A 57,000-nucleotide genomic window follows, 5' to 3' on the forward strand; every position below is an offset into this window, starting at 1 on the left:
GTCCCGCGCGACGATGTTCCGCTTCAGCTTCAGCGACGGGGTCAGATGCCCCGACTCCTCCGTGAACTGCCCCGGCAGCACCCGGAACCTGCGCACGGACTCCGCCTTGGACACCGCCGCGTTCCCGTCGTCCACCGCCGACTGGATCGCCGCCAGCAGATCCGGGTCCTCGCGGAGCGTCTCCGGGGTCGACCCGGCCGGCTTGCCGTGGTCGGCGCACCAGCGCGCCAGGAACTCCTCGTCCAGGGTCACCAGCGCCCCGACGAACGGCCGCCCGTCGCCGACCACCATGCACTCCGCGACCAGCGCGTGCGCGCGGATGCGGTCCTCGATCACCGCCGGCGCGACGTTCTTGCCGCCCGCCGTCACCAGGATCTCCTTCTTGCGGCCGGTGATCCGCAGATAGCCGTCCTCGTCGAGGGTGCCGATGTCGCCGGTGTGGAACCAGCCGTCGGCCAGCGCCTCGGCGGTCGCCTCCGGGTTGTTCCAGTACTCCTTGAACAGGTGCTCCCCGTGCAGCAGCACCTCCCCGTCGTCCGCGATCCGCACCACCGAGCCCGGCAGCGGCTGCCCGACCGTGCCGATCTTCTGCCGGTCCCAGGGGTTGAAGGCGGTGGCCGCGCAGGACTCGGTGAGGCCGTAGCCCTCCAGCACGGTGAAGCCGATGCCGCGGAAGAAGTGGCCGAGCCGCTCACCCAGCGGGGCGCCGCCCGAGATGGCGTACTCGCCGCGTCCGCCGAGGACCGCGCGGAGCTTGCCGTAGACCAGCTTGTCGAAGACCTTGTGCTTGATCCGCAGGCCCAGGGACGGGCCCGCCGGGGCGTCCAGCGCGCGGCTGTAGGCGATGGCGGTGTCGGCGGCCCGGTCGAAGATCCGGCCCTTGCCGTCGGCCTGCGCCTTGGCCCGCGCCGAGTTGTACACCTTCTCGAAGACGCGCGGCACGCCCAGGATCAGCGTCGGCCGGAACGACGCCAGCTCGTCGGTGAGGTTCTTGATGTCCGGCAGACAGCCCAGCTTGATCGGCGCGAGCATCGGCGCGACCTGCACCAGCCGCCCGAAGACGTGCGCGAGGGGGAGGAAGAGGAGGACGGAGCACTCGCCGGTCCGGAACAGCGGGCGCAGCCGCTCCACCACGTTGCCGCATTCGGCGAAGAAGGAGCGGTGGGTCAGGACGCAGCCCTTGGGACGCCCGGTGGTGCCGGAGGTGTAGACGATGGTCGCCGGATCGTCGGCCTTCGCCACCGAGCCGCGCTCCTCGACCGTCTCGTCCGTGACGCCCTGGCCCAGCCGGCCCAGTTCCTCCACGGCCCCCGCGTCGATCTGCCAGACGTGCTTCAGGGCGGGCAGCGCCTCGCGCACCGACTCGACCACGGCGGCGTGCTGGGCGGACTCCACGACACACGCGGTGGCACCGGAGTCGCCGAGTATCCACCGCACCTGCTCCGGCGAACTCGTCTCGTACACCGGCACGGTGACCGCGCCCGCGCTCCAGATCGCGAAGTCGAGCAGCGTCCACTCGTAGCGGGTCCGCGACATCAGCGCGACCCGGTCGCCCGGCTCGACGCCCGCGGCGATCAGGCCCTTGGCTGCGGCGTGCACCTCGGCGAGGAAGTCCCGCGCGCTCACGTCCCGCCAGCCGCCGCCCGTCCGGCGGGAGATGACGGCGACATCGGGATGCTGCGCGGCGTTCCGGCGGACGATGTCGGTCAGATTGCCGTCCGCGGGGACCTCGTACAGAGCGGGAAGGCTGAACTCGCGCAAGACTGCTGCTCCTCATAGGGCGCCGGCGCCACGACGTTGTGTGATGCGACGGTGCGGTCCATGGCTGGGGCGGGTGCCCGGGAGTACCTGAGAGACGGGTACGGGATTCCTGAGCACCGACTGGACTGCCTGGACGTTACCCGCCGGTATGGCGTCTTCGACAGGGGGGCCCGGCGAGATGTTCGCTGCGTCACACAGCTGCTGTTATCTGCGCGCACAGTAGTCGACACGCCGACCGACCAGCCAGTAACCGCAGGTCCGCCCGCCGCCTGTTCACCGGGACCGCGCTGCTCCTACCCTTGATCGCCATGACTTCCACACCCGCCTCGGACACCCCGGCCACCACCACGCGCGTGCACGTGGTCAGCGACGTGCACGGGAACGCCCGGGACCTCGCCCGGGCCGGCGAGGGCGCGGACGCGCTGATCTGCCTCGGGGACCTGATCCTCTTCCTCGACTACGCCGACCACTCGCGCGGCATCTTCCCCGACCTGTTCGGCGAGGAGAACGCCGACCGGATCGTCGAGCTGCGCACCGCCCGCCGGTTCGCCGAGGCCAAGGAGTTCGGGGCCCGGCTGTGGGCCGGCGTCGACGGGGACCGCGCCGCGGTGCTGGAGAAGGCGGTGCGCAAGCAGTACGCCGAACTGTTCGCCGCGTTCCCGGCCCCCACGTACGCCACCTACGGAAATGTCGACATGCCGACACTCTGGCCGGAGTACGCCCGCCCCGGCACGACCGTGCTCGACGGCGAGCGCGTCGAGATCGGCGGCCGGGTCTTCGGCTTCGTCGGCGGCGGCCTGCAGACCCCCATGCGCACCCCCTTCGAGATCAGCGACGAGGAGTACGCCGCGAAGATCGAGGCGCTCGGCGAGGTCGACGTGCTCTGCACCCACATCCCGCCGGAGGTGCCCGAGCTGGTCTACGACACGGTGGCGCGGCGCTTCGAGCGCGGCAGCCGGGCGTTGCTCGACGCCATCCGGCGCACCAGGCCCCGGTACTCCCTCTTCGGCCACGTCCACCAGCCGCTGGTGCCGCGGATGCGGATCGGGGCGACCGAGTGCGTGAACGTGGGGCACTTCGCCTCGACCGGGCGGCCGTGGGTGCTGGAGTGGCGGTCGACGGGCGAGGGGTGACGCCGGAGCGGCCGTCGCGGAGGGAGAGCAGGGGGAGGGCGGGGCGGCGGTCGCGCAGGCAGGGGTGACGGCGGGGCCGGCGCCGCGCGGTAGCCTTCACAGCGCACGCACGCGTGCGCGACGACTGCGACGACTTCCCGGAGCCACCGCGCGTACGTGCCTGCGACGACTTCCAACCGGCCCGCACCTGGAGGAGCCACGGCGATGGCGGAACACACCAGTTCGAGCATCACGATCGAGGCCGCCCCGGCCGACGTCATGGGGGTGATCGCCGACTTCGCCCGCTACCCGGACTGGACCGGTGAGGTGAAGGAGGCGGAGGTGCTCGCCACCGACGCCCAGGGCCGCGCCGAGCAGGTCCGCCTGGTCATGGACGCCGGCGCGATCAAGGACGACCAGACCCTGGCGTACACCTGGGCCGGGGAGAACGAGGTCTCCTGGACGCTGGTGAAGTCCCAGATGCTGCGCTCCCTCGACGGCTCCTACCTGCTCAGGCCGGCCGGGACCGGCACCGAGGTCACCTACCGCCTCACCGTCGACGTCAAGATCCCGATGCTCGGCATGATCAAGCGCAAGGCCGAGAAGGTCATCATCGACCGGGCGCTGGCGGGGCTGAAGAAGCGGGTGGAGACGGGCGCCGCGTAGCCCCGCGGGCGAGCGCCGGGACACCGGCCGGGGCGGAGGTACCGTTCAGCCCTATGCGCACCCTCCTGATCATGGGCGCGGGCGGCAGCGGCCGGACGACCCTCGCCGCCGCCACCGCGCTCACCGCCGCCCGGTCCGGCACCCGCACCCTGCTGCTGGGCGCCGACCCCGAGGACACCCTCGGCGCCGCCCTCGGGGTGGCCACCGGCCCCGCGCCGGCCGCCGTCGAGCCCGGGCTCACCGCCTGGCGGCCCGACGCCGCCCGGGGCTTCCGGGACGGCCTCGCCGCCCTCCAGGACCGCGCCGCCTCCGCCCTCGGCCTGCTCGGCGCCGCCCGCCTCGACCCCGAGGAACTGACCCCGCTGCCCGGCGCCGGGGAACTGGCCCTGCTGCGCGGCCTGCGCGACGCCGCCCTCGCCGAGGAGCACGACCTCCTCGTCGTCGACCTCCCGCCCGCCCCGGCGGCCCTCGCCCTGCTCGCGCTGCCCGCGGAACTCCGCCGCTACCTGCGCCGCCTGCTGCCCCCCGAACGGCAGGCCGCCCGCGCCCTGCGCCCCGTCCTCGGCCGCCTCGCGGGCGTCCCCCTGCCCACCGAGGCGCTCTACGAGCACGCCGCCCGCTGGGACCTGGAACTCGCCGCCGCCGAAGCCGTCCTCACCGACCGGAACACCGTCGTCCGGCTGGTCGCCGAGCCCGGCCCGGCCGGTGCCGACGCCGTCCGCGCCACCGCCCTCGGCCTCGCCCTGCGCGGGCTGCCCGTGGAACGGCTCGCCGCCAACCGCGTACTGCCCGAGGACACCCCCGCCGACGGCTGGCTCGCCGGGCCCGTGGCCCAGCAGCGCAAGACCCTGGAGGAGTGGCAGGGCGTCCACGACGTCCACCCCGTGCCGCACCTCGGCCGGGACCCGCGCGGCACCGACGACCTCGCCGCCCTCGCCCTGCCCGGCGTCCGCCCGGACACCGCCCCCGTGGAGTGGCCCGTGCGCGACCGGCTCGCCGAGGACGGCGTCCTGGTCTGGGAGATCCCGCTGCCCGGCGCCACCCGGGACGGGCTCGACCTGGTCCGGCGCGGCGACGAACTTGCGGTCGCGGCCGGCCCCTTCCGCCGCATCGTCCCGCTGCCGTCCGCGCTGCGCCGCTGCACGGTGGAGGGGGCCGCGCTGCGCGAGGGGCTGCTGAGCGTGCGGTTCGCGCCGGACCCGCGGTTGTGGCCGGGTGAGCGGTGACGGCGGAGACGGGGGAGGCCGCGGCTCCGCGAGCGGGGGCGCCGGCGAGGGGTGACGACGGCGCGGCTGTGGTTCCGTGCGCGCCGGGCGGGGGGTGAGGGCGGTCCCGCGAGCGCCGGCGGGCGACGGCGGTCCCGCGAGCGGTGAACCGGTGACGTCCGTTCGGGTAACGTCGTAGGGACGAACCGTAGTCAGGAGTCCGTCATGAGCGAACAGCTCCCGCCGCCCGACGCAGACGGCGACGCGGCGGCCGAGAAGGAGCGGGCGGCCCGGCAGGAGCGGGTGGCCGACGCCGACGCCTGGGCGACGGCGGCCGCCGAGGACCTGGCCGCCGAGAAGGCCCGCCGCCGCGCCGCCCACGGTCCGCCCCCGGGCTCGGCCGCCGAGGAACTGCGCCGCCTGGTCGACACCGTCGCCGACAAGCTGTCCGGTCTCCCGGCGCCTCTGTTCGGACCGGTCGCCGGGACGGCCGCCCAGCAGGTGGTCAAGCAGGTCGTCCAGCAGGCCAAGGCCGCCGTCGAGCCGGTCATCGAGCGCAACCCCGATGTCTTCGACCACCTCGCGGCGGCCGGTGGCGAACTGCTCGCCGCGTACCGCTCGGCCGTGCAGAACCAGGAGCGGCGCTGGACCACCGGCGCGACCGCCCCCCGCGACGCCGCCGACGCCGCCGGCGACACGGACCCGCCCGGTGACGACGGGGGCGAGGGCACGGGTCCGGGCCAGCGCATCGACCTGGACTGACGGTCCCCGGCGACGGCGCCTCGGGTACGGTTGCCCCTAGCGGGGCTCGACCGAAACTGAGGGATTCATGGGACTCACCATCGGCGTCGACATCGGCGGCACGAAGATCGCGGCCGGCGTGGTCGACGAGGAAGGCAACATCCTCTCGACGTTCAAGGTGCCGACCCCCACCACGCCCGAGGCCATCGTGGACGCCATCGCCTCGGCGGTGGAGGGAGCGCGCGCCGGGCACGAGATCGTCGGCGTGGGCATCGGCGCGGCCGGTTACGTCAACCGGCAGCGCTCCGAGGTCTACTTCGCGCCGAACATCGACTGGCGCAACGAGCCGCTGAAGGAGAAGGTCGAGGCCCGCGTGGGCCTCCCGGTCGTCGTGGAGAACGACGCCAACGCGGCCGCCTGGGGCGAGTACAGGTTCGGGGCCGGCAAGGGCCACCGCAACGTCATCTGCATCACCCTGGGCACCGGCCTCGGCGGCGGCATCATCATCGGCAACAAGCTGCGCCGCGGTCACTTCGGCGTGGCCGCCGAGTTCGGCCACATCCGGATGGTGCCGGACGGCCTGCTGTGCGGCTGCGGCTCGCAGGGCTGCTGGGAGCAGTACGCCTCCGGCCGCGCCCTCGTGCGCTACGCCAAGCAGCGCGCCAACGCCACCCCGGAGCGCGCCGAGGTGCTCCTCGGCCTCGGCGACGGCACCGCCGACGGCATCGAGGGCAAGCACATCTCCATGGCCGCCCGGCAGGGCGACCCGGTCGCCGTCGACTCCTACCGCGAGCTGGCCCGCTGGGCCGGCGCGGGCCTGGCCGACCTGGCCTCGCTCTTCGACCCGTCGGCGTTCATCGTCGGCGGCGGGCTGTCGGACGAGGGCGACCTGGTCCTCGACCCGATCCGCAAGTCGTACAAGCGCTGGCTGGTCGGCGCCCACTGGCGGCCGGTCGCCGACGTGATCGCGGCCCAGCTCGGCAACAAGGCCGGCCTCGTCGGCGCGGCCGACCTGGCCCGGGAGCCCGACCCGATCATGTGATCGAGGCGGGAGTGCGTGCCCTCAGGGGCGCGGGGAGCTGCGCGACAGGCCACGACGAACCCGGCAGTCGCCCACGATCCTCGCGCCCGTGTGCGGGGGGCGGGGGCGTACATTGATCGACATGCCGTCGCTCGACAACCTCCCCGACTCCCGGACGGAACCCGACGGTTCCGCCGTCGTCCGCGTCCTGAGCTACAACATCCGCTCGCTGCGCGACGACACCGACGCCCTCGCCCGCGTCATCACCGCCTGCGCCCCCGACCTGGTCCTGCTCCAGGAGGCTCCCCGCTTCTTCCGCTGGCGCAAGAAGCTGGCCCGCCTCGCGGCCGCCTCCGGCCAGGTGATCCTCTCCGGCGGCGGCACCGCCGCGGGCCCCGCGCTGCTGTGCTCCCTGCGGGCCACCGTGGAGCGCACCGAGGACGTGCTGCTCCCGCTCACCCCCGGCCTGCACCGCCGCGGCCTCGCCACCGCCGTCGTCCGGTTCGGCAAGGCCCGCGTCGGCGTCCTGAGCTGCCACCTGTCGCTCCAGAAGGACGAGCGGTACGAGCAGGGCGGTCTGCTCCTCGACCGCCTCGCCGGCCTCGGTGCCCCGCACGCGATCGCCGGCGGCGACCTCAACGAACGCCCCGACGGCCCCGCCTTCCGGCGGATCGCCAAGGACCTCCAGGACTGCTGGGCCACCGCGCCCTGGGGCGGTGAGCACACCTCGACCCCCGCCGACCCGCACCAGCGCATCGACGCGATCTTCGCGACGCCCGGTGTGGAGGTGCTCGGCTGCGGCGTGCCGCGCGGCCTGCCCGGCGTCACCGAGGGCGACCTGAGGGCGGCCACGGACCACCTCCCGGTCCTGGCCGCCCTCAGGATTCCCGCCGGCGCCTGAGGTCAGACGACCGCGCCCCGGCCGGGGTCGTCGTCCTCCTCGTCGTCCGTCCGCATCCGCGTCACCAGCGTGGCGAAACCGCCCAGGAAACCGCCGATGCACAGGGTCGTCAGCCACCAGGTCATGTCCCAGCCCAGCAGGACGGCGACCAGCAGCAGGAGCGGGCCGCCGAGCACCCCGAGCCAGGCGAACCGGGCGGTGGTGTCGCCCTGCGGCAGCGGCGGCGGCTCGGGCGGCACGAAATGCCCCTCGTCGTCCGCGCCGAGATCGTCCTCCGCGGGCTCGGCCAGGCCGTGGTCGCGCGGGCCGATCCCCGGGGCGAAGGCGACCGAGCTGCCCAGCGGCTTGGCCGGGGCCGGCTCCTCCGGGGGCTTCGCGGCCCCGCCGTCGTCGGTCCCGTTGGTCTCCGGCTCCAGCAGGGCCAGGTCCTCCACGGACTTGAACGGCTTGGCGCCGGGCGGGTCCGGCGGTTCCTCGCCGTACCCGGCGACGATCGCGGCCCACGCGGCGTCCTCGTCGAACGGCACGTGCTGCTCCTGCGGGACACCGCTGCCGGTGCCCTCACGCTCACCGCGCTCACCGCGTTCACCGCGCTCCTCGCGGTCCTCGCGGTCGGAGTCGTGCTCAGCCACCTGCGGCCGTCCCTTCCTTGCCGAGACCGGGCTCCGGCTCCTTGACGAGACCGGGGGCGAGCCGGGCGACGAAGGAGACGCTCTCCGCGCAGATCCGGTCCGCGTCGTGGTCCAACGTCGCCACGTGGTAGCTCTGTTCCAGCAGGATCTCCGTGACGTCCGTGGACGAGACCCGGCTGAGGACGCGGGCCGCGTCGGCGGGCGGCACCACATGGTCGCGCGGGCTGCGCATCAGCAACAACGGCTGGGTGACCTGCGGCAGTTCCCGGTCGACGACCCGGAAGAACCGGCGCAGGGAGTACGCCGCGTGCAGCGGCACCCGGTCGTACCCCAGTTCGGCACTGTTCGGCTTGGCGATGTCGCTGGCGATGCCCTTCGTGGCCCGTACGACATGGCGGACCACCGGCAGCGCGTGCGGCGCCAGGCCGTGCATCCGGTTGGCCGGGTTCACCACCATGACCCCGCTCACCGCGTCCCCGTGCCGGGCGGCCAGCCGCAGCGCCAGCGCGCCGCCCATGGAGAGCCCCGCCACGAAGACCCGGGCGCACCGCTCCCGCAGCGCGCGCAGCTCGCGGTCGACCTCGGCGTACCAGTCGGGCCAGCCGGTGAGCTGCATGTCCTCCCAGCGCGTGCCGTGCCCGGGCAGCAGCGGCAGCGCGACCGTCAGCCCGCGGTCGGCCAGGTGCCGGGCCCAGGGCCGCAGCGACTGCGGAGAACCGGTGAAGCCGTGGCAGAGGAGGACGCCGACGTCCCCGCCCTCGTGGCGGAACGGCTCGGCGCCGGGAAGGACCGGCACGTCTCGGACTCCTGTTCGTTAAGGGGCTGGCGCGGCTGACCCGTCGCGGGCGGCTACTTCACCGTACGCGACCGCACGGACACCGACCAGGGCCGTAGGCCCCTTTGACGGTGCTCCGGGTTATGGTCTGTCCGACACACACAGGAGGCACTCGGTTGTTCTACGGCGCGATGAAGGTCACCGTCGGCGGTTCGCTGAAGCTCGCCTTCCGCCCATGGGTGGAGGGGCTGGAGCACATTCCGGCCACCGGACCCGCCATCCTGGCCAGCAACCACCTGTCCTTCTCCGACTCGTTCTTCCTGCCGGCCGTCCTCGACCGCAAGGTCACCTTCATCGCCAAGGCCGAGTACTTCAACACCCCGGGCGTGAGGGGGCGGCTGACCGCCGCCTTCTTCAAGGGCGTCGGCCAGCTCCCGGTGGACCGCTCCGGGGCGCGCGGCGCCGGTGAGGCCGCGATCAAGAGCGGCATAGAGGTACTGGAGCGCGGCGAGCTGTTCGGCATCTACCCGGAGGGCACCCGCTCGCCCGACGGCCGGCTCTACCGGGGCAAGCCGGGCGGCCTGGCCCGCGTGGCCCTCGCCACCGGTGCGCCCGTCATCCCCGTCGCCATGATCGACACTGAGAAGATCCAGCCGCCGGGCAAGGTGGTGCCCAAGCTGATGCGGCCCGGCATCCGCATCGGCAAGCCGCTGGACTTCGCCCGCTACCAGGGCATGGAGCACGACCGCTTCGTACTGCGCGCGGTGACCGACGAGGTCATGTACGAGATCATGAAGCTCTCCGGCCAGGAGTACGTCGACATGTACGCGACCGCCATGAAGCGGCAGCTCGCGGAGGCGGCGAAGGCCGAGAAGGAAGCGGAGAAGGAGGCGGCCAGGGCGGAGAAGGAGGCCAGGGCCGCCCTCGCCCGCGCCGAGAGGGAACAGGCCGAGAAGGAGCAGGCCGAGAAGGAGCAGGCCGAGCAGCGGGCCGCCGGGGAGCGGACCGCCGCGGGGCGCGAGGCCGGTGAGCGCGAGACCGGGACGCGCGAGGCCGGTGAGCGCCGGACCGGGGCGCGTGACGGGGACCAGAGCCCCGGGTCCTGACCGGACCCGGACCGGGGGGTGGGGGAGATGACCAGTCGGGAACGGGTCATGCGGATGTCGGTCGAGCAGCCGCTGTGGCGCGCGCTGACCGCGTACCGCGTGCTCGCCGTGGTGTACGCGATCGGCCTCTTCGCCACCGCCTACGGCCACTTCGTCCGCCCCTGGCTCGCCCTCGGCTACTACGCCGTCCTGGTGGCCTGGACCCTCGCCACCCTGCCCCGCGTCGCCAACGCCGCCGCCTGCACCAAGCGGTTCCTCGCCGTCGACCTCGCCGTCGCCCTCACCGGCATCCTGATCACCCCGCTCGCCGACGACCCCGGGCGCATCGCCTCCGGCGGGCCGACCCTGCCGTCGATATGGACCGCCGGCGCCGTCCTCGCCTTCGCCGTCAAGGGCGGCTGGCGCTGGGCCGCCGTCGCCTCCACCCTCGTCGCCGTCGCCAACCTGATCGAGCGCGGCAGCCCCGCCCGCGACACCGTGCACAACGTGGTGCTGGTCTGGGTCGCCTCCATCGCCATCGGCTATGTCGTCGAGGTCGCCCGCGCCTCCGAGCGCACCCTCGCCCGCGCCCTGGAGATCGAGGCGGCGACGCGCGAGCGGGAGCGCCTGGCCCGCGACATCCACGACAGCGTCCTCCAGGTCCTGGCCATGGTGCAGCGGCGCGGCGCCGTCCTCGGCGGTGAGGCGGCCGAGCTGGGCCGGATGGCCGGCGAGCAGGAGATCGCCCTGCGCACCCTCGTCTCCGGGGGCCTGGTCCCCGTCTCCCGCATCTCGGAGGACGCCGCCGAGGGCGCCCTCGTCCGGGCCGTGGACGAACCCGAGGCCGAGGACCCCGGCGTCCCCGCCGACCTGCGCGCCCTGCTCGCGCCCTACGCCGGCGCGCGGGTCAGCCTCGCCGAACCCGGGGCGCCCGTCGAACTGCCCCGGGCGGCGGCCCGCGAGGTCGCGGCGGCCGTCGGCGCCGCCCTGGACAACGTCCGCGCGCACGCCGGTGACCTCGCCCGCGCCTGGCTGCTGATCGAGGACGAGCCCGACGAGGTCGTCGTCACCGTCCGCGACGACGGCCCCGGCATCCCCGAGGGCCGCCTCGCCGAGGCCGAGGGCGAGGGCCGGATGGGCGTGGCCCTGTCGATCCGGGGCCGGCTGCGCGACCTCGGCGGCTCGGCCGACCTGATCTCGGTGCCCGGCCAGGGCACCGAGGTCGAACTGAAAGTACCGAAGAACGCGCGCGTCACGGACGTGACGCGGCCACGGGGGAAGGCGGCAGGACATGGCTGAGCGGCACGAGCCGGCCGGGGAGATCAAGGTCATGGTGGTCGACGACCACCCCATGTGGCGCGACGCCGTCGCCCGTGACCTGGCCGAGTCCGGTTTCGCGGTGGTCGCCACCGCGGGCGACGGCGACCAGGCCGTACGCCGGGCCCGGGCCGCCGCGCCCGACGTCCTCGTCCTCGACCTCAACCTGCCCGGCAAACCCGGCGTCCAGGTCTGCAAGGAGGTCGTCGCCGCCGACCCCCGCGTACGCGTCCTGGTGCTCTCCGCGAGCGGTGAGCACGCCGACGTGCTGGAGGCCGTGAAGTCCGGCGCCACCGGCTACCTGCTGAAGTCCGCCTCCACCGGGGAACTGCAGGACGCCGTCCGCCGCACCGCCGACGGCGACCCCGTCTTCACCCCGGGTCTGGCCGGACTCGTCCTCGGCGAGTACCGCCGCCTCGCCTCCGAGCCGGCCCCCGCCCCCGACACCGGCGCACCCGGCGCGCCCCGCCTCACCGACCGGGAGACGGAGGTGCTGCGCCTGGTCGCCAAGGGCCTCAGCTACAAGCAGATCGCCGAGCGCCTCGTCATCTCCCACCGCACCGTCCAGAACCACGTCCAGAACACCCTCGGCAAGCTCCAGCTCCACAACCGCGTCGAACTCGTCCGGTACGCGATCGAGCGGGGCCTGGACGACGCCTGACCCGCCCGCCCCGGCCCGGCGGGGTGCCGTCCGGCCGAGCGGCACCGCCTCGCCGGGCCCCCTATATTCGGGAGCACCAGCCCAGCGAGACGGGAGCGGCCCTCGTGGAGATCCTCGCCTTCGGAGTGCAAGCCGACGAGCAGCCCCTCATCGAGCGGGCCTTCGCGGGCCGCGCCGAGGTCCGCTGCCTGGACGTCTTCCTCAACGAGGACACCGCCCCCATCGCCGCCGGGCACGAGATCGTCTCCTCCTCCGTCAACGCCGACCTCGGCGCCTCCGTCCTGGAGATCCTCAGCGCCGGCGGCACCCGGATGGTCGCCCAGCGCTCCACCGGCTTCAACAACATCGACCTGGAGACCGCCGAGCGCCTCGGCCTCACCGTCGCCCGGGTGTCGTCCTACTCCCCGTACTCGGTCGCCGAGTTCGCCTGGGCGCTCGCCCTGGCCGTCGACCGCCGTGTGGTACGCGCCTCCAACCGCACCCGCGACTTCGACTTCCGCCTCCAGGGCCTGATGGGCCGCGACCTGCACGGCCGCACCGCCGGTGTCCTCGGCACCGGCAGGATCGGCGCCGCCTTCGCCCGCATCGCCCACGGCTTCGGCATGCGCCTGCTCGGCTGGGACGTCACCGAGAACCCCGCCTGCCGGGAGCTGGGCATGACGTACGTCCCCAAGGACGAGCTGCTCGCCGAGTCCGACCTGCTCACCCTGCACGTCCCCCTCATGCCCGGGACCCGGCACCTGATCGACGCCGCCGCGCTGAAGGCGATGCGCGACGACGCGATCCTGGTCAACACCAGCCGCGGCGGCCTCGTCGACACCGCCGCCCTCGTCGGAGAGCTGCGCGCCGGCCGCTTCACGGGCGTCGGCCTGGACGTGTACGAGGCGGAGGCGGGCCTGTTCTTCCTCGACAAGTCGCTCACGGCCGTCGAGGACGACACCTTGGCCCGCCTCGTCACCTTCCCGAACGTCCTGGTCACCTCGCACCAGGCGTACTACACCGAGGACGCCGTCGGGCAGATCGTCGACGCCACGGTGGGCAACGTCCTGGACTACCGGGCCGGCCGCCGCTCCGAGAACGTGCTCGTGCCGCGCAGCTGACCCACCAGCTCCCGCACCACCGCGGCGCCGTTCAGCGACAGCACCGACTCCGGGTGGAACTGCACGGACGCGAAGCCCGGCCCGCGCAGCGCGTGCACCTCCCCGTCCGCCGACCGGCTCACCTCGACGCCGCGCGCCGCCAGCTCCTGGTACGCCGCGCCGTCGCAGCGTGCCACGAAGCTGTTGTAGAAGCCGACGGTCTCCGCCCTCCCGAACAGGTCGATCTCCGTCTGCGCCCCCTGGTACGGCACGGCCTTGCGTACGATGTCCAGCCCCAGCTCCGCCGCGATCAGCTCATGCCCGAGGCAGACCCCGAGCACCCCCTCCCGGCGGTCGCGCAGCACCTCGGCGGTGAGCGAGCGCAGCAGCCGCATCTTGGGATCGCCGAGGTCGGCGGGGTCGCCCGGCCCCGGTCCCAGCACCACCGGCCCGTCGTCGTGCCCGAGCACCGCCGCGCGCAGCCCGGGGTCGTCGTAGCGCCGGACGGTGACGTCCAGCCCGCCCGAGCGCAGCACGTGCGCCAGCATCGCCGTGAAGGTGTCCTCCCCGTCGACGACCAGCGCGTGCCCGGTCAGCTCCCCGGACGGCTCCCGCATCCGCAGCCAGAACGGCGCGAGCGACGCCCGGCGCCCGTCCAGCGCGGCCCGCACCCGGGGATCGTCGGCGAGCTTCGGCCGTACCCCCTCCGCGCGCGGCCGTCCGGGCCGTACGCCGAGGGCGGTGAGCACCCCGGCCGCCTTGGCGTGGGTCTCCGCGACCTCGCCGGCCGGGTCGGACCCCCGGACCAGCGTCGCCCCGACCGGCATCCGCAGCCGCCCGGCCGCGTCGATGTCGGCGGTCCGGATCAGGATCGGCGAGTCGAGGGTCTGCGCCCCGCCCGCGTCCCGTCCGATCAGCGCGAGGGCGCCCGCGTAGTAGCCCCGCCCGCCGTTCTCGTGCCGCTCGATGACCCGGCAGGCGTTCTGCACCGGCGACCCGGTCACCGTCGCCGCGAACATCGTCTCCCGCAGGACCTCCCGCACGTCCAGCGAGGACTTCCCACGCAGCTCGTACTCGGTGTGCGCGAGGTGCGCCATCTCCTTCAGCCGCGGCCCGACGACGACCCCGCCCCGGTCGCCGACGGTGCACATCATCTTCAGCTCCTCGTCGACCACCATCGACAGCTCCTCGATCTCCTTGGCGTCGGCGAGGAAGTCCAGCAGGTGCTCGGGCGTCGGCCCCCCGGCGGGATAGCGGTACGTCCCGCTGATCGGGTTCATCACGACCGTGCCGCCGCTCATCCGCACATGCACCTCGGGGCTCGCCCCGACCAGCGTCCGCTCCCCGGTGTGCACGACGAACGTCCAGTACGCGCCCCGCTCGCCCGCCAGCAGCCGCCGGAACAGGGCCAGCGCGTCGGCCCGCCCGAACCCCGGGACCTCGCCCCGGTAGGTCCGCCGGATCACGAAGTTGGCGCCCTCGCCCCGGCCGATCTCCTCGTCCAGCACCCGCCCGACGATCGCGGCGTACTCCTCGTCCCCGACGTCGAAGCCGCCGCCCTCGACCCGGACGGCGTGCGCGGGGAGCTGTTCCAGGGCGGCGTCGAGCGGGATGCCGTACCGCTCCTCGGGGGTGAGTGCCAGCAGCGGGGTGCCGTCGTCGCGGACGTCGAAGCCGCGCTCCCGGATCTGCCGGAAGGGGATCAGGGCCAGGCAGTCGTCGGGCAGGCCGGCGAGCCGGTCGTACTCCGCCACCGGCCCGAGCAGCAGCTCCACCGTCTCCTGGTCGTGGCCCGGGGTGCGGCGGCGCAGCAGGGCGAACGGGCGGGGGTCGTCGAGCAGGTCGAGCAGGTCCATGGGGCGTCGTGGTCCTTCTGTGAAGGAGAGACGGACCCGGAGCCGGAAAACACCGAAGGCCGCCTCTCGGGCGGCCTTCGCGAAGTCGTGGGTACGCGCAGTCAGCGGGCCGCCGGAGGAGCGGTCCACCACCAGTTCTGGGTCGAGTGCGCGAACATGCGCCGCACCCTACCGCACTCCGCGGAGCGTATCCATCGTCTCAATTTCTGGGCACCGGCCGGAGGCCCCCACCGCACCCCGTAATGTTGAGGCCGTGACCGTGAACGCGAAGACCAGCGCGAGCGCTGGCAACACCTGGCGAGACCTGCCCGCGGCGCAGCAGCCCGAGTACCCGGACACCGAGGCCCTGCGCGCAGTCGTTGCGGAGCTGGAGTCGTATCCGCCGCTCGTCTTCGCGGGCGAGTGCGACCAGCTGCGCGCCCGGATGGCGGCCGTCGCCAAGGGCGAGGCGTTCCTCCTCCAGGGCGGTGACTGCGCCGAGGCGTTCGACGCGGTGTCGGCCGACCACATCCGCAACAAGCTGAAGACGCTCCTCCAGATGGGCGCCGTCCTCACCTACGCCGCCTCCGTGCCGGTCGTGAAGGTCGGCCGGATCGCGGGGCAGTACTCCAAGCCGCGCTCCAAGCCGACCGAGACCCGCGACGGCGTCACGCTGCCGACGTACCGGGGCGACTCGGTCAACGGCTTCGCCTTCACCGAGGCCGACCGCATTCCCGACCCCGAGCGGCTGAAGCGGATGTACCACGCGTCCGCCTCCACGCTGAACCTGGTCCGCGCCTTCACCACCGGCGGTTACGCCGACCTGCGCCAGGTGCACGCCTGGAACCAGGACTTCGTGAAGTCCTCCCCGTCCGGCCAGCGCTACGAGCAGCTCGCCCGGGAGATCGACAACGCGCTGAACTTCATGCGGGCCTGCGGCACCGACCCGGAGGAGTTCAAGACCGTCGAGTTCTACGCCTCCCACGAGGCGCTGCTCCTCGACTACGAGTCGGCCCTCACCCGCGTCGACTCCCGCACCGGCCAGCTCTACGACGTCTCCGGGCACATGGTGTGGATCGGTGAGCGCACCCGGCAGCTGGACCACGCGCACATCGAGTTCGCGTCGAAGATCCGCAACCCGATCGGCATCAAGCTCGGCCCGTCCACCACGGCCGAGGAGGCGCTCCAGTACATCGAGCGCCTCGACCCCGAGCGGGAGCCCGGCCGGCTGACCTTCATCGTCCGGATGGGCGCCGACAAGGTCCGCGACAAGCTGCCCGAGCTGATCGAGAAGGTCACCGCATCCGGCGCCACCGTCGCCTGGGTGACCGACCCGATGCACGGCAACACCTTCGAGGCGGCCTCGGGCCACAAGACCCGCCGCTTCGACGACGTGCTCGACGAGGTCAAGGGCTTCTTCGAGGTCCACAAGGCGCTCGGCACCCACCCGGGCGGCATCCACGTGGAGCTGACCGGCGACGACGTGACCGAGTGCGTCGGCGGCGGCGACGAGATCTTCGTGGACGACCTGCACCAGCGCTACGAGACGGCCTGCGACCCCCGGCTGAACCGCAGCCAGTCGCTGGACCTGGCGTTCCTGGTGGCGGAGATGTACCGGGACCAGTGAGGAGTGCCCGTTCGCGGGCGTGAATGGGGCGCGGGTCACATGCGATCCGCGCCCCTCTCCCTTTTACGTCACCTGCGGGATGGGTAAGGTTAGGTTTGCCTCACCGGCGCAGTCGGTAGGGCATGACCCTGACCCCGCCCGGGAGGTGAACCGCGTGTTCGTCTGCTCTTGCTTCGGTGTGACCGAGGAACAGGTGAGGGCCCACGCGGACGCCGGTGCCTGCACGCCCCGGCAGATCGCCTCCGCCTGCAAGGCCGGCACCGACTGCGGCGGTTGTGTGCGGCGCATCCAGGCCCTGCTCGGCCGGGGTGCCTGCCCCCGCCGGGAGCTGATCGAGACGGGCCGGCCGCCGCTCGCGGCGGAGCTGCCCGAAGCCGCCTAGCCGGTACGGCTCAGTACTTCTTGAAGCCGTCGGTGCCCGGCCCCGACGAGTCCGGCTGGCTCTGCTCGATCACCGTCGACAGGTACAGCGACTCGCCCAGCTTCTCGATCAGTTCGAGCTGGGTGTCGAGGTAGTCGATGTGGTGCTCCTCGTCGGCCAGGATCGCCTCGAAGACGTTCGCGGACGTGATGTCGTTCTTGTTGCGCATCACCTCGATGCCCCGGCGCAGCCGGTCGATGGCCTCGACCTCGATCTCCCGGTCGGCCTGGAACATCTCGGTGACCGTCTGCCCGACCCGGACGTGGAAGAGCCGCTGGTAGTTCGGCAGCCCGTCCAGGAGCAGGATGCGGTCGGTCAGGATCTCCGCGTGCCGCATCTCGTCGAAGGACTCGTGGCGGGTGTACTTGGCGAGCTTGGTCCAGCCCTTGTGGTCCTGCAGCTTCGAGTGCAGGAAGTACTGGTTGATCGCGGTCAGCTCGGCGGTCAGCTGCTCGTTGAGGAATTCGATGACCTCGGGGTCGCCCTGCATCGCAGAGGCTCCTTCCGCACGGGAACTGGCAGGTTGCGCCGCATGATTGCATTGCTTTCGAAGATCGTCCAGTAAGTCTGAGCTTAGTAAGTAAGTCCTGGCTTAGTCCCTTTAGTCGGTTCAGTTGTTTTTCGCCGGTTTCCGGGGAACGGTAAAAGGGCCCGTTCCGGGACATCGGCCTCGGTCTGTCAGGATGGAGGCATGGGTCATCCGGTGGGACACGAGTCGGGAGAGGGCGCTTCACGAGGGGCCGCGCAGCCCGATCTCCCGCCGGGGCAGCGCCTCCAGCGCGGCTGGCCGGTGACGCACTACGGACCGGTGCCGAAGTTCCGGCCCGAGCGCTGGGAGTTCCGGGTCTTCGGGGCCACCGCCGACGGCGCGAAGCACACCTGGAACCACGAGGAGTTCACGGCGCTGCCGTACACCACCGTCGTGGGCGATCTGCACTGCGTGACGAAGTTCAGCATGGTCGGCGCCGAGTGGGGCGGCATTCCGGCCCGCACCCTCCTGGACATCGCCCCGCCCGCCCCGTCCGTCACCCATGTGATGGTGTGGGCGGAGTACGGCTTCAGCTCCAATCTGCGGCTTGCGGACTTCGCCGCCGAGCGCACGCTCTTCGCCACCCACAAGGACGGCGAACTGCTCACCGCCGAGCACGGCTTCCCGCTGCGGCTGGTCGTCCCGCACCTGTACGCGTGGAAAGGGCCCAAATGGGTCCGCGGGGTCGAGTACATGACCGCCGACCGGCGCGGCTTCTGGGAGGAGCGCGGCTACCACAACATCGGCGACCCCTGGCGGGAGCAGCGCTACTCCTACCAGGAGGAACCGGGGGACGGCCCGGTGGCCTGAACCCGCCCGCTCAGCCGTCCCGCAGCCTCTTCAGCCGCGCCACGTCCGCCGCGTGCCCCTCCTTGCCCCCGGGGGTCTCGATGACCAGGGGGACGCCGGCGGTCGCGGGGTGGGTCATCAGCGCCCGGAACGGGTCCTCGCCGATGTGACCGGCGCCGATGTTGGCGTGCCGGTCCTTGTGGGCGCCCACCACGTCCTGGGAGTCGTTGGCGTGGATCAGCCTCAGCCGGCCCTCACCCACCGTGCCGACCAGCAGGTCGAGGGTCTGGTGGGCGCCCGCCGGGCCGGTCAGGTCGTGTCCGGCGGCGAAGATGTGGCAGGTGTCCAGGCAGACGCCCAGCTTCGGATGGGCGTCCAGCGCCTCGAAGTAGGGGCCGAAGTCCCAGGTCCGGGAGCACAGCGAGGCGCCCTGCCCGGCGGTCGACTCCAGCAGCAGCCAGGGATCGTCGTCGTGGGTCAGTTCCTCCAGCAGCGGCAGCAGCCGCTCCCGTACCTGCCTCAGGGCCACCGCCCGGTCCCGGCCGCCGGTCGCGCTGCCGGTGTGCACGACCACGCCGAGCGCGCCGATCTCCCGGCCCCGGCGCAGCGAGTGCCGCAGCGACTCCACCGACCGCTCCACGGTCGCCTCGGTGTGCGAGCCGAAGTTGATCAGGTACGGGGCGTGCACCCACGCGGTGACCGACTCCTCGGCGCAGGCCGAGCGGAACGCCTCGTCCTGCCGGGGGTTCCCGGCCGGGGTGGCCCACCCGCGCGGGTTGGCGACGAAGACCTGCACGGCCTCGGCCTTCAGATCACGGGCGTACGGCAGTCCTACGGAGTGCAGGCCCCCGGCGACGGGGACGTGGGCGCCCACGGGGTTGCGGGGCGCGGCGGGGGAGGGGGAAGGTGCGGTGCTCATCTCCCGACCCAGGATGCCAGGCGGCGGCGCGGCACCCCGGGCCAGGGGCGGGTCAGCGGATGGTGAGGGTGATGGTGGAGCCCTTGGGCGCGGTCTCGCCGCCCTCGACGGACTGGCTCTTGACGGTGTCGCCGAACAGGCCGAGCAGCCCGCGGTCCTCCTCGGTCTCGAAGCCGGCCGCCTCCAGCTCCCGCCGGGCGTCGTCCACGCTCTCCCCGGTGACGTCCGGGACCTCGATCCGCTCCGGCCCCTTGGAGACCGTCAGCGTCACGGTGTCGCCCTCGGCGACCCGCGTGCCGTCACCCGGGGTCTGCCGGGCCACCTGACCCGCGTCGTAGTCGTCGGAGGTCACCCGCCCGGCCGCGACCTTCACCTTCAGGCCGGCCCCGGTCAGTTCCGCCCGCGCGTCGGCCAGGTCGTCCCCGGTGACGTCCGGGACGTCTACCGCGCGGCCCTTGCTGACGGTGAGGGCGACCGCCGATCCGGCGCGCACGGTGGTGCCCGCCTTCGGCTCCGTGGAGACCACGAAGCCCTCGGGGACGTCCTCGCTGAACGCCTCGGTGACCATGCCGGGCTCCAGGCCGTCCGCATCGAGGACCGACCTGGCCCGGTCCAGCCGGTAACCCGACAGGTCGTCCAGCTTCACCGTCGCGGGGCCGTCGGAGAGGGTGAGCGAGACCGCGTCGTGGTTCCTGATCCGGGTGCCGGTGTCCGGGTCGGTGCTGATGACCGCCCCGCGCTCGACGGTGTCGCTGTGGGCGTGCCTGATCTCGCCGACGTCCAGCCCGGCCCGCTCCAGGCGGTCCCTGGCCTGCGCCTCGGTCTTCTCCAGCAGCGGCGGGACCTCGGTGAACTGGCCCGAGTTGATGTACCAGACGCCCGCGCCGACGCCGAGCGCCAGCAGGACGGCGACGACGACCGCCAGCGGGCCGCGCCGCGGTCCGGGACGGCGCCGCGCGGGCGGCGGGGTCTCCAGCCTGCTGGTGCGGTCGTAGCCGTCCCCGGCGGCGGGCTCCTCGTCCCCGTCCACCGGCAGCGGACGGACCAGGGGCAGCGACCGGGGGAGGACGCTCGTCCGGTCCTCCGCGGTGTCGTGCGCCCCGGACAGCGCCTGCGGCGGTACGGCGTCCAGCTGGGCGTCGGTGAGCGCGGCGCGGGCCCGGCGGGTCTCGCCGAGCAGCGCCACGGCGTCGTGCGGGCGGATCCCGGCGTTGCGGGCCGTCGCCGACGCCACCAGGGCGTCCAGCTCGTACGCCAGGTCCGGTACGGCGGCGGAGGGCGGCGGCACGTCCTCGTTGAGGTGCTGGTACAGGACCTGGGCGGGGGAGTCGCCGCGATGGGGCCTGGCGCCGGTCAGCATCTCGAACAGGACCACTCCGCACGCGTAGACGTCGACGCGGGGGTCGGCGGTGCCGTGCTCGATCTGCTCGGGCGCCAGGTAGGAGACGGTGCCGAGGACCGCGCCGGTGGTGCTGGTGACCGTGTTGACCGCCCGGACCAGGCCGAAGTCGGCGACCTTGACCCGGCCGTCGTCGCCGATCAGCACGTTCTCCGGCTTCATGTCGCGGTGGACGAACCCCGCGCGGTGCGCGGCGCCGAGCGCGGCCAGCACCGGCTCCAGGATGTCCAGCGCCGCCCGGGGCTGGAGCGCCCCGCGCTCGCGCAGCACGTCACGCAGGGTGCATCCGGAGACGTACTCCATGGCCAGGTAGACGTAGTCCCCGTCGGTGCCCTGGTCGAAGACCTGGACCACATTGGGGTGGGCGAGCCGGGCGACCGACTTGGCCTCGCGGATGAACCGCTCGACGAAGGTGCCGTCCGCCGCGAGCGTCGGGTGCATCACCTTCAGCGCGAGCACACGGTCCAGGCGGGTGTCCACGGCCCGGTAGACCGTGGCCATCCCGCCGACCGCGATCCGCGCGTCGACGCGGTACCGGCCGTCGAGCCGCTGCCCGACCAGAGGGTCCTGAAGGGTCGTGTCCACGCAGGTGAGTCTACGAGCCGTCGCTGACGGAGGGCTGGGGAAGGCGGGACCCCGCGCGCTACCGCGGCACGGCTGTGACACACTCCACGCGTCGTGGCCCGGGTCAGAACGCCGGCCGCTCCGGGTCCAGGGCGGCCAGGCCGTCCGTCGGGGAGGACGCCTCGGCGAAGTGCCGGCGCGGGATGCGCCCCGCCCGCCGGGCCAGCCGGCCCGCCTCCACCGCGTGCCGCATCGCCTCCGCCATCAGTACCGGCTCCTGCGCCCGGGTCACCGCCGAGGCGAGCATCACGCCCGCGCAGCCCAGCTCCATCGCCAGCGCCGCGTCCGACGCCGTCCCGGCGCCCGCGTCCAGGATCACCGGTACGCGCGCGTGCTCGACGATCAGCTGGAAGTTGTGCGGATTGCGGATGCCGAGTCCGGAGCCGATGGGCGAGCCCAGCGGCATGACCGCCGCGCAGCCGACGTCCTCCAGTTTCCGCGCGAGCACCGGGTCGTCGTTGGTGTACGGCAGCACCGTGAAGCCGTCGTCGACCAGGGTCTCGGCGGCGTCCAGCAGCTCGACCGGGTCGGGCAGCAGGGTGCGCTCGTCGGCGATGACCTCCAGCTTGACCAGGTCGGTGCCGAGGGCCTCGCGGGCCAGGCGGGCGGTCAGGACGGCCTCCCCGGCGGTGAAGCAGCCCGCCGTGTTGGGCAGGACGCGGATGCCGAGCCGCTCCAGCACGGAGAGGACCGAGCCGCGCACGGACGGGTCCACCCGCCGCATGGCGACCGTGGTCAGCTCGGTCCCGGACGCCGCCAGGGAACGTTCCAGCACATCGAGGCTGGGCGCCCCGCCGGTGCCCATGATCAGACGGGACGTGAAGGACGTACCGCCGAGGACGAAGGGGTCGTCGGCCATCGGGTCAGCCTCCTTGGACGGCGGTGAGGACTTCGACGCGGTCGCCGTCGGCCAGTTCCGTGGCCGACCACCGCGCGCGCGGGACGACGGTCTCGTTCAGGGCGGCGGCCACGCCGGACGGCGCCCGGGTGAGGGTGTGGACGAGGGCGTCGAGGGCGGTGCCCGGGGCCACCTCGCGCGGCTCCCCGTTGACCGAGATGCGCAGGCTCATGCGGACTGCTCCATGGGGGCGGGGGCGGGGGTGGGTGCGGGGGCGGCGGCGAACCGCTCCGGGGCGAAGGGGCGGGCCTCCTCCGGCAGCACCCCGGTGGTCAGGACGTGCGCCATGACGTCGCCGGTGACCGGGGTGAGCAGGACGCCGTTGCGGTAGTGGCCGGTGGCCAGCAGCAGGCCGTCCAGGGCGGTCGGGCCGAGCAGCGGCGCGTTGTCCGGGGAGGCGGGGCGCAGGCCGGCGAGCGTCTCCGTGAGGGGCAGCTCGGTGATGCCCGGGACCAGCTCGTGGGCGTCGCGCAGCAGCGCGTAGACGCCGCCGGCGGTGACCGTGGTGTCCCAGCCCAGCTCCTCGCTGGTCGCGCCGACGACGAGTTCGCCGCTCTCGCGCGGGACCAGGTAGAGGGGGTTGCCGCGGACCACCGCGCGGACCGTGCGGGTCAGCAGCGGCGGCCGGCCGGCCGGCATCGTCAGCCGCAGCACCTGGCCCTTCACCGGCCGGACCGGCGGCAGCACGCCCTCCGGGACGCCCGCGAGCCGGCCGCTGAGACTGCCCGCGGCCAGCACCACCCGCCCGGCCGGGAGCGCCATGCCGTCGGCGGTCACCACGCCCGTCGCCCGGTCCCGGTCCACGGTGAGCCGCCCGGCCGCCACCCGGTGGAAGGCCACGCCCGCCCGCTCGCAGGCGGCCAGCAGCGCCGCGGCCAGCCGCCGGGGGTCGATCTGGTGGTCGCCGTCCACCCGCAGCCCCCCGCGCACGCCGGGCGCGAGCATCGGCTCCAGGCGCCGGCACTCACGCCCCGTCAGCCACTCGGACTCCAGCCCCGAGCGGAGCTGGAAGGCGTGCAGTTCGCGCAGGTGGGCGCGGTCGTCGGCGTCGAGCGCGACGGCGAGGGTGCCGCAGCGGCGGTGACCGAGGTCCAGGCCGGTGGCGTCGGACAGCTCGGCGGCGAACTCCGGGTAGCGGCGGGCCGAGGCGAGGTTCAGGGCGAGCAGGGTCCGCTCGCCGTAGTGCAGCTCGGTGACGGCGGCCAGCATCCCGGCCGCCACCCGCGCGGCCCCGCCGCCCGGCGCCGGGTCCACCACCGCCGTGACCAGCCCGCGCTGCGCGGCCCGCCACGCCGTGACCAGGCCGATGACGCCGCCCCCGACGACCAGGACGTCGCACGCGGGGGACGCGTCGGGCGCTTCGGACGTGGATGACATGGGTGTCCAGCCCCTCCCTTCGCCGGCATGACCCGGATCAGGTTCGTACGGTCGGAGGCCGCCAGCCTCCCTCTCAGCCCGGTGCGTCCGGGCTCCCGCGAGTGCCTTACGTTGGCCACCCTAACCGCTCGTCATCCGCCTCTGTAAGGGAGCGTCCGCCCGTGGCACCTTCGCTCGATGGTCTCGTGTTCGCCCCGGTCGCCGACCAGGCGCCCGGCCAGGTGGGCACCCGTACCCGCTTCGCCTACCACGAGCGGGACGGCCGCGTCTGGGCCGAGTACGCCGGCGGGGACGTGGTGCGCGGATACCTGGTGGGGACCCGCGAGGGGGACCGGCTGGACTTCCGGTACGTCCAGCTCAGGACCGACGGCACCACCGCCTCGGGGCACTGCGTCTCCCAGGTCGCCGAGCTGCCGGACGGGCGGCTGCGGCTGGCGGAGAGCTGGGAGTGGGAGTCCCGCCCGGGCAGCGGCACGAGCGTGGTGGAGAGCGTGACGGCGCGGCCGGAGGACTGTGCAGCAGGTCACTGAACGTGCCCCCTGACCAACGGTGCGTCAGGTGTCTAAGGTGATCAGGTGAGTGAGCAGAGGCGGGAGCGAGGCGGCTCCGGACGGCGGGTGGTCGTCGTGGGCGCGGGCATGGCCGGCGTACAGACGGCCGTGGCCCTGCGCGAACAGGGCTTCACCGGCACCGTGACACTGATCGGCGCCGAACCGCACCAGCCGTACGACCGGCCGCCGCTGTCCAAGGCGATCCTGCTGGGCACCGCCGAGGGCTCCGCCTTCGACGTCGACTTCGAGGCGCTCGGCATCGAGGTGCGGCTCGGGCAGGAGGCGCTGGGCGTGCGCCCCGGCGCCCACCTGCTGGACACCTCCGCGGGGCCGGTCCCGTACGACTCCCTGGTCCTCGCCACCGGCGCCGAACCGCTGCGCCTGCCCGGCACCGAGGGCGTCCCCGGCGTCCATCTGCTGCGCACCCTGGACGACGCCGAACGGCTGCGTCCGGTGCTCGCCCGGCAGCACGACGTGGTGGTCGTCGGCGCGGGCTGGATCGGCGCCGAGTTCGCCACCGCCGCGCGGGAGGCGGGCTGCGCGGTGACCGTCGTGGAGGCCGCCGACCGGCCGCTCGCGGGTGCGCTGCCCGCCGCGGTGGCCGCTCCGATGACCGGCTGGTACGCCGACGCGGGCGTCGTCCTGCGCGCCCACACGCGCGTGGCGCGCGTCGAGCCCGGCGCGGTGGTCCTGGACGACGGCACGCGCGTGCCCGCCGGCGCGGTCGTCGTCGGCATCGGCGCCCGGCCCGCCACCGCCTGGCTGGCCGGCTCCGGCATCGCCCTCGGCGCGCACGGCGAGGTCCTCGCCGACGACCGGCTGCGCGCCTCGGTGCCCGACGTCCACGCGGTCGGCGACTGCGCCTCCTTCCCCTCCGCCCGGTACGGGGAGCGGCTGCTCGTGCACCACTGGGACAACGCCCTCCAGGGGCCGCGCACGGTGGCCGCCGACATCATCGGCGCCGCCGGCGGGGAACCGGCGCCGGTGTACGACCCGGTGCCGTACTTCTGGTCCGAGCAGTTCGGCCGGTTCGTCCAGTACGCCGGGCACCACCCGGCCGGCGACACCGTGGTCCGGCGGGGCGACCCCACCGGACCCGCCTGGACCGTGTGCTGGCTGCGCGCGGACCGTCTCGTGGCGCTGCTGGCGGTGGGGCGGCCCCGTGACCTGGCCCAGGGCCGGCGGCTGATCGAGTCCGGCGCGGCCCTGGACCCGGTGCTCCTCGCCGACCCGGCCAGGCCGCTGAAGGCGGCGACGGCGTGACCGGGCGGAACGCGTCGGCGCTGGTCGGAGGGGTCCGGTTTCCGCGTGTCAGTGGCAGATGGCAGGCTTGAGGGGTGACCGAGATTGACGCAAGGATCGATGCTCTCGTCCCCGCCTGGCTCACCCTTCCCGACATCGCCGAGATGTTCGACGTCGAGGTGACCCGGGTGCGGCAGCTGGTCAAGGACGGCCAGCTCATCGCCGTACGCCGCGGTGAGAACCGCGCGCTGCACGTGCCCGCGGCCTTCATCGACGGCGACAAGGTCGTCAAGGGCCTGTCCGGGACCCTGACGCTGCTGCGGGACGACGGCTACACGGACGAGGAGATGCTGGAGTGGCTGTTCACCCCGGACGACAGCCTGCCCGGTACGCCGGCCCAGGCACTCAGCGAGAACCGCGGCACGGAGGTGAAGCGCCGCGCCCAGGCGCTGGCCGTCTGACCGGCCGTCCGGCCCGCGCCTCCGGGACGCCGTGACGGGTCCATGACGCCGGCGGCGGTGTGCCCGGGGACCGGGTACGTCGTCGCCGGGGCGGGCCCGCGGCCGTGGGCTGTCGGCCTGCGGACGTGAGGTCCTGGGCCCGCGGCCACGAGGGGCCCGACCGGGGAGCGTCAGGCGCCGGGCCGGCGGCCCCGTGGCGCCGGGCCGGCAGCCGTTGAGGCGCAGGGCACGCGGCTCTCATCGCCACCCCCGGACGCTGGGCCGCCCCGCAGCCCTGCTCCGCACCACCAGCCGGGCCGGTGACCCACCAGGCCCCGCCACCGTCACCAGCACCAGAACCGGGCCCTGCCCGGCCGCCAGCCCGGACGAGGCCCCGCGCCCCGTCCGCCACCGAACACCGGGGGGACGCCCACATGCCCGACACGGCCACCACGACCGCCGCCGCCACGACCACCGACGGCTCCCCCCGCGACCGCCTCGCCGACGCCCGGCTCTACCTGTGCACGGACGCCCGCAAGCGCCAGGGCGACCTGCCGGAGTTCCTGGACGCGGTGCTGGCCGGCGGGGTCGACATCGTGCAGCTGCGCGACAAGGGCATGGAGGCCGCCGAGGAGCTGGAGCACCTCGCCGTGTTCGCCGACGCCTGCGCCCGCCACGGCAAGCTCCTCGCCGTCAACGACCGCGCCGACGTCGCCCACGCCGCCCGCGCCGACGTCCTCCACCTCGGCCAGGGCGACCTGCCCGTCCCCGCCGCCCGCGCGATCCTCGGCGCCGGCGTCCTCGTCGGCCGCTCCACCCACGCCGAGTCCGAGGCCGCCGCCGCGGCCACGCAGGACGGCGTCGACTACTTCTGCACCGGCCCCTGCTGGCCGACCCCCACCAAGCCCGGCCGGCCCGCCCCCGGCCTCGGTCTCGTCCGGTACGCGGCCGGCCTGCGCACCGACCGCCCCTGGTTCGCCATCGGCGGCATCGACCTGGACAACCTCGACCAGGTCCTCGACGCGGGCGCCCGCCGGGCCGTCGTCGTCCGCGCGCTCACCGAGGCCGACGACCCCGGCGCGGCGGCGGCCGAGTTCGCCCAGCGGCTCAGGAGCGCCCCCGCTGTCCAAGGGATGGACAAGTGAGCGACAATTCGGACAATCATCCGGCTCCGGTTGGGGGACCGCCGCCCCCTGGCTAACCTGCCCGTATGGCCCTCGGAACGGCATCGACCAGGACTGATCACGCGCGCACCGTCCGCGACATGCTCGCGACCGGCGAGACGACGTACTCGTTCGAGTTCTGGGCGCCCAAGACGGAGAAGGGCGAGCGCAACCTGTGGAACGCGCTCCGCAGGGTCGAGGCGGTGGCCCCCAGCTTCGTCTCCGTGACCTACGGAGCCGGCGGCTCCACCCGGGCCGGCACGGTGCGGGCGACCGAGCGGATCGCCTCCGACACCACCCTCACCCCCGTCGCCCACCTCACCGCCGTCAACCACTCCGTGGCGGAACTGCGCAACATCATCGGGCAGTACGCCGACGCCGGCATCCGCAACATCCTCGCCGTGCGCGGCGACCCGCCCGGCGACCCGATGGGCGACTGGGTGCCGCACCCGCAGGGCCTGACCTACGCCGCCGAACTCGTCGAACTCATCAAGGAGTCGGGCGACTTCTGCGTGGGCGTGGCCGCCTTCCCGGAGATGCACCCGCGCTCGGCCGAGTGGGACGAGGACGTCCGGCGCTTCGTCGACAAGTGCCGGGCCGGCGCCGACTACGCCATCACCCAGATGTTCTTCGACCCGGAGGCCTATCTCCGGCTGCGTGACAAGGTCGTCGCGGCGGGCTGCGAGACCCCGGTCATCCCCGAGGTCATGCCGGTGACCAGCGTGAAGATGCTGGAGAGACTGCCGAAGCTCAGCAACGCCGCGTTCCCCGACGACCTGAAAGAACGCATCCTCACGGCAAAGGACGATCCGACCGCTGTACGCTCCATTGGCATCGAGTTCGCCACGGAGTTCTGCGCGCGGCTGCTGGCCGAAGGTGTGCCCGGGCTGCACTTCATCACGCTGAACAACTCCACGGCGACGCTGGAAATCTACGAGAACCTGGGCCCGCACCGCTCACCGCGGGCCTGGACCGGCCGCACGTCCGTACGACACACTGCGTAGCGGCCACTGGGAGAGGGGCGTACATGGGCTGGGCGGTCCTCTACATCGCGTTCGGCGTCGTCGCGCTGTGGCTGCTCGGTGAGGTGCTGCTGCAGTACAAGGCGCGCCTGCGCTGGCGGCTGCTGGCCTTCGCCGGCTTCCTCGGCGTGGTGGCCGGCGTGCTGGTCTCGTCGGTCGTCGTCATCGGGCTCGGCGCGATCGCCTTCGCGGTCGGCCAGACCTACGTCACCCTGTCCTTCCGCCGCGGCTTCGCCTCCGGCTGGGCGGTGCAGGCCCCCGCCGGACTGCCCGGCAGCAAGCGCCGCCGGCCCGAACGGGCCCGCGAGGAACCGACGTCGGAGGTCTCGGACCAGGAGGCGGCCGAGCCCGGCCTCCCCGGCGACCGGACCCCCGCCGACGACCACACCGCCGTCCAGGACACCACCGCGTACGGCTACCGGGGCGACGACCCGGACGACGTGTTCGCCCCCGGGCGCCCCGACGGCACCCCGGCCGAGGGCACCCCCGTCTACCAGCCGCTGCCGATGCCCGACGACACCGGCACCTACGGCACCTACGACTCGGCGGGGTACGGCCAGGACCAGCAGCAGACCCCGGCCGCGCAGCCCGCCGACGCCTCCTACGGCTACGACTACTCCGGCTACGCGCAGCAGGGCTACGGCTACGACGCCACCGGCCAGCAGCAGTACGCCGCCTACTCCGACCCGTACATCGGCACCCACACCTACGGCGGGACCGGGTACGAGACCGGCTACGACGCCTCCGGGCAGCAGCAGGGGTACCCGCAGCAGGGCTACGGCCAGGACGCGTACGGCACCGGCGGCTACGGCGGCGAGACGCCCCCCGGCGGCGTCTGGGTCCCGCAGCAGCGCAGCACCGACGACCCGTACGGCGGCGAACTCCCGCCGGAACAGCCCTACGACGGGCAGCAGCCGCAGGGCGGCCACGGCCAGGGCTACGACGAGCAGCAGTACCGCTACTGACGCCCCCGGAGCCCGTCACGGCGGGCCCGGCACCGCGAGGCCGTCAGGCCGGGCCCGTCACCGGTGCCCGTTCACTGCGAGCCCCTGAACTCCGGTCCCTCCACGATCAGTCCGGCGACCAGCGCGCCCGACATCCCGGCGTGCGGCAGCCCGCCGCCCGGATGCGACCAGCCGCCCACGGTGAACAGGCCCCCGGTGCGCGTGCCGTTCGCCGGACGCAGCAGACGCCCGCCCGCCGCGGCCAACGCCGGGGCCGGCACCGCGCCGCCCGCCGCGCCGGTCACCTCCGCGACGTCCGCCGGGGTGCGGACCTCGTGCCACAGCAGACGGTCACGCAGCCCGGGGACGGCCCGCCCGGCGGCGGCGATCAGCTGATCCGCCCACGCCTCGGAGCCGGAGGTGCCCGCAGGCACGGTCGCCGTGAGGACGGCCGCCTCGTGGTCGGCGTCCGGTATCAGCGCCGGGTCGTCCGGCCGCAGCACCGTCACCGTCGGCCGGACCGCCGCCCCGGTCCCCCCGAACAGGGCGTCCAGCTCGGCCTCCCGGTCCGGCGCGTGCACCACCGTGCGGTGGGCGGCGCCCTCGGGCCGGGCGCCGCGCAGCGCCAGCAGCACCGCCAGCCGGCTCGCCGCGCCGGGACGCGCCGGGACGTCGTCCGCGCCGCGCACCGCCGTGCCCGCGGTCAGCCGGTCCAGCACGCCGGGCGCCACACCGGCGACCACGAACTCCGCCTCGTCCACCGCGCCGTCGGCCAGCTCCACGCCCGCCGCCCGGCCGTCCTTCTCCCGGACCGCCGTCACCTCGGTGTCGAAACGGAACTCCACCCTGCGGGCCAGGCACCGCTCGTACACCGCCCGCGCCAGCTCCCGCAGCCCGCCGCGGACGTACCACGTACCGAAGGCGTGCTCCATGTACGGCAGGACGGCGGCGCTCGCCGGTGCCGTGCGCGGGTCCAGGCCGTGCGCGAGGGCGTGGCTCTCCAGGAGCGCCGCCAGCCGGGCGTCGCGCAGCTCCCAGGCGCCGATCTCCGCGAGCGTCCCGGCCCGGCGGGTGCGCAGCAGCCGCTTGTGCGGGACGGCCGGGTAGGGCTCGCGCTCGGCCAGCACCCGCCAGTCCGGCCACAGCGGCTCCTCCAGCAGCGGCCGGCGGGTCCGGTCCCAGGCCTCGCGGGCCCGCACCAGGAAATCGCCCCAGCGCTGCCCGGCACCCGGGCCGAGCGCCTCGTCCAGGGCACCGACCACGCCCGCGCGGGAGGCGTTGGGCAGTACCGCCTCGGTGCCGTCCGCGAAGAGGTGCCGGGACGACGGATCGACCTGGACCAGCTCCACGCACCGCTCCAGCGGCTCCTTGCCGGTCTTCACGAACAGGTCCCGCCAGACCGCGGGCAGCGGCAGCAGACCGGGGCCGGTGTCGAAGGAGAAACCGTCCCGCTCGAAACGGCGCAGCGCGCCGCCGTACGTCCCGGTGCGCTCGTACACCGTCACCCGGTGGCCCGCGACGGCCAGCCGGGCCGCCGCCGCCAACGCGCCCATCCCGGCGCCGATCACCGCAATCCGTGCCATGCCAGGGACTTTATCCGCCCCCGCTGACAGCCCCGTCCGCAGGGCCGCTGACCTGCGGCGTCACGGTGACGGCGGCGGCCGGGGGAGTACGGCGGCGGGGGCGCCCGGCACCAGGCCCGGCCGGACCGCTCCGAGGGCCGCCGCGCAGGCGTGAGTACGGGTACCTAGGCGGACAGTTGAGTAGCCGCACGGATGGGCGCCGACCTGCGGAAACGAGAGAGTGGGGACCACGGAGAGGGGGCACGGCCCCGGTACCGGCGACACGGGGCGCCGGAACGGAGGCCGGGCCCGCGATCCGCTCCTCCCGCCGGCCGAGGCCGACGGGAGCGAGGCACGGGGGAACCCGGAGGACGGCCGGCGGGGGAACGTACGGCGGTCCGACGGGGGATCGTACGGGGGTACGGGGGAGCAAGAGGGAGCGCCGGTCCGGCGCCGGCCCGCGGGGGACGCGGCCACGGCGGACCGGCGCTCTCCCGTGCGGTGCTCCGCTTCCGGGAACCGGCCCGCTCACCTGCCCGGGAGCAGCCGGGACAGCGCCGCGTGCACCTCGTCGAGGGAACGCCCCGGCTGGAAGGACTGCCAGTCCAGCGCCGCCACCAGCACCATCCCGAACAGCGCGGCGGCCGTCAGTGTCACATCGGTGTCCGCCTCCAGCTCGCCCCGGGCCGCACCCGCCCGCAGCACGTCCTCCACGACCGCGACGGCCTCCTGCCTGACCACCGCCAGCGTGGCCTGCCAGGCCCGGTTGGTACGCCACAGCTCGGCCACGTACAGCTGGGTGAAGGCCGGATAGCGCTCGATGAAGACCAGGCCCGCGCGGACCATCGCGTCCAGCGCGCCCACGGTGCCGCCCCCGTCCCGCGCGGCCCGCCCGGCGGCCTCCCGCAGGGACGCGGTGAGCAGGCCCACGCCGTGCCGCAGCAGTTCCTCGAAGAGATCGGCCTTGCCGGCGAAGTTGTAGTAGACCGTGCCCTTGGCGACCCCGGCCCGCTCGGCGATCTGGTCCACGGTGGTGGCGGAGAAGCCCTGCTCCGCGATGAGGGTGACGGCCGCCTCGTAGAGCCGCTGCCGGGTGACCTCGCGACGGCCGCCGGGCGGGGTGGCGCTGCTGTTCTCCATGGCCCCGATTCTCCCGGCCCGCCCGGCCCCGCCCGCGCCACCCGAACCCCTGATCGAGGCAAAAGTCCAGGTCAGCACGGATTGTCAGTGCCATACCTCACGATGGGTACATACGGCATCCGTGCCGTCACACAGACGACAGGAGGTTCGTCATGGCCAACTCCTCCGCGGCCGCCGCCCGCCGGCGCCGCGCCACCGGCCCTGCCCCCTCACTGACCGGACCGGCGAGCGACGTGCATCCGGTGCTGCGCCGGACCACCGCTCCGCCCGCCGCCCTCGACCTGCTCGCCCAGGCCCACGCCGGGCTGGACGAGGCCACCGTCCTCGAAACGCCCAACGAGCGGTACGCGCAGGCCCACCTCGCCGCCCTGCGCACCGCCGCCGCCGTACTCGCCGCCCGGGGCCGGCCCGAGACCACGCCCCGGGCCCGGGCCCGCATCCGCAGCGCCTGGGAGGTACTGCCCGAGATCGCGCCCGAGCTGGCCGAGTGGAGCGCGCTGTTCGCCTCGGGCGCCCAGCGCCGGGCCCGCGCCGAGGCCGGCATCAAGGGCGCGGCCAGCGGCCGGGACGCCGACGACCTGATACGCGACGTCGCGATGTTCCTGCGCCTGGTGGAGCGGATGCTCGTCCTCCAGCCGGTCCTCCCGCAGCCCCGTCCGGACACCGGCCGCCCGGACGCCGGGTGACCGGGCAGGGCGGAGGAGGCGATGACTAGGCAATAGGGTGGGAGGCGCCTGAAGCCTTCCCCCTTCCGTGCCGGGCGCCGGCCCGGCGGCCCGAGGGGAGGCAGCCCGTTCGCTCCGCCGATGCCAGAGGCGGTGCCGCGCCGAGGAGTCAACTGCCGTGTCGGACCCGTCGCGCCCCCGCGCTTCCCTCCGTACCGCCGTGGTCCAGGAGGTCCTCCGGGACGCCCTCGACCGCCGCGTCAAGGCCACGGGGCGGCCGGCGCTGGACGTCCTCGACACCGGGGGCGGCAGCGGCAACTTCGCCGTGCCGCTGGCCCGCCTCGGCCACCACGTCACCGTCGTCGACCCGAGCCCCAACGCGCTGTTCGCCCTGGAGCGCCGGACCGCCGAGGCGGGCGTCGCCGACCGGGTGCGCGGCGTCCAGGGCGACGCCCACGGCCTCTTCGACGTGATCGAGCGCGGCGGCTACGACGCGGTGCTCTGCCACGGCGTCCTGGAGTACGTCGACGACCCGGCCGAGGGCGTGCGCAACGCGGTGGCCGCCCTGCGCCCCGAGGGCGTCCTCAGCCTGCTCGCCGCCGGCCTGGGCGGCGCGGTGCTCGCCCGCGCCCTCGCCGGGCACTTCACCGAGGCCCGGCATGCCCTCGGCGATCCGGCCGGCCGCTGGGGCAGCGGCGACCCCGTGCCGCGCCGCTTCACCGCCGAGCAGCTCACCGCACTGGTCGAGGGCGCGGGCCTGACGACCGCCGCCGTCCACGGGGTGCGGGTCTTCGCCGACCTCGTCCCCGGCGTCCTGGTGGACACCGAGCCCGGCGCCCTGGACGCGCTGCTGAAGCTGGAGGCCGCGGCGGCCGAACTACCGGCCTTCCACTCCGTGGCCACCCAGCTCCACGTGCTCGGCGAGACGCGGGGCGCCTGACGGGACGGACGGGGTGGGCGGGGTCTGAGCCACCTGGCGGGATATGGCCCTGATCAGCTCGTTGCCCGCACATGGAGTACGCCACAGGCCCCCCGAACGGAGGCCCGGCGCCGTATGATCGAGGGAGACCGTCCGGCATGACGGGTCGGCCGCTGGGGAATGGAAATCTAGCGGGCCGGGTCCTCCATGGCGGGAACCGGTCTGGCCAATTGGCGTAGAGGGGCGGGTTTCACGGGGGCGATTCCCTGCCTATCCTGAAGGGACCCCCCGGGTCGCCCCGGCGACTGCACGATGAGGAGGACGCCGTGCCGCTCTCGGAGCACGAGCAGCGCATGCTCGAGCAGATGGAGCGAGCGCTGTACGCCGAAGATCCCAAGTTCGCGACAGCGCTCGAGGGAAGCGGGCTGCGTACGTACACCCGGCGACGGGTCTACCAGGCGGTCGCTGGCTTCCTCGTCGGTATCGCGCTCCTCATGGCCGGGATGGTCGCCAAGCAGGTCTGGCTCAGCGTGGTGGGCTTCCTCGTCATGCTGGGCTGCGCGGTCCTCGCCGTGACCGGCTGGCGCAAGGCTCCGAAGCCGGGCGAGCAGCCCGTCGCCGGAGCCGCGCCGCAGGGCGGACAGACCCGCCAGAAGCGGTCGATGATGGACCGCATCGAGGAGCGCTGGCAGCGCCGGCGCGACGAGCAGGGCGGTCACTGAGACCCGGCCGGGCGCGACGCCCGGCCGACGCATGACCCCTGACATGAGCGACGTGCACGGGTGAGGGGCGACCACCGGCCGGTGGTCGCCCCTCACCCGTTCGTCCGTTCACCCGTTCGTCCGTATGCTCAGCTCTCCGCCTGGTCGCCCCGCGGCCGGCGCAGCACGGGCCGGACCGACGCGAGCCGGTCCCCGAGCGCGGCCCGGCGGGCGGACGCCGCCCAGATCACCCGGACCGCCGACCGCGGGACGAACCGCGCCCGCAGCCTCGTGCCCCGGCCGGCCGCCGCCCGCAGCCCGGCCGTCACCCGCCGGACGTCCTCCGTCAGACCCGTGACCGGACGTGGCCGGGGAGCGTAGAGGACCTGCTCCACCGCGTCCGCCACCCGGTGCACGGCCGCGGCGGCCACCGGGTCGAGCCGTCCCAGCCGGACCACCCGGGCCGCCGCCCTGCGCGGCGTCTGCGACTCCTCCGGCGCGATCCCGAAGTCCCACGCCGTGTCGGTCAGCTCCCGCCAGGCCGCCAGGGTGCGGGGCGCCGCATCCGCCGCCGAGCGGCCGTGCGCACCCAGCCGGACCGACCGCAGCCGGGCCCGCCACAGCAGCGGGGAGAACGGCAGGACCAGCACCACCAGCCCGGCCAGCGCCCAGGCCAGCGACGCGTACCAGCGCGGGCCGCCGTCGTCCGGGGCGATCGCGGCCTGCGGCGACTCGCTCCCGCAGCCGTCCAGCTTCTTCTCCTGGGCGGTGCAGCTCTCGCTCGCCGACGCCGTGGCCGACGGCTCCTCGGACGCCTCCCGGGACGGGCGCGCGGCATCCGGCAGCGTGGTGCCCGGAGCGTCCGGCACGGTGTACGGGGGAATGGTCCCCCGGTTCGGAGTCGGCTCGAAACGGGTCCAGCCGACGCCCTCGAAGTACAGCTCGGGCCAGGCGTGCGCGTCCCGCAGGCCCACGGCCACCGTGCCGTCCGCCTGCTGGGAACCGGGTGCGAAACCGACCGCGACCCGGGCCGGTATGCCCAGCGAACGGGCCATCGCCGCCATCGCGAACGAGAAGTGCACGCAGAAGCCCTGCTTGTCCTCCAGGAAGCGGGCGATCGCCCGGGAGCCGCTGCCCGCCTGCACCCGGGTGTCGTACTCGAACCCGCCGGTGAGCGCGAAGTAGTCCTGGAGCTTGACGGCCTGGTCGTAGGCGTCGGTCGCGCCCTCGGTGACCTCCCGGGCGGTGCGGGCCACGACCGGGGGCAGCGAGTCGGGCAGCGCGGTGTACTCGCGCTCCATCGCCGCCGAGGGCCGTGGCGCGCCCGCCAGCTGCTCCGCCGTCGGCCGGACCTCCAGACTGCTGACCTCGTACGTCAGACCGCGGGTGTTCTGGCCGTGGTCGCCGACCAGGGTCATGCCGACCGGCTCGTACCGCCAGGACCCGTCGACCCGTACCCCGCTCGGCGGGTACGGCATCGGCAGCCAGTCCTGGGCGTACCACTCCGCCGCCGTGATCCGGCTGCGGACCTCGGCCCGCTCGACGTCGGGGCCGAGACCCGCCGGGGTGGGGAAGGAGCCGTCCGGGACGGTGGTGATCTGGCGTCTGGACGGCTTCCACGTGGTGCCGTCGAAGTCGTCCAGGGAGACGATCCGCAGATACAGGTCCGAGAGGTTCTCGCTCTCGGTGCGGACGGTGAGGACCTGCCGGTCCTCGTCCACGTTGAGACTGTCGCGCAGCGAGACCAGCGGGTTCACCGCGGAGATGGTGCCGCCGCCCCCGCCGCCGGAGCCCATGCCCGCGCCGGTGCCGTCCAGCAGCCCGCCGTCCATCGCCGGCAGGCCCAGCGGCACCACCAGGGCGATGCCCAGCGCGAGCGCGCCGATCCGCCGGCCGGTGCGCACCGGGGCGAGGGCCCGGGTCGGCTCGGCACCCGGGGAGCGCGGGGCGCCGCCGAAGACCCGGCCCCACTGCGCGAGCCGGTCGCGTCCCTCGGCGAGCAGCAGCATCAGATAGCCGGCCGCGGCGAGCAGGAACCACAGCCAGTCGGCACCGCCGTCCGACAGCCCCGCGGCCACCGAGTACAGCGCCAGCAGCGGCAGCCCGGCCGGCGCCGCACCCCGGAACGTCACCGCCAGGGTGTCCACCAGCAGCCCGATCACCAGCACGCCGCCGACCAGCATCAGCCGGATGCCGTCGGACTCCAGCGGCGCCGGGATCGCGTACCGGGCGATGTCGTCGCCGCCCTGCCGCAGCAGCTCGGCGAAGTGCCGGAAGGTGTCCGGGCCGGGGACCAGCCCGGCGAACGACTGCGCACGGGCGAAGGACAGGGTCAGCAGCATCAGGGCGGTCAGTGCCTGCGCGGCGACGGTCAGCGGCCGGGCCAGCGGCACCCGGCGGGCCGCCGCGCCCACCCCCGACTGGATCGCCAGCAGGAACGCCGCCTGGAGGATCCAGACGGCCGGATCGACCAGCGGCAGCAGCGCGCACGCCGCCAGCAGCGTGGCCGCCCAGGCCGCCAGGGTCAGCCGCGCACGGCCGCTCATCGGATGCCCTCCCGCGCGAGGGCCGGCACGGACCGGGGGGCCGGCCGGGTCCGTCCGCTCATCACACGCCCTCCCCGCCGGCCGGTGCCAGACCGGACCGGAGCTGTTCCGCGTGCCGCCAGCGCTCCTCCAGGGCGGCGCCGCGTGCCACGCCGACGGCCGTCCAGCCCGCCTCCCGCAGCAGCCGCAGCCGCTCCTCCGCCGTCTCCGAGGGGCCCGGCGCATCGGTGGGTTCACGCAGCCAGACCCCGCTGTCCAGCACGAAGGCGAGCGCACCGCCGCCGCGCCGGCTCATCTTGGCGGCGATCGCCGCCTGCTCCTCGTCCAGATCACCGAAGAACGCCACCAGAAGCCCCTCGTTGCCGCCGCGCAGCAGGTCGTAGGCGCGGGACAGGCCGGTGCCGTCGGAGTGGTCGATCACCGCGAGGGTGTCCATCAGCAGCCCGGCCGCGTCCGCCGACTCCTGGCTCGCCCCCGCGAAACCGTCGGCGCCCTCGCCCGGCACCGCGCTGCCGGTGTCGGTGAGCAGCCGGACGGAGAAGCCCCGCTCCAGCATGTGCACCAGGACCGACGCCGCGCCGGACACCGCCCACTCGAACGCCGAGTCGGGGCCTGCGCCCGCGTAGGCGGTGCCCCGGGTGTCCAGCAGGACCGTGCAGCGGGCGCGCTGGGGCTGTTCCTCGCGGCGGACCATCAGCTCGCCGTAGCGGGCCGTGGAGCGCCAGTGGACGCGGCGCAGGTCGTCGCCGTAGCGGTAGCCGCGCGGGATCACGTCGTCCTCGCCCGCCAGGGCCAGGGAGCGCTGCCTGCCCTCGCCGTACCCCGTGGCCTCGCCGGCCAGGCGGACCGGGGGGAGCGGCTCGACGCGCGGGATCACCGTGAGGGTGTCCTGCACGGAGAAGGAACGGGTCAGCTCGCACAGGCCGAAGGGGTCGGTCAGGCGGAGCTGGAGCGGGCCCAGGGGATAGCGGCCGCGCAGGTCGGAGCGGACCCGGTAGGAGACCTCCCGGCGGCCGCCCGCCTCCACCCGGTCGAGGACGAAACGGGGGCGCGGGCCGAGCACGTAGGGCACCCGGTCCTGGAGCATCAGGAGGCCGGTCGGGAGCCGCGAGACGTTCTCCACGCACAGGTGGACCCGGGCCTCGCCGGCGGCCGGGACGCGCGCCGGGGTGAGCCGGCGGCTGCCCGCGACCCGGTACCGGGTGCGGTACAGCACGGCCGCGCAGACCAGGGGCAGCACCGCCAGCAGCAGTCCGACCCGGAGCAGATCGCTCTGCCCGAGGACGTAGGCGCAGACCGCGGCGGCCACGCCGGCCGCCAGGAAGGAGCGACCTCGGGTGGTCAGGCCGGCCAGCGCGGTCCACAGGCCGCCCCTGCCGTCCCGCCTGCCCTCCGCCCGGCCCGGCCCCCCGGCGGTCATCACAGCCTCCGCGGCGGCTGCTGGCCGTACGCCGCCCCGTGACCGCCCGGGGCCCGGCCGTCGGAGGGCACCGGGGTGCGCTGGAGTATCTCCTGCACGACCTGCTCGGAGGTGCGGCGGTTGAGCTGGGCCTGGGCGGTGGGCAGCAGCCGGTGCGCCAGGACGGCGACGGCCAGGGCCTGCACGTCGTCCGGCAGCGCGTACTCCCGTCCGGCGAGGGCGGCGGTGGCCTTCGCCGCGCGCAGCAGGTGCAGGGTGGCGCGCGGCGAGGCACCGAGTCTGAGGTCGGGGTGCGTGCGGGTGGCGGCGACCAGGTCCACCGCGTACCGGCGGACCGGCTCGGCGACGTGGACGGCGCGGACCGCCTCGATCAGCTTGAGGATCTCGTGCGCGTGCGCCACCGGCTGGAGGTCGTCCAGCGGGCTCACCCCGCCGTGCACGTCGAGCATCCGCAGCTCCGCCTCGGCGCTCGGGTACCCGATGGAGACGCGGGCCATGAAGCGGTCGCGCTGGGCCTCGGGGAGCGGGTAGGTGCCCTCCATCTCGACCGGGTTCTGCGTGGCCACCACCATGAAGGGGCCGGGCAGTTCATAGGTCTTGCCGTCGATGGTGACCTGGCGTTCCTCCATCGACTCCAGCAGCGCGGACTGGGTCTTGGGCGAGGCGCGGTTGATCTCGTCGCCGATCACGACCTGGGCGAAGATCGCGCCCGGCTTGAACTCGAAGTCCCGGCGCTGCTGGTCCCAGATGGACACCCCGGTGATGTCCGAGGGCAGCAGGTCGGGGGTGAACTGGATGCGCCGCACCGAGCAGTCGATGGACCGGGCCAGCGCCTTGGCCAGCATGGTCTTCCCCACCCCGGGGACGTCCTCGATCAGCAGGTGTCCCTCGGCGAGCAGCACGGTCAGCGAGAGCCGGACGACCTCGGGCTTGCCCTCGATCACGCCCTCCACCGACCCGCGCACCCGCTCCACCACGGCGGTCAGATCAGTGAGGCTCGCTCGATCGTCATAGGTCGTCACCCGGCCCTCCTCGGCCTTTCCCCTGGCCCCCGGTCAGGAGCCCCCGCGCCACGGACGCCACGTGGAAGACGTCCCGCGTGGCACCGCACTCCGCATTCTTGCCGCCGTTACCGATTCGTGTCACTCGCCTGTGGACAACTGCCCGCGATATGTCAGCCCTTGCGGTCTTTCGGGCGTCCTATCGGTTCGCTGTCGCCGGGGCGGGACGGGATCAGGCGGGGTCGATCTCCCGCAGCCGCCCGGTCTTCACGTCGAAGACGAAACCGCGGATGTCGTCGGTGTGCGCCAGGAACGGGGAGGTGCGCACCCGCTGGATCGACTGCCGTACGTCCTGGTCGACGTCCCGGAAGGACTCCACCGCCCAGACGGGACGCTGGCCGACCTCCATCTCCAGCTCGTGCCGGAACTCCTCGGTGAGGGACTCCAGGCCGCAGCCGGTGTGGTGGATGAGGACCACGCTGCGGGTGCCGAGCGCCCGCTGGCTGATGGTGAGGGAACGGATCACGTCGTCGGTGACCACGCCGCCCGCGTTGCGGATGGTGTGGCAGTCACCGAGGTTCAGCCCGAGCGCCGCGTGCAGGTCGAGCCGCGCGTCCATGCAGGCCACGACCGCCACCTTCAGGACCGGACGGGCGTCCATCCCGGGGTCGGTGAACGCCGCCGCGTAGCGGTCGTTCGCCGCCACGAGACGGTCGGTGACGGAGCCGCCCTCCACGGCGGCGCCGGAGCCGGAGGGAACCGATGCAGAAGTCGTCATATCCATGACGTTACTGGTCACGGGCCGACCTGGCCCGCTGTGAAGAGGGACAAAGAAGACCGGGACGCCCGGGTGTGAGCTAACCCACAGGAGTGGTGACAGTGCGTCCGTACGGGTGAAGCTGCGCCGATTCCCGCTTCCCCGGCCCACGGCCCGCGACGCGCAGGCCGGTTGATTGACCGCGAGACAGGGTGGACTAAAGTGACGCGAAGCGGGAGGCGAGGCTCTCCCCGCTGGACTGGAACCCCCGAAAGACCTGGGCGCCGCGGTGCCCGTTCTCCCCACGTGCGCGGCGCGTACGTACGGCTCGGCCTCCTCCCGCTCCCGGCCGGCTGCCGCATCCGGCGCCGGCAGGTCTCCCCTTCCACCGGGGGACGGCGGGGACCCGGCGGTGCGGGCGCCGCGTCGGACCCGAGAGGCCGACCCCCCTTGAGCCAGAGTCGACACGTCCCGGTGATGCTCCAGCGGTGCCTGGATCTGCTGGCACCCGCCCTGGCGGAACCGGGGGCGGTGGTCGTCGACTGCACCCTCGGCCTCGGCGGGCACAGCGAGGCCCTGCTCGAACGTTTTCCCGAGGCCCGGCTCGTCGCCCTCGACCGGGACACCGAGGCCCTGCGCCTCTCCGGCGAGCGGCTCGCCCCCCACGGCGACCGCGCCACCCTGGTGCACGCCGTCTACGACGAGCTGCCCGACGTCCTCGACCGGCTCGGCATCCGGCGCGTCCAGGGCGTGCTGTTCGATCTCGGTGTCTCCTCCATGCAGCTCGACGAGGCCGGCCGGGGCTTCGCCTACGCGCAGGACGCCCCGCTGGACATGCGGATGGACCAGACGACCGGCATCAGCGCCGCCGAGGTCCTCAACACCTACCCCCCGGGCGAACTCGTCCGCATCCTGCGGGCGTACGGCGAGGAGAAGCAGGCCAAGCGGATCGTCTCGGCGATCGTGCGAGAACGGGAGAAGGAGCCGTTCACCAACAGCGCCCGCCTGGTGGAGCTGATCCGCGCCGCGCTGCCGCAGGCGGCCAAGCGCACCGGCGGCAACCCGGCCAAGCGCACCTTCCAGGCGCTGCGCATCGAGGTCAACGGCGAGCTGTCGGTCCTGGAGCGGGCGATCCCGGCCGCCGTGGAGGCCCTCGCCGTGGGCGGACGGATCGCCGTGCTGTCGTACCACTCCCTGGAGGACCGGCTCGTCAAGCAGGTCTTCGCGGCGGGCGCCGCCGGCACCGCCCCGCCCGGACTGCCGGTGGTGCCCGAGCGGTACGCCCCCCGGCTCAAGCTGCTCACACGCGGTGCCGAACTTCCCACCGAGGAGGAGATCGCCGAGAACCGGCGGGCGGCACCGGCGCGGCTGCGCGGAGCGGAGCGGATCAGGGAGTCCATCGGGTGAAGCACGTGAGGCCCACGACGCGGGGACGGTACGGGCGCGGCCCGGACCGGGGAGGGGAAGCGCTGTGAAAGGCACACCGGAACTGAGGGGCAGGGCCGCCCGGCTCGCCCGGCTCTTCCCGGCCGGCGGCGGCAGACAGCAGGCGGCCCGGACGCCCTTCGTCCTGCTGGTCGTCGTGCTGCTCGGCGGCGGCCTCATCGGGCTGCTGGTGCTCAACTCCGCGCTGAGCGAGGGATCGTTCCAGCTCGACGACCTGGAGCAGCAGACCAAGGAACTGACCGACGAGGAGCAGGCCCTCCAGCGGGACGTCGACGCCTACTCCGCCCCGCAGGCCCTCCAGCGCCGCGCCCGTGAGCTGGGCATGGTCCCCGGCGGTGACCCCGCCTTCCTCGCCCCCGACGGCACGGTGAAGGGCTCCCCGGGCCCCGCCTCCGCCGCGACCCCGCTGGTCCTCGCCCCCGAGGCGCTCACCCAGGGCACCGCGCCCTCCCCCGGCCCGACGACCCCGACCCCCGGCAGGTGACGGAAGTGTCCGACGACTACGGCAGGCAACCGCCCCGCCGCCGGGTGCCCGGACCCGCCCGGCCCGCCCGGCCGGGCCACCCCGCCCGCGCCGGCGGCGGCGGACGCCGGCCCGGCCCCGGCGCCCGCCCGGCCCGCCGCCCCGGCCCGCCCCGCGGCACCGCCCCCCGCGCCTTCCGGCTGGGCAGCCCCCGGCCCCGGCTGCGCCTGGTCGGGTTCGCCCTGGCCCTCGTCCTGATCGCCTTCGTCGTCCGCCTGCTCCAGGTGCAGGCCGTCGACGCGAGCACGTACACCGCCAAGGCCGAGCTGAACCGGTACGTCGTCCACACCCTGACCGCCGCGCGCGGCGGCATCACCGACCGCAACGGCGTCGCCCTCGCGACCACCGTGGACGCCTACGACATCACCGCCGACCCGACGATGTTCACCCGGGAGCAGCTGAGGATCGACGACGGCCCGGAACAGGCGGCGGCGCTGCTCGCCCCGATCCTCGGCGAGGACGAGGACGAACTGGCGGCCACCCTGCGCCCCGGGAACGAGCAGCTGCGCTACGTCCGCCTGGCCCGCGCCCGCACGCCCCAGGAGTGGAACCAGATCCAGGACCTGAAGAGCGCCCTGTCCAAGAAGGCGGAGACCGACGGGTCCACCGTCAACGTCCTCGCCGGCGTCTTCGCCGACCCCAGCAGCAAGCGGATCTACCCCAACGGCGACCTCGCCGCCGGGGTGATCGGCTGGGTCAACGTCGAGGGCGAGGGCAGCGGCGGTCTGGAACGGCAGCTGGACAAGACGCTGGCCGGCCAGGACGGCGAGATCCGCTACGCCCAGTCCGGCGGCCACCAGGTCCCCACCGTCGGCGCCAACGAGACGCCGGCCGTCCCCGGCAGCGACGTCGAGCTGACCCTCGACCGGGACATCCAGTGGGCCGCCCAGGACGCCATCTCCGAGCAGGTGAGGAAGTCCAGGGCCGACGGCGGGTACGTCATAGTGCAGGACACCCGTACCGGGGAGATCCTGGCCATGGCCAACTCGCCCGGCTTCGACCCCGGTGACCTGGCCCACGCCGACCCCGACGCGCTCGGCAACGGCGCCCTCCAGGACGCCTTCGAACCCGGCTCCACCGCCAAGGTCATGTCCATGGCCGCCGTACTGGAGGAGGAGGCCGCCACCGCCGGCACCCATGTCACCGTCCCCAACCGGCTGCACCGCGGCGACCGGCTCTTCAAGGACGACATCGACCACCCGACCTGGTACCTCACGCTCAACGGCGTGCTCGCCAAGTCCAGCAACATCGGCACCATCCTCGCCACCGGTGAACTCGGCAGGACGCAGAAGGAGGCCAACCAGGTCCTCTACTCCTACCTGCGCAAGTTCGGCCTCGGCAGCTACAGCGGCCTCGGCTTCCCCGGCGAGACCAAGGGCATCCTCGCGGCACCCGGCCAGTGGTCCACCTCGCAGCAGTACACGATCCCTTTCGGCCAGGGCGTCTCCATCAACGCGCTTCAGGCGGCCTCCGTCTACTCCACGATCGCCAACGGCGGCGTCCGGATCGAACCGACGCTGGTGAAGGGCACGAAGGACGCCGAAGGCGGGTACACGCCCGCGAAGAAGCCGAAGAAGACGCGGGTGATCAGCGAGAAGACCGCGAAGACGCTGTCGCAGATGCTGGAGTCGGTGGTGGACGACGAAGAGGGCACCGGGACCAAGGCCCGCATCCCCGGCTACCGGGTGGCGGGCAAGACCGGTACGGCCAACCGAGTGGATCCGGCCACCGGCCAGTACAAGGGGTACACCTCGTCCTTCGCCGGGTTCGCGCCCGCCGACCAGCCCCGGGTCACCGTCTACTGCGCCATCCAGAACGCCACCGAGGGCAGCTACTTCGGCGGCCAGATCTGCGGCCCCGTCTACAAGCAGGTCATGGAGTTCGCCCTGAAGACCCTCCAGGTCCCGCCGACCGGCACCGGCCCCGCGAAGCTGCCGGTCACCTTCACCCCCTGACCCGTTCCCGATGCAAGACCGAGCCACCAGGAACCACCCCGTGACAACGATCACCCCCGATCCCGGGAACCAGAACGGCCCCCGCACCTCACTTCGCGGGCAGGCGGGTACGCCCGGTACGCTCACCGCCGTGCCACAGCCTGATCAGTCCCAAACCACCCAGAAGGGCCGTCCCGCGGCCTACCCGGGGCCGCCCCGGCCGGCGCGGGTCACCGCCACCCCCCTCGCGGAACTCGCCGGTCAGCTGGGTGTCCCCGCCCCGGAGGGCGACGCCGCCGTCACGGGCATCACCCACGACTCGCGCGCCGTCCGCCCCGGTGACCTGTACGCCGCCCTGCCCGGCGCCCGCACCCACGGCGCCGACTACGTCACCCAGGCCGCCGGCCTCGGTGCCGCCGCCGTGCTCACCGACCCGGCCGGCGCCGACCGCGCCGCCGCCACCGGGCTGCCGGTGCTGGTGGCCGAGGACCCGCGCGCGGAGATGGGCGAGCTGGCGGCGACCGTCTACGGCCACCCCGGCCGGGACCTGCTCCAGATCGGCATCACCGGCACCTCCGGCAAGACCACCACCGCCTACCTCGTCGAGGGCGGCCTGCGCACCGCGCGCACCACCGGTCTGATCGGCACGGTCGAGATGCGCATCGGCGACGAGCGCATCAAGTCCGAGCGGACCACCCCCGAGGCCACCGACCTGCAGGCGCTGTTCGCGGTGATGCGCGAGCGCGGCACCGAGGCGGTCGCCATGGAGGTCTCCAGCCACGCCCTGGTGCTCGGCCGGGTCGACGGCTGCGTCTTCGACGTCGCCGTCTTCACCAACCTCAGCCCGGAGCACATGGAGTTCCACCGGGACATGGAGGACTACTTCCAGGCCAAGGCGCAGCTCTTCACCCCGCGGCGCAGCCGCCTCGGCGTGGTCAACACCGACGACGAGTACGGCCGCCGGCTCGCCAAGGAGGCCACCGTCCCCGTCGTCACCTACTCTGCCGAGGGACACCCCGACGCCGACTGGCGCGCCGAGGACGTCGAGGTCGGCCCGCTGGACTCGACGTTCACCGCGGTCGGCCCCAAGGGCGAGCGGATCACCGCCCGCTCCCCGCTGGCCGGTCCGTTCAACGTGGCCAACACCCTCGCCGCGATCGCCGCCCTCGCCGCCGCCGGCCTCGACCCGCAGACGGCCGCCGACGGGGTCGCCGCGGTGCCGGGCGTGCCGGGCCGCCTGGAGCGGGTGGACGCCGGGCAGCCGTACCTCGCCGTGGTCGACTACGCGCACAAGACCGACGCGGTCGAGTCGGTCCTCAAGGCGCTGCGCAAGGTCACCGAGGGCAGGCTGCACGTCGTCCTCGGCTGCGGCGGCGACCGGGACACCACCAAGCGGATGCCGATGGGCGCCGCCGCCGCCCGGCACGCCGACACCGCCGTACTGACCTCCGACAACCCCCGCTCCGAGGACCCCCTCGCGATCCTCGCCACGATGCTCCAGGGCGCGGCCTCGGTGCCCGCCCACGAGCGCGGCGAGGTGCAGGTCTTCGAGGACCGGGCCGCCGCCGTCGCCGCCGCCGTCGCCCGGGCCGAGCCCGGCGACACGGTGCTGGTCGCGGGCAAGGGCCACGAGCAGGGGCAGGACATCGCCGGGGTGGTGCGTCCCTTCGACGACCGCCAGGTGCTTCGCGAAGCCATCCAGAAGACCCAGGGATGAAATCCCGCATGATCCAGGGGATGAACTTGTGATCGCCCTCTCCCTCGCCGAGATCGCAGAAGTCGTCGGCGGGCAGATGCACGACATACCGGATCCGTCGGCCGAGGTCACCGGACCGGTCGTCCACGACTCCCGTGAGGCGGGGCCGGGCAGTCTCTTCGTCGCCTTCGCCGGCGAACGCGTGGACGGCCACGACTTCGCGCCGGCGGTCGTCGCCTCGGGCGCGGTGGCCGTCCTCGGCTCCCGGCCCGTCGGCGTGCCCGCGATCGTCGTGGACGACGTCCAGGCCGCCCTCGGCGCCCTCGCCCGGCACGTCGTACGGCGGCTGGGGGCCACCCTGGTCGCGCTCACCGGCTCGGCGGGCAAGACCAGCACCAAGGACCTCATCGCGCAGGTGCTGCGGCGCAAGGCGCCGACGGTGTTCACGCCCGGCTCGCACAACAACGAGATCGGGCTGCCGCTGACCGCGCTCACCGCCACCGAGGAGACCCGTTTCCTCGTCCTGGAGATGGGCGCCCGCGGCATCGGCCACATCCGGTACCTGACCGGACTGACCCCGCCGCGGATAGGAGTCGTCCTCAACGTCGGCTCCGCGCACATCGGCGAGTTCGGCGGCCGGGAGCAGATCGCGCAGGCCAAGGGCGAACTCGTGGAGGCGCTTCCGGAGGACGGCACCGCCGTCCTCAACGCGGACGACCCCTATGTACGCGCCATGGCCTCCCGAACGAAGGCGAAGGTGGTCTTTTTCGGAGAGTCCGACGAAGCGGACGTACGCGCCGAGAATGTGCGACTCACGGACACCGGACAGCCCGCGTTCAGGCTTCACACACCCTCCGGTGCAAGCGATGTGACGATGCGCCTGTACGGTGAGCACCACGTGTCGAACGCGCTCGCCGCGGCCGCCGTCGCCCACGAGTTGGGCATGTCCGCAGACGAGATCGCCCGCGCGCTCTCCGAGGCGGGCTCCCTCTCCCGCTGGCGGATGGAGGTCACCGAGCGCCCGGACGGCGTGACGGTCGTCAACGACGCCTACAACGCGAACCCCGAGTCCATGAAGGCCGCGCTGCGCGCGCTGGCCGCCATGGGCAAGGGACGCCGTACGTGGGCGGTGCTCGGCAAGATGGCCGAGCTCGGGGACGAGGCGCTCGCCGAGCACGACGCGGTCGGACGGCTCGCCGTCCGGCTCAACGTCAGCAAGCTCGTCGCGGTCGGGGGCAGGGAAGCCCAATGGCTGCAACTGGGCGCATACAACGAGGGTTCGTGGGGTGAGGAGTCGGTGCACGTGTCCGACGCACAGGCGGCGGTCGACCTGTTGCGCAGCGAGCTGCGCCCGGGGGACGTCGTGCTCGTGAAGGCGTCCCGGTCGGTGGGTCTGGAGGCGGTCGCCACGGCGCTGCTGGAGACCGGCACCGAGGGTGAGGTCGCTGCCCGATGATGAAGCAGATCCTGTTCGCGGGAGTCATCGGTCTCTTCCTGACGCTGGTCGGCACCCCGCTGCTGATCAAGCTCCTCGCCCGCAAGGGCTACGGCCAGTACATCCGCGACGACGGCCCGCGCGAGCACGCCAGCAAGCGCGGTACGCCGACCATGGGCGGCATCGCCTTCATCCTGGCCACCGTCGCCGCGTACTTCCTGGCCAAGGTCATCACCAGCTACCTGGACCCGAAGGCGGACGCGGCGCCGACCTTCTCGGGCCTGCTGGTGCTCGGCCTGATGGTCGGCATGGGCCTGGTCGGCTTCCTGGACGACTACATCAAGATCGTCAAGCGGCGTTCGCTGGGTCTGCGGGCCAAGGCGAAGATGGCCGGCCAGCTGATCGTCGGCATCGCCTTCGCGGTGCTCGCGCTCCAGTTCGCAGACAGCCGCGGCAACACCCCGGCCTCCACCAAGCTGTCGTTCATCAGCGACTTCGGCTGGACGATCGGCCCGGTGCTGTTCGTGGTCTGGGCGCTGTTCATGATCCTGGCGATGTCCAACGGCGTGAACCTCACCGACGGTCTGGACGGCCTCGCCACCGGCGCCTCCGTCCTCGTCTTCGGCGCCTACACCTTCATCGGCGTCTGGCAGTTCCAGGAGTCCTGCGCCAACGCCACCACGCTGACCAACCCGGGCGCCTGCTACGAGGTGCGCGACCCGCTGGACCTGGCGGTGGTGGCCTCCGCGCTGATGGGTGCCTGCCTGGGATTCCTGTGGTGGAACACCTCGCCGGCCAAGATCTTCATGGGCGACACCGGTTCGCTCGCGCTCGGCGGCGTGCTGGCGGGTCTGGCGATCTGCTCGCGCACCGAGCTGCTGATGGCCATCCTCGGCGGCCTGTTCGTCCTGATCACCATGTCCGTGGTCATCCAGGTCGGCTCGTTCAAGATGACCGGCAAGCGCGTCTTCCGGATGGCACCGCTCCAGCACCACTTCGAACTCAAGGGCTGGTCCGAAGTACTCGTCGTGGTCCGTTTCTGGATCATCCAGGGCATCTGTGTGATGGTCGGACTGGGCCTCTTCTACGCGGGATGGGCAACGAAGTGACCGACTCGGTGTCTACGGAATTCCAGGGCAAGCACGTCACCGTCGCCGGACTCGGCGTCTCCGGGGTCCCCGCGGCCAAGGTCCTGCACGGCCTCGGTGCGCGCGTCACCGTCGTCAACGACGGCGCGGACGAGCGCGCGCGGGCGCAGGCGGCGGAATTGGAGGCGCTCGGCGTCACCGTGCGCCTCGGGGACGCCGACACCCTGCCCGAGGGCACCGACCTCATCGTCACCGCGCCCGGCTGGAAGCCCACCAAGCCGCTGTTCACGGCGGCCGCGGAGGCCGGCGTCCCCGTCTGGGGCGACGTCGAACTGGCCTGGCGGCTGCGGGGCGAGAACGCCGCCCCCTGGCTCGCCGTCACCGGCACCAACGGCAAGACCACCACCGTCCGGATGCTCGCGTCGATCCTTCGGGCGGCGGGCCTGCGCACCGCCGCCGTCGGCAACATCGGCGTCTCGCTGCTGGACGCGGTCACCGGCGAGCAGGAGTACGACGTCCTGGCCGTGGAGCTGTCCAGCTACCAGCTCCACTGGGCGCCCTCGCTGCGCGCCCACTCGGCCGCCGTCCTCAACCTCGCCCCGGACCACCTCGACTGGCACGGCTCCATGGACGCGTACGCCGCCGACAAGGGCAGTGTCTACGAGGGCAACCAGGTCGCCTGCGTCTACAACGTGGCCGACAAGGCCACCGAGGACCTCGTCCGCGAGGCCGACGTCGAGGAGGGCTGCCGGGCCATCGGCTTCACCCTCGGCGCTCCGGCACCCTCCCAACTCGGCGTCGTGGACGGCATCCTGGTCGACCGGGCGTTCGTCGAGAACCGGCAGAAGAACGCCCAGGAGCTGGCCGAGGTCGCCGACGTGAACCCGCCGGCGCCGCACAACATCGCCAACGCGCTGGCCGCCGCCGCCCTCGCCCGCGCCTACGGGGTGCCCGCGGCGGCCGTCCGGGACGGGCTGCGCGCCTTCACCCCGGACGCCCACCGCATCGCGCACGTCGCCGACGTGGACGGCGTGGCGTACGTCGACGACTCCAAGGCCACCAACACCCATGCCGCCGAGGCGTCCTTGGCGGCGTACGGGTCGGTCGTGTGGATCGCCGGCGGCCTCGCGAAGGGCGCCACCTTCGACGAACTGGTCGCGGGCGCGGCCGGGCGGCTGCGGGGCGTCGTACTGATCGGCGCCGACCGCGCGCTGATCGCCGAAGCCCTGGCGCGACACGCACCGGAAGTACCCGTGGTCGACCTCGACCGGACCGACACTGGGGCGATGCTCCAGGCGGTCCAGGAGGCGCGGCGGCTCGCCCGCCCGGGAGACACGGTGCTGCTGGCCCCGGCCTGCGCCTCCATGGACATGTTCGCCAACTACAACCAGCGCGGTGACGCGTTCGCACAGGCCGTTCGCGAACTCGGCGCCTGACCCGGCCGCCTGCGCCGGGCGACCATGGGAGGGACGCGTGGGACGGTCCAGGCCGACGTACAGCGGAGGCTTCGATGCCCGGTAGTCCCGGCAGCCGCACCGGAGGACGGCCGCCCGTGCGGCGGGCCGCCGCACGGCCCGCCGCCCGGCGGCCCGCGGCCCCCGAGAACCCCGTCCGGGCGCTGTACACCCGCCTGCGCCGGGCCTGGGACCGGCCGCTGACGGCGTACTACCTGATCGCCGGCGGCAGCGCGCTGATCACCGTGCTCGGTCTGGTGATGGTCTACTCGGCCTCCCAGATCACCGCGCTCCAGCTCTCGCTGCCGGGGTCGTACTTCTTCCGCAAGCAGTTCCTGGCCGCCGTGATCGGCACCGTACTGCTGCTCGCCGCGATGCGGATGCCGGTGAAGCTGCACCGGGCACTGGCCTATCCGATCCTGGCCGGCGCGGTCTTCCTGATGGCCCTGGTGCAGGTGCCGGGGATAGGGATGTCGGTCAACGGCAACCAGAACTGGATCTCCGTCGGCGGCCCCTTCCAGCTCCAGCCCAGCGAGTTCGGCAAGCTCGCCCTGGTGCTGTGGGGCGCCGACCTGCTCGCCCGCAAACAGGACAAGCGGCTGCTGACCCAGTGGAAGCACATGCTGGTGCCGCTGGTCCCGGTCGCCTTCCTGCTCCTCGGGCTGATCATGCTCGGCGGGGACATGGGCACCGCGATCATCCTGACCGCCATCGCCTTCGGGCTGCTGTGGCTGGCGGGGGCGCCCACCCGGATGTTCGCCGGGGTCCTCTCGGTCGCCGCGCTGCTCGGTGTGATCCTCATCAAGACCAACCCCAACCGCATGGCCCGGCTGGCCTGCATCGGCGCGACCGACCCCGGCCCCGGCGACTCCTGCTGGCAGGCGGTGCACGGCATCTACGCCCTCGCCTCGGGCGGGCTGTTCGGTTCCGGACTCGGCGCCAGCGTCGAGAAGTGGGGCCAACTCCCCGAGGCGCACACCGACTTCATCTTCGCCGTCACCGGCGAGGAACTGGGCTTGGCGGGCACGCTGTCCGTCCTCGCCCTCTTCGCGGCTCTAGGCTATGCGGGTATCCGCGTGGCCGGACGCACGGAGGACCCCTTCGTCAGGTATGCCGCGGGAGGCGTGACCACCTGGATCACGGCCCAGGCCGTGATCAACATCGGTGCGGTCCTCGGACTGCTGCCGATCGCCGGCGTCCCCCTCCCGCTGTTCTCCTACGGGGGTTCCGCCCTGCTGCCGACCATGTTCGCCATCGGGCTGCTGATCGCCTTCGCACGCGACGAGCCCGCTGCGCGGGCGGCGCTTGCGATGCGGCAACCTCGCTTTGGTAGAAAGCGGGGGACCGGGGGCACCGGGTCCGAGCGGAGGCCCCGGAGTTGGAACACGATGCGACGGCGTGCCTCGCGGCGCGCTCGTCCGGAGAGCGGTGAATTTCGGTGCATGTCGTACTCGCCGGCGGAGGAACCGCGGGCCACATCGAGCCCGCGCTCGCCCTCGCGGACGCCCTGCGCAGGCAGGACCCGACCGTGGGCATCACGGCCCTGGGCACGGAGCGCGGCCTGGAGACCCGTCTCGTACCCGAGCGCGGGTACGAGCTGGCGCTGATCCCGGCGGTACCCCTGCCGCGCAAGCCCACGCCCGAGCTGATCACCGTGCCGGGCCGGCTGCGCGGCACCATCAAGGCGACCGAGCAGATCCTGGAGCGCACCCGCGCCGACGCCGTGGTCGGCTTCGGCGGGTACGTCGCCCTGCCCGGCTACCTCGCGGCCAAGCGGCTCGGCGTGCCGATCGTGATCCACGAGGCCAACGCCCGCCCCGGCCTGGCCAACAAGATCGGCTCCCGGTACGCCGCGCAGGTCGCCGTCTCCACCCCCGACAGCAAACTGCGCAACTCCCGGTACATCGGCATCCCGCTGCGCCGATCCATCGCCACCCTGGACCGGGCCGCCGCCCGCCCCGAGGCCCGCGCGGCGTTCGGCCTCGACCCCAATCTGCCCACGCTGCTGGTCACCGGCGGCTCACAGGGCGCCCGCCGGCTCAACGAGGTCGTCCAGCAGGTCGCGCCCTGGCTCCAGCAGGCGGGCATCCAGATCCTGCACGCGGTCGGCCCGAAGAACGAACTGCCGCAGGTCCACCAGATGCCGGGGATGCCCCCGTACATCCCGGTAAGTTATCTGGACCGGATGGACCTCGCGTACGCCGCGGCCGACATGATGCTCTGCCGCGCGGGCGCGATGACCGTCGCCGAACTCTCCGCCGTCGGGCTCCCCGCCGCCTACGTCCCGCTGCCCATCGGCAACGGCGAACAGCGGCTCAACGCCCAGCCGGTGGTCAAGGCCGGCGGCGGACTGCTGGTCGACGACGCGGAACTGACCCCCGAGTGGGTCCAGCAGAACGTGCTGCCCGTCCTCGCCGACCCGCACCGGCTGTACGAGATGTCCCGCGCCGCCGCCGAGTTCGGCCGCCGGGACGCCGACGAGCTGCTCGTCGGCATGGTCTACGAGGCGATCAGCGCCGCCCGCGCGCAGCGCTAGGCGACCCGACGGAGGGCAGGAAGCGTGGCCGGACCGACCACCGCCGAACGCGGTGCACGCCAGCAGGAGTCGTCCGGCCCGTCCCGTGCCCGGCGCCTGTGGCCACCCCGCCCACGTATTCGTACGATCGTCATCCTGGCCGTCCTCGTCGTCGTGACGGGCGGGGCGGCCGGCTGGCTGCTGTACGGCTCCGACTGGCTGCGGGTGGAGACGGTCTCCGTCTCGGGCACCCGGGTCCTGACGCCCGCTCAGGTCCGGGAAGCGGCCGACGTTCCCGTCGGGGAGCCGCTCATTTCCGTCGACACCGAGGCGATCGAGAGCCGGCTGAAGAAGAAATTGCCCCGAATTGACGTGATTGCGGCCGACCGTTCCTGGCCCGCCGGAATCAGCCTGGAAGTGACGGAACGCACTCCGGTTCTGCTCGTGCAAAACGGAGAAAAGTATGGGGAAGTGGACAAGGATGGCGTCCGATTCGCCACGATTTCCCGTGCGGTCAAAGGCGTTCCCCTGCTGGAATTGGCGGTCTCCCGTTCGGGCTCGTCCGCCGCGAGCCTGCGCCGCTTCGGCGAGGACCGGCTGGTCCGGGAGGCGGTCCGGGTGGCCGGACGGGTCCCGGACGCGGTCACCCGCGACGCCCGGCGGGTCACGGTGCGTTCCTTCGACGACATCTCGCTGGAGTTGAGCGGGGGGCGGACCGTGGCGTGGGGGAGCGCGGAAAAGAGCGCTGACAAGGCGCGCGCCCTCACCGCCCTGATGAAAGCCGCGCCCGACGCGCGGCACTTCGACGTGAGTGTTCCCACCGCCCCTGCGGTGTCGGGGAGTTGACGCCCGTCGACGCAGGCCAGCACCCTGGTTGGGCAGCGCTACGGCTGATCACATAGGGTGAAAAGAAAAACGGGAGGTTCGGCGTGTTCGTTGAACGCGCGCCACGTGTCGACTTAGTGTCCTGTTCGGAAGACTCCAGGGAACAGACACACTGGTAACCCTAAACTTCAGCGTTAGGGTTCGGGTCGGCGCTACGGACCGTCCCATTCGGCATCAGTCGCCGGACCGCGGAGCAGCAGTGCTCCACCGGTCCGACGACACGTAACTCGAGGCGAGAGGCCTTCGACGTGGCAGCACCGCAGAACTACCTCGCAGTCATCAAAGTCATCGGTGTCGGCGGCGGTGGTGTCAATGCCATCAACCGGATGATCGAGGTCGGTCTCAAGGGCGTCGAGTTCATCGCCATCAACACCGACGCGCAAGCCCTGTTGATGAGCGACGCCGACGTCAAGCTCGACGTCGGCCGTGAACTCACCCGCGGACTCGGCGCCGGAGCCAACCCGGCCGTCGGCCGCAAGGCCGCCGAGGATCACCGCGAGGAGATCGAGGAGGTCCTCAAGGGGGCCGACATGGTCTTCGTGACGGCCGGTGAGGGCGGCGGCACCGGCACCGGCGGCGCGCCCGTGGTGGCGAACATCGCCCGCTCCCTCGGCGCCCTCACCATCGGCGTGGTCACCCGCCCGTTCACCTTCGAGGGACGGCGCCGGGCCAACCAGGCCGAGGACGGCATCGCCGAACTCCGCGAAGAGGTCGACACCCTCATCGTCATCCCCAACGACCGGCTGCTGTCCATCTCGGACCGCCAGGTCTCCGTCCTCGACGCCTTCAAGTCGGCGGACCAGGTCCTGCTCTCCGGTGTGCAGGGCATCACCGACCTGATCACCACCCCCGGCCTGATCAACCTCGACTTCGCCGACGTCAAGTCGGTCATGTCCGAGGCCGGTTCGGCCCTGATGGGCATCGGCTCCGCCCGCGGCGACGACCGCGCGGTGGCCGCCGCCGAGATGGCGATCTCCTCGCCGCTGCTCGAAGCCTCCATCGACGGTGCCCGGGGCGTCCTGCTCTCCATCTCCGGCGGCTCCGACCTCGGCCTGTTCGAGATCAACGAGGCCGCCCAGCTGGTCAGCGAGGCCGCCCACCCCGAGGCCAACATCATCTTCGGCGCCGTCATCGACGACGCCCTCGGTGACGAGGTCCGGGTCACGGTCATCGCGGCCGGCTTCGACGGCGGTCAGCCGCCCGCCAAGCGGGACACCGTGCTCGGCGCGGCCTCGGCCAAGCGCGACGAGCAGCCCGCCCCGCCGGCCCGGCAGCCGGAGAGCCGCCCGTCCTTCAGCGGACTCGGCAGCGTCAAGCCGAAGGAGGAGCCGGAGCCGGTCGCGCCGGAGCCGGTCAGCGACCTGCCGCCGGTCACCCCGCCGCCGGTCCCGCCGTCCCGCACCTACTCGGACAGCGCGGCCGAGGAACTGGACGTGCCGGACTTCTTGAAGTGACAGCACAGCGCGATACCGCGAACGGCGCGCACTTCGCCTTCACCGACCGGTGGGGCGGGGTGAGCGCCGTTCCGTACGAGGAGCTCAACCTCGGCGGCGCGGTCGGTGACGACCCCGACGCCGTACGGACCAACCGGGAACGGGCGGCCGCGTCGCTCGGGCTCGACCCCGGCCGGGTGGTCTGGATGAACCAGGTGCACGGCGCCGGCGTCGAAGTGGTGGACGCCCCCTGGGGCGCCCGGCCGGTGCCCGAGACCGACGCGCTCGTCACCGCCGAGCGCGGCCTCGCCCTCGCGGTCCTCACCGCCGACTGCGTGCCGGTGCTGCTGGCCGACCCGGCCGCCGGGGTCGTCGCCGCCGCGCACGCGGGCCGGCCCGGCATGATCGCCGGGGTCGTCCCCGCCGCCGTACGCGCCATGACGGAATTCGGCGCCGACCCCGCCCGGATCGTCGCCCGCACCGGACCCTCGGTGTGCGGCCGGTGCTACGAGGTGCCGGAGGCGATGCGCGCCGAGGTGGCCGCCGTCGAACCGGCGGCGTACGCCGTCACCAGCTGGGGCACGCCGGCGGTCGACGTGGCCGCCGGTGTGCACGCGCAACTCGAACGGCTCGGGGTACGCGCACGGGAGCAGTCGCCGGTGTGCACGCTGGAGTCGAAGGATCACTTCTCGTACCGACGGGACCGCACCACCGGGCGGCTCGCGGGCTATGTATGGCTGGGCTGATGGGGCATGACGGAGCGTAAGGACGAACTCGCCGCGAACCTCGCCAAGGTGGAGGAGCGCATCGCCGCCGCGTGCGCCGCCGCCGGCCGGGACCGCGAGGAGGTGACCCTGATCGTGGTCACCAAGACCTATCCGGCGAGCGATGTGCGTACTTTGGCGGAGCTGGGTGTCCGGCATGTCGCGGAGAACCGGGACCAGGACGCGGCCCCGAAGGCCGCCGCGTGCGCGGATCTGCCGCTCACCTGGCACTTCGTGGGGCAGTTGCAGACCAACAAGGTACGATCCGTGGTCGGTTACGCCGATCTCGTGCAGTCCGTCGACCGTGCCCGGCTGGTCACCGCCCTGTCCAAGGAGGCGGAGCGGGCCGGACGTGAACTGGGCTGCCTCGTCCAGGTCGCACTCGATGCGGGAGCGAACGGGCGGGGGGAGCGGGGCGGTGTGGCTCCCGACGGGATCGGGGAGTTGGCCGACCTCGTCGCCGGGGCGCCGGGGCTCCGGCTCGACGGACTGATGACGGTGGCCCCGCTGACCGGGGAGTACGCCGGACGCCAAGAGGCCGCTTTCGAGCGGCTCATGGATTTGTCGACCCACCTGCGCCGGTCCCATCCGACTGCGACCATGGTCTCGGCAGGGATGAGTGCGGACCTCGAACAGGCCGTGGCCGCCGGAGCGACACATGTGCGCGTCGGTACCGCGGTACTCGGCGTCCGACCCAGGCTCGGGTAACGTCGCCAAGAAGTCGGACCACAGCAGAAAATATGGTCATTACCGCCGAAAGGCGGAAGCAACGACCTCGTGGATCGCGGGCATGTGGCAGTCGTCAGCAGATCCACCACAGAGCGGAGGACTCAGAGCATGGCCGGCGCGATGCGCAAGATGGCGGTCTACCTCGGCCTCGTGGAGGACGATGGGTACGACGGCCGGGGGTTCGACCCCGACGACGACTTCGAACCTGAACTCGACCCGGAACCCGAACGGGATCACCGGAGGCATGAACCGGCACATCAGGGGCATGGTTCACATCAGTCACAAAGGGACGAAGAGGTACGAGTCGTTCAACCGCCCGCGCCTCGCGAGCCGGTGGCCCGGTCCGCTTCGCCGGCCGCGGAATCGTCGCGACCCGCCCGGATCGCGCCCGTGGCATCCATCACACAAGAACGCGCAAGCCTGGAAAAGAGCGCACCGGTCATCATGCCCAAGGTCGTGTCCGAACGAGAGCCCTACCGGATCACCACACTCCACCCGCGGACCTACAACGAGGCCCGTACCATCGGGGAACACTTCCGTGAGGGCACGCCGGTGATCATGAATCTGACCGAGATGGATGACACGGACGCGAAGCGACTTGTCGACTTCGCTGCCGGTCTGGTGTTTGGTCTCCACGGCAGTATCGAGCGGGTGACGCAGAAGGTGTTCCTGCTGTCTCCTGCTAACGTCGATGTCACGGCGGAGGACAAGGCCCGCATCGCAGAGGGCGGGTTCTTCAACCAGAGCTGAGACGTAGCACCGGTGAGATGGGTCAGGGGAGAGGGAAGCAAGGGTCATGAGCGTGGTCCTGGATGTCGTCTACATCGCGCTGATGTGCTTCCTCATCGTGCTGATCTTCCGGTTGGTCATGGACTACGTCTTCCAGTTCGCCCGCTCGTGGCAACCCGGCAAGGCGATGGTGGTCGTACTGGAGGCCACCTACACTGTCACCGATCCACCGTTGAAGCTTCTGCGGCGGGTCATCCCGCCGCTGCGTCTCGGGGGCGTGGCGCTCGACCTGTCCTTCTTCGTACTGATGATCATCGTCTACATCCTGATCTCGATCGTGAGCCGGCTGTGAGCGATGAGAGAGATACGGGCTTGCCGAATGCCGACGACTACGTTGAGGTGAAGAGATGCCGTTGACCCCCGAGGACGTGCGGAACAAGCAGTTCACGACCGTCCGCCTCCGAGAAGGCTATGACGAGGACGAGGTCGATGCCTTCCTCGACGAGGTCGAAGCCGAACTGACCCGTCTGCTCCGCGAGAACGAGGACCTGCGCGCCAAGCTGGCCGCTGCCACGCGCGCGGCCGCGCAGAACCAGCAGAACATGCGCAAGCCCCCGGAGCAGCAGGATCAGCAGCAGGGTGGCATGCCCCAGCAGGGCGGGATGCCTCAGCAGGGCGGCATGCCCCAGCAGGGCGGGATGCCTCAGCAGGGCGGGATGCCCCAGCAGGGCATGCGCGGTCCGGGTGCTCCCGTACCCGCCGGCATATCGGGCCCGCCGCAGCAGCAGATGGGCGGCCCCATGGGAGGCCCGCCCCAGCTGCCGAGCGGTGCCCCGCAACTGCCCGCCGGTCCCGGCGGTCAGGGCGGCCCGCAGGGCCCCGGTCCGATGGGCCAGGGTCCGGGGCCGATGGGCCAGGGCCA

At 73.3% G+C, this 57,000-nt stretch carries 54 protein-coding genes, 1 pseudogene and 1 riboswitch (2 of these 56 cut by a window edge); of the genes and pseudogenes, 38 read left to right on the forward strand and 17 right to left on the reverse strand.

The window, feature by feature from the left end; translation table 11 throughout:
- Positions 1-1,761, reverse strand: partial view of an AMP-dependent synthetase/ligase gene (locus Sdagh_RS31825; protein WP_189413520.1) — the 5' portion only. Its footprint begins 36 nt before the window's first position; only the first 1,761 of its 1,797 coding nucleotides appear in the window; its start codon is at positions 1,759-1,761; the stop codon falls past the left edge of the window.
- A 308-nt stretch (positions 1,762-2,069) separates the two neighbouring features.
- Between Sdagh_RS31825 and Sdagh_RS31830 the strand changes: the two genes are divergently transcribed.
- The 6 genes from Sdagh_RS31830 to Sdagh_RS31855 all read left to right on the forward strand — a co-directional run bounded on the left by Sdagh_RS31830 (position 2,070) and on the right by Sdagh_RS31855 (position 7,407).
- Positions 2,070-2,894 carry a metallophosphoesterase family protein gene (locus Sdagh_RS31830; RefSeq protein ID WP_189413522.1) on the forward strand — a complete coding sequence of 275 codons (825 nt, stop codon included), beginning with the start codon at positions 2,070-2,072 and terminating at the stop codon, positions 2,892-2,894.
- 204 nt (positions 2,895-3,098) lie between these two features.
- Positions 3,099-3,539, forward strand: coding sequence for an SRPBCC family protein (locus Sdagh_RS31835; protein ID WP_189413524.1), 441 nt, complete (start codon positions 3,099-3,101; stop codon positions 3,537-3,539).
- Positions 3,540-3,592: 53 nt separating this feature from the next.
- A complete protein-coding gene (locus Sdagh_RS31840) occupies positions 3,593-4,765 on the forward strand; it encodes an ArsA family ATPase (RefSeq protein WP_189413526.1) in 1,173 nt (390 codons plus the stop codon).
- A gap of 204 nt (positions 4,766-4,969) precedes the next feature.
- Positions 4,970-5,506 carry a DUF5304 family protein gene (locus tag Sdagh_RS31845; protein WP_189413528.1) on the forward strand — a complete coding sequence of 179 codons (537 nt, stop codon included), beginning with the start codon at positions 4,970-4,972 and terminating at the stop codon, positions 5,504-5,506.
- 67 nt (positions 5,507-5,573) lie between these two features.
- Positions 5,574-6,527, forward strand: coding sequence for an ROK family glucokinase (locus Sdagh_RS31850; RefSeq protein ID WP_189413537.1), 954 nt, complete (start codon positions 5,574-5,576; stop codon positions 6,525-6,527).
- 121 nt (positions 6,528-6,648) lie between these two features.
- Positions 6,649-7,407 carry an endonuclease/exonuclease/phosphatase family protein gene (locus Sdagh_RS31855; RefSeq protein WP_190008139.1) on the forward strand — a complete coding sequence of 253 codons (759 nt, stop codon included), beginning with the start codon at positions 6,649-6,651 and terminating at the stop codon, positions 7,405-7,407.
- 2 nt (positions 7,408-7,409) lie between these two features.
- Here the strand turns inward: Sdagh_RS31855 and Sdagh_RS31860 are convergent, their stop codons facing one another.
- Together Sdagh_RS31860 and Sdagh_RS31865 are read right to left on the reverse strand one after the other, a co-directional pair.
- Positions 7,410-8,039, reverse strand: a complete 630-nt coding sequence (locus Sdagh_RS31860; RefSeq protein ID WP_189413547.1) for a hypothetical protein — start codon at positions 8,037-8,039, stop codon at positions 7,410-7,412.
- Positions 8,032-8,835, reverse strand: a complete 804-nt coding sequence (locus Sdagh_RS31865) for an alpha/beta hydrolase (protein ID WP_189413549.1) — start codon at positions 8,833-8,835, stop codon at positions 8,032-8,034. Before Sdagh_RS31865 ends, Sdagh_RS31860 begins: the two co-directional genes overlap by 8 nt.
- Positions 8,836-9,005: 170 nt before the next feature.
- On the opposite strand from Sdagh_RS31865, the gene Sdagh_RS31870 reads away from it, so the two are divergent.
- The 4 genes from Sdagh_RS31870 (at position 9,006) to Sdagh_RS31885 (ending at position 12,977) form a co-directional block, all read left to right on the forward strand.
- Positions 9,006-9,920: a lysophospholipid acyltransferase family protein gene (locus Sdagh_RS31870; protein ID WP_226536061.1), complete on the forward strand. Its 915-nt coding sequence runs from the start codon at positions 9,006-9,008 to the stop codon at positions 9,918-9,920.
- A 27-nt stretch (positions 9,921-9,947) separates the two neighbouring features.
- Positions 9,948-11,198, forward strand: a complete 1,251-nt coding sequence (gene macS / locus Sdagh_RS31875) for a MacS family sensor histidine kinase (RefSeq protein WP_190077366.1) — start codon at positions 9,948-9,950, stop codon at positions 11,196-11,198.
- Positions 11,191-11,877, forward strand: coding sequence for a response regulator (locus tag Sdagh_RS31880; protein WP_189413553.1), 687 nt, complete (start codon positions 11,191-11,193; stop codon positions 11,875-11,877). Before macS ends, Sdagh_RS31880 begins: the two co-directional genes overlap by 8 nt.
- 104 nt (positions 11,878-11,981) lie before the next feature.
- A complete protein-coding gene (locus tag Sdagh_RS31885) occupies positions 11,982-12,977 on the forward strand; it encodes a 2-hydroxyacid dehydrogenase (RefSeq protein ID WP_190077365.1) in 996 nt (331 codons plus the stop codon).
- Here the strand turns inward: Sdagh_RS31885 and Sdagh_RS31890 are convergent.
- Both Sdagh_RS31890 and Sdagh_RS37090 read right to left on the reverse strand, forming a co-directional pair.
- Positions 12,929-14,812: an anthranilate synthase family protein gene (locus Sdagh_RS31890; protein ID WP_190077364.1), complete on the reverse strand. Its 1,884-nt coding sequence runs from the start codon at positions 14,810-14,812 to the stop codon at positions 12,929-12,931. The genes Sdagh_RS31885 and Sdagh_RS31890 overlap by 49 nt on opposite strands.
- 101 nt (positions 14,813-14,913) lie before the next feature.
- On the reverse strand, positions 14,914-14,970 hold the full coding sequence (locus tag Sdagh_RS37090; protein ID WP_215167924.1) for a trp operon leader peptide: 57 nt from the start codon (positions 14,968-14,970) through the stop codon (positions 14,914-14,916).
- A 95-nt stretch (positions 14,971-15,065) separates the two neighbouring features.
- Between Sdagh_RS37090 and Sdagh_RS31900 the strand changes: the two genes are divergently transcribed.
- Both Sdagh_RS31900 and Sdagh_RS31905 read left to right on the forward strand, forming a co-directional pair.
- Positions 15,066-16,418, forward strand: a complete 1,353-nt coding sequence (locus Sdagh_RS31900) for a class II 3-deoxy-7-phosphoheptulonate synthase (RefSeq protein WP_189413560.1) — start codon at positions 15,066-15,068, stop codon at positions 16,416-16,418.
- 154 nt (positions 16,419-16,572) lie between these two features.
- On the forward strand, positions 16,573-16,800 hold the full coding sequence (locus Sdagh_RS31905; protein WP_226536001.1) for a (2Fe-2S)-binding protein: 228 nt from the start codon (positions 16,573-16,575) through the stop codon (positions 16,798-16,800).
- A gap of 10 nt (positions 16,801-16,810) precedes the next feature.
- Here Sdagh_RS31905 and bfr read toward each other — a convergent pair whose 3' ends face one another.
- Complete coding sequence (gene bfr / locus Sdagh_RS31910; protein WP_189413565.1) at positions 16,811-17,329, reverse strand: bacterioferritin; 519 nt, start codon at positions 17,327-17,329, stop codon at positions 16,811-16,813.
- A 201-nt stretch (positions 17,330-17,530) separates the two neighbouring features.
- Here bfr and Sdagh_RS31915 point away from each other — a divergent pair, with 201 nt between their 5' ends.
- Positions 17,531-18,178 carry a sulfite oxidase-like oxidoreductase gene (locus Sdagh_RS31915; RefSeq protein ID WP_189413567.1) on the forward strand — a complete coding sequence of 216 codons (648 nt, stop codon included), beginning with the start codon at positions 17,531-17,533 and terminating at the stop codon, positions 18,176-18,178.
- A gap of 10 nt (positions 18,179-18,188) precedes the next feature.
- On the opposite strand, the gene Sdagh_RS31920 is transcribed toward Sdagh_RS31915, so the two are convergent.
- From Sdagh_RS31920 to thiO, 5 genes are all read right to left on the reverse strand, one after another.
- Positions 18,189-19,076, reverse strand: a complete 888-nt coding sequence (locus Sdagh_RS31920) for a deoxyribonuclease IV (RefSeq protein ID WP_189413568.1) — start codon at positions 19,074-19,076, stop codon at positions 18,189-18,191.
- A gap of 52 nt (positions 19,077-19,128) precedes the next feature.
- The gene (gene pknB / locus Sdagh_RS31925) at positions 19,129-21,060 is read right to left on the reverse strand and encodes a Stk1 family PASTA domain-containing Ser/Thr kinase (protein ID WP_189413570.1); all 1,932 of its coding nucleotides are present in this window, start codon (positions 21,058-21,060) and stop codon (positions 19,129-19,131) included.
- A gap of 103 nt (positions 21,061-21,163) precedes the next feature.
- The gene (locus Sdagh_RS31930; RefSeq protein WP_189413572.1) at positions 21,164-21,958 is read right to left on the reverse strand and encodes a thiazole synthase; all 795 of its coding nucleotides are present in this window, start codon (positions 21,956-21,958) and stop codon (positions 21,164-21,166) included.
- A 4-nt stretch (positions 21,959-21,962) separates the two neighbouring features.
- Positions 21,963-22,163, reverse strand: a complete 201-nt coding sequence (gene thiS, locus Sdagh_RS31935; protein WP_189413819.1) for a sulfur carrier protein ThiS — start codon at positions 22,161-22,163, stop codon at positions 21,963-21,965.
- A gap of 2 nt (positions 22,164-22,165) precedes the next feature.
- Positions 22,166-23,374, reverse strand: a complete 1,209-nt coding sequence (gene thiO / locus Sdagh_RS31940) for a glycine oxidase ThiO (protein ID WP_189413574.1) — start codon at positions 23,372-23,374, stop codon at positions 22,166-22,168.
- A riboswitch (TPP riboswitch) is annotated at positions 23,372-23,483 on the reverse strand. (Overlaps the previous gene by 3 nt.)
- A 52-nt stretch (positions 23,484-23,535) precedes the next feature.
- Between thiO and Sdagh_RS31945 the strand changes: the two genes are divergently transcribed.
- From Sdagh_RS31945 to Sdagh_RS31970, 6 genes are all read left to right on the forward strand, one after another.
- Entirely contained in the window at positions 23,536-23,904 is a 369-nt protein-coding gene (locus Sdagh_RS31945) for an avidin-fold protein (RefSeq protein WP_189413576.1), read from the forward strand.
- 45 nt (positions 23,905-23,949) lie between these two features.
- Positions 23,950-25,188, forward strand: a complete 1,239-nt coding sequence (locus tag Sdagh_RS31950) for an NAD(P)/FAD-dependent oxidoreductase (protein WP_226536004.1) — start codon at positions 23,950-23,952, stop codon at positions 25,186-25,188.
- Positions 25,189-25,262: 74 nt separating this feature from the next.
- Complete coding sequence (locus Sdagh_RS31955; RefSeq protein WP_189413578.1) at positions 25,263-25,628, forward strand: Rv2175c family DNA-binding protein; 366 nt, start codon at positions 25,263-25,265, stop codon at positions 25,626-25,628.
- 413 nt (positions 25,629-26,041) lie between these two features.
- Positions 26,042-26,752: a thiamine phosphate synthase gene (gene thiE, locus Sdagh_RS31960; protein ID WP_189413580.1), complete on the forward strand. Its 711-nt coding sequence runs from the start codon at positions 26,042-26,044 to the stop codon at positions 26,750-26,752.
- Positions 26,753-26,817: 65 nt separating this feature from the next.
- Entirely contained in the window at positions 26,818-27,774 is a 957-nt protein-coding gene (metF, locus tag Sdagh_RS31965; protein WP_189413582.1) for a methylenetetrahydrofolate reductase [NAD(P)H], read from the forward strand.
- Positions 27,775-27,797: 23 nt separating this feature from the next.
- Positions 27,798-28,757: an SCO2102 family sporulation regulator gene (locus Sdagh_RS31970; protein ID WP_189413584.1), complete on the forward strand. Its 960-nt coding sequence runs from the start codon at positions 27,798-27,800 to the stop codon at positions 28,755-28,757.
- A 71-nt stretch (positions 28,758-28,828) separates the two neighbouring features.
- Here Sdagh_RS31970 and Sdagh_RS31975 read toward each other — a convergent pair whose 3' ends face one another.
- Together Sdagh_RS31975 and Sdagh_RS31980 are read right to left on the reverse strand one after the other, a co-directional pair.
- The gene (locus Sdagh_RS31975) at positions 28,829-30,319 is read right to left on the reverse strand and encodes a phytoene desaturase family protein (protein ID WP_189413586.1); all 1,491 of its coding nucleotides are present in this window, start codon (positions 30,317-30,319) and stop codon (positions 28,829-28,831) included.
- Positions 30,320-30,826: 507 nt separating this feature from the next.
- Entirely contained in the window at positions 30,827-31,438 is a 612-nt protein-coding gene (locus Sdagh_RS31980) for a TetR/AcrR family transcriptional regulator (RefSeq protein WP_189413588.1), read from the reverse strand.
- Positions 31,439-31,590: 152 nt separating this feature from the next.
- Between Sdagh_RS31980 and Sdagh_RS31985 the strand changes: the two genes are divergently transcribed.
- From Sdagh_RS31985 to Sdagh_RS31995, 3 genes are all read left to right on the forward strand, one after another.
- A complete protein-coding gene (locus Sdagh_RS31985; RefSeq protein ID WP_189413590.1) occupies positions 31,591-32,124 on the forward strand; it encodes an SAV_6107 family HEPN domain-containing protein in 534 nt (177 codons plus the stop codon).
- 157 nt (positions 32,125-32,281) lie between these two features.
- On the forward strand, positions 32,282-33,043 hold the full coding sequence (locus Sdagh_RS31990; RefSeq protein ID WP_190077363.1) for a class I SAM-dependent methyltransferase: 762 nt from the start codon (positions 32,282-32,284) through the stop codon (positions 33,041-33,043).
- Between the two features lie 305 nt (positions 33,044-33,348).
- On the forward strand, positions 33,349-33,744 hold the full coding sequence (locus tag Sdagh_RS31995) for an SCO2097 family morphological protein (protein WP_190008158.1): 396 nt from the start codon (positions 33,349-33,351) through the stop codon (positions 33,742-33,744).
- Positions 33,745-33,872: 128 nt separating this feature from the next.
- On the opposite strand, the gene Sdagh_RS32000 is transcribed toward Sdagh_RS31995, so the two are convergent.
- The 4 genes from Sdagh_RS32000 to Sdagh_RS32015 all read right to left on the reverse strand — a co-directional run bounded on the left by Sdagh_RS32000 (position 33,873) and on the right by Sdagh_RS32015 (position 39,468).
- Positions 33,873-36,269 carry a transglutaminase TgpA family protein gene (locus Sdagh_RS32000; protein WP_190077362.1) on the reverse strand — a complete coding sequence of 799 codons (2,397 nt, stop codon included), beginning with the start codon at positions 36,267-36,269 and terminating at the stop codon, positions 33,873-33,875.
- A gap of 61 nt (positions 36,270-36,330) precedes the next feature.
- A complete protein-coding gene (locus Sdagh_RS32005) occupies positions 36,331-37,689 on the reverse strand; it encodes a DUF58 domain-containing protein (RefSeq protein WP_190077361.1) in 1,359 nt (452 codons plus the stop codon).
- Positions 37,689-38,711, reverse strand: a complete 1,023-nt coding sequence (locus tag Sdagh_RS32010; RefSeq protein WP_189413601.1) for an AAA family ATPase — start codon at positions 38,709-38,711, stop codon at positions 37,689-37,691. Before Sdagh_RS32010 ends, Sdagh_RS32005 begins: the two co-directional genes overlap by 1 nt.
- 211 nt (positions 38,712-38,922) lie before the next feature.
- Positions 38,923-39,468, reverse strand: a complete 546-nt coding sequence (locus tag Sdagh_RS32015; RefSeq protein WP_189413604.1) for a beta-class carbonic anhydrase — start codon at positions 39,466-39,468, stop codon at positions 38,923-38,925.
- A gap of 429 nt (positions 39,469-39,897) precedes the next feature.
- Here Sdagh_RS32015 and rsmH point away from each other — a divergent pair, with 429 nt between their 5' ends.
- The 16 genes and pseudogenes from rsmH to Sdagh_RS32095 form a co-directional block, all read left to right on the forward strand.
- Positions 39,898-40,854: a 16S rRNA (cytosine(1402)-N(4))-methyltransferase RsmH gene (rsmH, locus tag Sdagh_RS32020; RefSeq protein WP_189413607.1), complete on the forward strand. Its 957-nt coding sequence runs from the start codon at positions 39,898-39,900 to the stop codon at positions 40,852-40,854.
- A 64-nt stretch (positions 40,855-40,918) separates the two neighbouring features.
- Positions 40,919-41,377, forward strand: a complete 459-nt coding sequence (gene ftsL, locus Sdagh_RS32025) for a cell division protein FtsL (RefSeq protein ID WP_189413610.1) — start codon at positions 40,919-40,921, stop codon at positions 41,375-41,377.
- The gene (locus tag Sdagh_RS32030; RefSeq protein WP_190077360.1) at positions 41,374-43,371 is read left to right on the forward strand and encodes a peptidoglycan D,D-transpeptidase FtsI family protein; all 1,998 of its coding nucleotides are present in this window, start codon (positions 41,374-41,376) and stop codon (positions 43,369-43,371) included. Before ftsL ends, Sdagh_RS32030 begins: the two co-directional genes overlap by 4 nt.
- A gap of 40 nt (positions 43,372-43,411) precedes the next feature.
- Positions 43,412-45,067, forward strand: coding sequence for a UDP-N-acetylmuramoyl-L-alanyl-D-glutamate--2,6-diaminopimelate ligase (locus Sdagh_RS32035; RefSeq protein ID WP_226536006.1), 1,656 nt, complete (start codon positions 43,412-43,414; stop codon positions 45,065-45,067).
- A gap of 28 nt (positions 45,068-45,095) precedes the next feature.
- On the forward strand, positions 45,096-46,502 hold the full coding sequence (locus Sdagh_RS32040; RefSeq protein ID WP_189413619.1) for a UDP-N-acetylmuramoyl-tripeptide--D-alanyl-D-alanine ligase: 1,407 nt from the start codon (positions 45,096-45,098) through the stop codon (positions 46,500-46,502).
- Positions 46,502-47,590, forward strand: coding sequence for a phospho-N-acetylmuramoyl-pentapeptide-transferase (gene mraY / locus Sdagh_RS32045; protein WP_189413824.1), 1,089 nt, complete (start codon positions 46,502-46,504; stop codon positions 47,588-47,590). The genes Sdagh_RS32040 and mraY overlap by 1 nt, the downstream gene beginning before the upstream one ends.
- An 8-nt stretch (positions 47,591-47,598) precedes the next feature.
- Entirely contained in the window at positions 47,599-49,005 is a 1,407-nt protein-coding gene (gene murD, locus Sdagh_RS32050; protein WP_190077397.1) for a UDP-N-acetylmuramoyl-L-alanine--D-glutamate ligase, read from the forward strand.
- A 74-nt stretch (positions 49,006-49,079) separates the two neighbouring features.
- Positions 49,080-50,455, forward strand: a pseudogene (gene ftsW, locus Sdagh_RS32055) (putative lipid II flippase FtsW).
- A 6-nt stretch (positions 50,456-50,461) separates the two neighbouring features.
- Positions 50,462-51,559, forward strand: coding sequence for an undecaprenyldiphospho-muramoylpentapeptide beta-N-acetylglucosaminyltransferase (gene murG / locus Sdagh_RS32060; RefSeq protein WP_189413625.1), 1,098 nt, complete (start codon positions 50,462-50,464; stop codon positions 51,557-51,559).
- 24 nt (positions 51,560-51,583) lie between these two features.
- Positions 51,584-52,384 (forward strand): cell division protein FtsQ/DivIB, encoded by an 801-nt coding sequence (locus tag Sdagh_RS32065; RefSeq protein WP_190077359.1) that lies wholly within the window; start codon positions 51,584-51,586, stop codon positions 52,382-52,384.
- Positions 52,385-52,671: 287 nt separating this feature from the next.
- Positions 52,672-53,877, forward strand: a complete 1,206-nt coding sequence (gene ftsZ, locus Sdagh_RS32070; RefSeq protein ID WP_189413631.1) for a cell division protein FtsZ — start codon at positions 52,672-52,674, stop codon at positions 53,875-53,877.
- Positions 53,874-54,602 carry a peptidoglycan editing factor PgeF gene (gene pgeF / locus Sdagh_RS32075; protein ID WP_190077358.1) on the forward strand — a complete coding sequence of 243 codons (729 nt, stop codon included), beginning with the start codon at positions 53,874-53,876 and terminating at the stop codon, positions 54,600-54,602. Before ftsZ ends, pgeF begins: the two co-directional genes overlap by 4 nt.
- Before the next feature lie 6 nt (positions 54,603-54,608).
- On the forward strand, positions 54,609-55,328 hold the full coding sequence (locus Sdagh_RS32080) for a YggS family pyridoxal phosphate-dependent enzyme (protein ID WP_189413636.1): 720 nt from the start codon (positions 54,609-54,611) through the stop codon (positions 55,326-55,328).
- Between the two features lie 129 nt (positions 55,329-55,457).
- The gene (locus tag Sdagh_RS32085) at positions 55,458-56,099 is read left to right on the forward strand and encodes a cell division protein SepF (protein WP_189413639.1); all 642 of its coding nucleotides are present in this window, start codon (positions 55,458-55,460) and stop codon (positions 56,097-56,099) included.
- Between the two features lie 46 nt (positions 56,100-56,145).
- A complete protein-coding gene (locus Sdagh_RS32090; protein WP_030248691.1) occupies positions 56,146-56,430 on the forward strand; it encodes a YggT family protein in 285 nt (94 codons plus the stop codon).
- Between the two features lie 55 nt (positions 56,431-56,485).
- Positions 56,486-57,000, forward strand: partial view of a DivIVA domain-containing protein gene (locus Sdagh_RS32095; RefSeq protein WP_189413642.1) — the 5' portion only. 709 nt of this gene lie beyond the right edge of the window; 515 of the gene's 1,224 nt are visible here — the first part of the coding sequence; the start codon lies at positions 56,486-56,488; its stop codon lies beyond the right edge, outside the window.

The organism is Streptomyces daghestanicus (genome assembly GCF_020521275.1).
Taxonomy (GTDB): domain Bacteria; phylum Actinomycetota; class Actinomycetes; order Streptomycetales; family Streptomycetaceae; genus Streptomyces; species Streptomyces griseoviridis.

Bases quoted from the DNA above. Each gene is read 5' to 3' on its own strand.
- Sdagh_RS31850 (WP_189413537.1), top strand. From the start codon at position 5,574: ATGGGACTCACCATCGGCGTCGACATCGGCGGCACGAAGATCGCGGCC.
- Sdagh_RS31985 (WP_189413590.1), top strand. From the start codon at position 31,591: ATGGCCAACTCCTCCGCGGCCGCCGCCCGCCGGCGCCGCGCCACCGGC.
- Sdagh_RS31915 (WP_189413567.1), top strand. From the start codon at position 17,531: ATGGGTCATCCGGTGGGACACGAGTCGGGAGAGGGCGCTTCACGAGGG.
- Sdagh_RS31835 (WP_189413524.1), top strand. From the start codon at position 3,099: ATGGCGGAACACACCAGTTCGAGCATCACGATCGAGGCCGCCCCGGCC.
- mraY (WP_189413824.1), top strand. From the start codon at position 46,502: ATGAAGCAGATCCTGTTCGCGGGAGTCATCGGTCTCTTCCTGACGCTG.
- Sdagh_RS32005 (WP_190077361.1), bottom strand. From the start codon at position 37,689: ATGACCGCCGGGGGGCCGGGCCGGGCGGAGGGCAGGCGGGACGGCAGG.
- Sdagh_RS32080 (WP_189413636.1), top strand. From the start codon at position 54,609: ATGACGGAGCGTAAGGACGAACTCGCCGCGAACCTCGCCAAGGTGGAG.
- Sdagh_RS31855 (WP_190008139.1), top strand. From the start codon at position 6,649: ATGCCGTCGCTCGACAACCTCCCCGACTCCCGGACGGAACCCGACGGT.
- Sdagh_RS31845 (WP_189413528.1), top strand. From the start codon at position 4,970: ATGAGCGAACAGCTCCCGCCGCCCGACGCAGACGGCGACGCGGCGGCC.
- metF (WP_189413582.1), top strand. From the start codon at position 26,818: ATGGCCCTCGGAACGGCATCGACCAGGACTGATCACGCGCGCACCGTC.
- Sdagh_RS31980 (WP_189413588.1), bottom strand. From the start codon at position 31,438: ATGGAGAACAGCAGCGCCACCCCGCCCGGCGGCCGTCGCGAGGTCACC.
- macS (WP_190077366.1), top strand. From the start codon at position 9,948: ATGACCAGTCGGGAACGGGTCATGCGGATGTCGGTCGAGCAGCCGCTG.
- Sdagh_RS31930 (WP_189413572.1), bottom strand. From the start codon at position 21,958: ATGGCCGACGACCCCTTCGTCCTCGGCGGTACGTCCTTCACGTCCCGT.
- Sdagh_RS31890 (WP_190077364.1), bottom strand. From the start codon at position 14,812: ATGGACCTGCTCGACCTGCTCGACGACCCCCGCCCGTTCGCCCTGCTG.
- Sdagh_RS31920 (WP_189413568.1), bottom strand. From the start codon at position 19,076: ATGAGCACCGCACCTTCCCCCTCCCCCGCCGCGCCCCGCAACCCCGTG.
- Sdagh_RS31970 (WP_189413584.1), top strand. From the start codon at position 27,798: ATGGGCTGGGCGGTCCTCTACATCGCGTTCGGCGTCGTCGCGCTGTGG.
- Sdagh_RS31830 (WP_189413522.1), top strand. From the start codon at position 2,070: ATGACTTCCACACCCGCCTCGGACACCCCGGCCACCACCACGCGCGTG.
- Sdagh_RS32015 (WP_189413604.1), bottom strand. From the start codon at position 39,468: ATGACGACTTCTGCATCGGTTCCCTCCGGCTCCGGCGCCGCCGTGGAG.
- Sdagh_RS32085 (WP_189413639.1), top strand. From the start codon at position 55,458: ATGGCCGGCGCGATGCGCAAGATGGCGGTCTACCTCGGCCTCGTGGAG.
- Sdagh_RS31870 (WP_226536061.1), top strand. From the start codon at position 9,006: ATGAAGGTCACCGTCGGCGGTTCGCTGAAGCTCGCCTTCCGCCCATGG.
- Sdagh_RS31975 (WP_189413586.1), bottom strand. From the start codon at position 30,319: ATGGCACGGATTGCGGTGATCGGCGCCGGGATGGGCGCGTTGGCGGCG.
- bfr (WP_189413565.1), bottom strand. From the start codon at position 17,329: ATGCAGGGCGACCCCGAGGTCATCGAATTCCTCAACGAGCAGCTGACC.
- thiO (WP_189413574.1), bottom strand. From the start codon at position 23,374: ATGTCATCCACGTCCGAAGCGCCCGACGCGTCCCCCGCGTGCGACGTC.
- Sdagh_RS31880 (WP_189413553.1), top strand. From the start codon at position 11,191: ATGGCTGAGCGGCACGAGCCGGCCGGGGAGATCAAGGTCATGGTGGTC.
- Sdagh_RS31840 (WP_189413526.1), top strand. From the start codon at position 3,593: ATGCGCACCCTCCTGATCATGGGCGCGGGCGGCAGCGGCCGGACGACC.
- thiE (WP_189413580.1), top strand. From the start codon at position 26,042: ATGCCCGACACGGCCACCACGACCGCCGCCGCCACGACCACCGACGGC.
- Sdagh_RS32090 (WP_030248691.1), top strand. From the start codon at position 56,146: ATGAGCGTGGTCCTGGATGTCGTCTACATCGCGCTGATGTGCTTCCTC.
- Sdagh_RS32000 (WP_190077362.1), bottom strand. From the start codon at position 36,269: ATGAGCGGCCGTGCGCGGCTGACCCTGGCGGCCTGGGCGGCCACGCTG.